Genomic DNA, 41,068 nt, shown 5'->3' with positions numbered 1-41,068 from the left:
TTGAAACGCGGGAATAGCTCAGTGGTAGAGCACAACCTTGCCAAGGTTGGGGTCGCGAGTTCGAATCTCGTTTCCCGCTCCAATGTTTTATAAAAAGCCGCGAATATATGCGGCTTTTTTATTTCATCAACTTCTTGTTTTATTGTTCCATACAGAATAAAACTTCTGCCGCATATCCTGCTTCTTTATCATTTGAAGCCCAATCATAACAATTCAATTGCAAGCCATTAAATCAAGAGCGATTTGGCAAAAGCTTCATGCTAAGCGCTAGTTCATGTTGAACGCGTTGTACGGCGAAAATTGTTCAAATTCAAAAAATGTATTGCATAATCTTCATCCGCTTTATTGTGCAGCTTACATCGATATAAACCGTACGATGCCGATGGTTCAAGGTTTCCGTCAAGTTTCGCTGAGTTGGAATCTATGCGAGACCAGTCCTCAGAGTAACTTCAACCAATTGCCGCTGATCAGTAGCTGTCATACCGCGTCAGTAACTTTGCCAAGTAGAAGTTACTTATCCTGAAAATTATTCTAAATTGATCTGATATTCAACGGTTGATTGAAAACAATTTTGTCTTAATAAAGAAGTGTTAAAATCATTATAGTTAGGACTTATAACTTTTAACAAAGCAAAGGAAGAGAAAAAAGATATGATTCCCGTTATCTTATCCGGCGGTTCCGGTACAAGACTTTGGCCATTATCTCGAGGGCAGTTTCCTAAACAATTTCTGCCGTTGATTTCTAATCATACTATGTTGCAGGAAACAGTGCTTAGACTCAACGGCGTCGAAGGAATGAAAGCCCCGATCGCTATTTGTAATGAAGATCATCGCTTCATGATGGCTGAGCAATTATGGGAAATTGGCATCAAGCCCTCCGCAATAATTTTGGAGCCTATGGGCAAAAATACCGCGCCGGCTGTTGCTATTGCGGCCTTGACAGCGGAATCTGAAGATGATGTTTTATTAGTGCTGCCTGCGGACCATGTCATATCGGACTTGGAAGTCTTTCATCATGCTATTGCACAAGCAAAGGTCCTGGCAGAGCAGGGGAAATTGGTTACGTTCGGTATCGTACCTACGGAGCCCGAAACCGGATACGGCTATATCAAACGGAATGCGCTACAACAGGGAGGCGCTTTCAATGTTGCGGCTTTTGTTGAAAAACCGGATTTAGACACGGCAAAATATTATTTAGAAAGCGGAGATTATTTCTGGAACAGCGGAATGTTTGCCTTCAAAGCGGGTAGCTTTCTACAAGAGCTCAATAAATTCAACCCTGATATGTTATTGGCTTGCAGGCGTGCACTTGAAGCCGCTAAAGTGGATCTGGATTTTATCCGCTTGGATAAAACGCTCTTTTCCGCGTGTCCTTCGGATTCCATTGATTATGCGGTGATGGAAAAAACCGATAAAGCTGTAGTGATTCCGCTGGACGCAGGATGGAATGATGTGGGGTCGTGGTCGGCATTATGGGATGTGGCCGATAAAGATCAGTTTGGCAATGCCATCAGTGGTGATGTACTGGCGGTTGACAGCGAAAATTCCTTTGTACATGCTGAAAATAAATTGGTGGCTATTATCGGAGTACGCGACCTGGTTATTGTAGAAACTGCTGATGCATTGATGGTTGCGCCAAAAGACAGAGTGCAGGAAGTAAAAGATGTAGTCGCACAGCTAAAACAACATAAGCGCAGCGAAGCGGAATTGCATCGTAAAGTTTATAGGCCCTGGGGCCATTACGACTCCGTGGATAGCGGTGAGCGCTATCAAACGAAACGTATTGTAGTCAAGCCTGGAGCCAGACTATCTTTACAGAAGCATCATCATCGCGCCGAACACTGGGTTGTGGTAAAAGGCACGGCTTTAGTAACCAAGGATGATGAAACAATCTTACTCTCCGAAAATCAGTCCACCTATATTCCTTTGGGGACGGTACATTGCCTTGAAAACCCTGGCATCATTCCGCTGGAAATGGTTGAAGTTCAATCGGGCAGTTATCTGGGTGAGGACGATATTGTACGCTTTGAAGATTCCTATGGGCGTAATTAATATTCTATATTACAACGCCATGTTGTTGCGTGGTTGTAGGGTTCAATAAATTTGCAATGCCACAACTGAAATTATCGATTTGTTATACTAAATTGAAGGAAAAAATTGATGAATAAAAAGATTACTAAAGCGGTTTTCCCTGTTGCAGGGTTAGGTACGCGTTTTTTACCGGCAACCAAGGCCAGCCCGAAAGAGATGCTGCCGATCGTTGATAAACCGCTGATTCAATATGCTGTAGAAGAAGCTGTCGCAGCTGGCATTGATACCATGATTTTTGTTACTGGCCGTAACAAAAGAGCTATACCGGATCATTTCGATAAAGCTTACGAGCTTGAAAAAGAGCTTGAAGCAAAAGGTAAATTTGAAACGCTGAATATGATTCGAGACATTTTACCGTCACATGTTTCATGCGTTTTTATTCGTCAATCTGAAGCGCTGGGCCTAGGTCATGCCGTATATTGTGCCAGAGCTGTGGTCGGCAATGAGCCTTTTGCCGTTATATTGGCGGATGACCTGATTGAAGATGCGGGCAGAGGCTGCATGGCGCAGATGGTGCGCCTCTATGAACAAAAACATACTTCTATTCTCGGCGTCGAGAGAGTGGATCCCTCCGAGACCGGCAGTTACGGTATTGTGAAAACCCGGGAATCATCAGGTGCATCAGCCCCTGTTGAACTTATCGTTGAAAAGCCTAAACCCGAGGAAGCGCCATCAAATTTGGCGGTTGTAGGTCGTTATATTTTGACTCCAGCCATTTTTGACAAAATTAAAAAAACAGGCAGAGGCGCAGGAGGTGAAATTCAGTTAACCGATGCGATTGCCGACTTATTGGCCGACGAGCAAGTATTGGCCTATGAATTTGAAGGAAAACGCTACGATTGCGGTTCTAAACTGGGATTTTTAATCGCTACAGTAGAACATGGTTTGCTGCACAAAGAGCTAAAAGATGACTTCTTGGCTTACCTGAGAAATTTGACTAAAACGCATAAAATTTAAATCAATTTCTCTTAGTTATAGATAGCAGTAGAGTCTTGGATAATTTATTATCCATTCCTTAGTATAAAGCAAAAAAGGCCACATTAACGGTGGCCTTTTTAGTGACAATTTTTGCATAAATCATAAGTCTTACACACCGTAATATGATGTTATAGCGAGCTCGGAAATTTTAATCCAAGAGAATTATTTTAATTACTAGAGATGTGTTATAAAAAAGCAAAGAAAGCCATGTATAAAGTGTATTTTATTCCTTGATTTAGAACTGCTTGAGCTTGGCAGGATTTTTTAATGTCTAGCCTTTACTTTATAAAACCAGCTTATTCAATAAGCGCAGAGTAACAAGATCATCTGAGCCACGCTTTCGTAAGGTCTTCCTGATAAGCTCCTACTAACGAACTTATTACGTAATATGTATAAAAAATTCTTTGGACTCAAAAAAAAACCATTCGCTCTTCTACCTGATCCAGGATTCCTGTATTTGAGCTCTAAGCATAAAAAAGCGTTGACTACGCTCCATTACGGGTTAGTGAGCCAGGCTGGTATCACCGTGATTACCGGCGAGATAGGTTCAGGCAAAACAACATTGATCAGATGCATGTTAGGCAAAATTAAGGATCAATGTGCTGTAGGGCTGATCACTAACACACACAGCAGCTTTGGCGATCTGCTTACATGGGTATTGGCCTCATTTAATATCCAGCATGATGCTAAGAATAAATCCGATCGCTATCAAATCTTTGTTAAATTTATAGCCGAGCAAAATCAAAAAAAACGGCGCGTCGTCCTGATTGTTGATGAAGCTCAAAATATGGACATTGAAACCCTAGAAGAACTAAGGCTGCTGTCTAACATCAATTTAAGCAATAACGTGATGTTGCAACTCGTACTGGTAGGGCAGCCGGAGCTGATCGATAAACTCAATTTGCCTGAACTTGCTCAATTCGCACAGCGCGTTTCCATCGAATACCATTTAAAGCCCCTTAATTATGACGAAACAAAAAATTACATAGCGCATCGTATTGAGGCTGCCGGTGGAAGCGCGTCGGTGTTTAATGAATCAGCTTGTGCAGCTGTATTTTATTATACGGAAGGCGTGCCTCGGCTAATTAACAATATTTGTGATTTAGCAATGGTTTTTGCTTTTGCTACCGATACGCATGAAATTGGCTGGAAAACCATTCTGGAAGTAGTGAATGAGAGAAAAACAAGCGGCATTCATCAATTCACAGAAACAGTCTCGCCTGATTTGGGTTTGAGCGAGCGCATAGCCGAAGCGGAAAAATTTCATAGAGCGGTTTTGGAAAAAACGGGTTTTGACATCTCGACATGCTTATAACGATGTGATCTAAGCATTTTTAAGAATGTAAAATTTGCAAAAATTGTTAATCAATCAAATAGCAGTCCACCCTGATAGATAAACTGATTAAAAAGGTCCCAGCAATAATATATGAAATGTTAAAATAATTATTTTTAATAAGTGTAATTTTTTAGGAAGAATATGAGCAAAATCACCATCGAACACAATCCCAGCGAAGAACGATTAAAACAGTTGGGAGTTTCTAATTGGGAAATCTGGGAAAAAGAAATTTCAAAATTCCCAATAAATTTTGATGAGACTGAATGTGCCTATATCTTGGAAGGCGAAATTTTAGTAACTCCCGCAGAAGGGGAACCCGTACGGATTCTACCTGGTGATCTGGTGTCGTTCCACGCCGGATTGGATAGCCAATGGGAAGTCGTCAAGCCATTGCGCAAGCATTATAGCTACGACTATCCTAATGGCATTTAGCCGGCAAATGAAGCTTTTCGAAGCCCATTTCATTTGCAGGCAAAGCCGTTTGGAATAAAACTGACGGGCTGAATTAGCCTGATAGATACTGCTAATAAATCAGTATCTATCAGGTTAATTCTTAACTAATACATGTAATTCATAGAATTGGAAATTTTTTAATCTATGAATACCTAAATAACAGACCGGCTTCGCCTTCACCTTCGCATACTTATAAGCTTCAAGGTCATATTAAGGACAGAATGCTTATGTGTGCCACCGCACAGACCATCTGGGTTTCTTTGACTATATTTTAACCTTAAACGTAAGGCGAAATGCACAATTGTTCGCCGCTAAGCTGAGTTTCCTGTGGTATAGGAAATTTGTTCTTTCACAAACAATGAGGAGAATAGAAATGGCTTGGGACCAAATAGAAGGTAATTGGAAACAATTGAAAGGTAAAGTAAAAGAAGCCTGGGGCGATTTGACCGATGACGAAATCGATCAAATTGCAGGCAAACGTGACGTGTTGCTGGGCAAAATCCAGGAACGCTATGGTATTCAAAAAGACGAAGCCGAACGAAGGCTTCGGGATTTTGAAGATAGAATCCATTAATCAATAGATTCTTGGAAAGAAAGGGGATGGTTTTCTGATGTATTACACATTTTGATTGCAATGCCAAAACATGGACGGCATTACATCAAAGCATCCCCTTTACTAAAGACATCATGATTGAATCTTTGGCTGAAACCCAGCCATGAATGGATAAGTTTGAGCATATAGCTTCAGGAGCATGAGCAGGCCAATAGATATAACCCCTATTGGAACTCTAATCTTCTGATGTGAAAGATAAATGTAATTCTGACTTGGCCAGCTCGTATCGCCGTGTATGGAATTACCCTCTAAATGTTAAATATCGGACTGGCGCTGACTATTTTGAGCCATGAAATGAAATAGCCGATATTTGTCGGCGATAGAGTTTGAGTTCTAGAGCCAACACTGACTTAAGCAGTAACTTAAAGGCCAGGAATGGCTGCAATTTCTTTAAAGTGTAACTTCAGCCCGACGTATGCCGGCCGCAGGGTTGCAAATCACGTCGGTAAAATCGGATTGATGCCGGTCATTTTTAAGATTCTGATCTTTATGAACAGAACTTAGTCATGAATAGGAACTTGGGAATTAGGAGTAACCTTGACCAATTGGCAATCATAAGTTGCAAATAGCCAAGACTTTTAACAACCACTTTATTAAGGAATATCCCATGAAGATAAAAAACGATCAACCAGTGATTTTTTCAAATAACCTGTTTGTAACACTCTTATTAGCCGCAGTAATCGGCCTGACCGGCTGTAAACAGGAAGGGCCGGCCGAAGAGGCAGGTAAAAAAGTCGATGAGGCTACTGAAAGAACGCAGGAGAGACTCGAAGAGGGCACTGAGCAGAGACAGGAAAGCATGGAAAAGCGGGATGAGGCGATGGGACAAAAATCCGGATCTGTCGAAGAATATCTGGACGATTCCGCTATAACCGCCAAAATTAAAGGGGAAATGGTAGCCGATCCCTTATTGAGTGCAACTAAGATTGATGTAGTGACCGATAAAGGCGTCGTCAAGCTGAGCGGTGTTCTTAACTCCCAGCAAAGCGCAGACAGAGCTTTAGAGATAGCCCGCGGCGTTAAGGGAGTGAAATCGGTAGAGAGCAATCTGGTCGTTAGTCCTGTAGCGAAATAAGATGAGTTACGTGCGTTACTACTTAGTAATGGCCATCATTTTTTTTCTGTATCTTCCCGGCGTCAAAGCGGCGCCGGTAGAAGATGCTTATATCGCCGGATATGCTGCCAGTATACTTCAGCGCGAGTTCAAGCTCGCTAATCCGGAATTGAACGTAAGAAACGGCGTTATTAAGATTCGCACCGATGACTTAATGGGAACAGATCGTGCCAAGGTCATGGACGCATTGTCGAGCATTCCGGGAGTTGCCGGCGTTGAGACGGTGGCAAGTGAAAAACAGTTGGCATCAGTCCCGTCACCATGGGTTCGTGAGACTGCTCAACCGAGCGGGCAATTGGCACTGCAGACCGGATTTTTGCCGGAAGGGCATCTGTTCAAGCGTTTACTGGCCGATCCGCGTTGGCCTCATTTTTCAGCTGCTTATCATTATACCAGTGCCACTGGCGATTTTGAGAATGCCAACAATATAGCGACAGTCAGTTTTGGCGAAACCATACCGTTTTACCGTGGAAACCTAGGTTTCGGGCGACGATTTGCGGGACAGTGGGAGGCGGGGCTTCAGGGCGGCGTTTTTAGCGATTTCAATCTCGACGCTCCTTCATCGGATTTAATCAATACCGATTTTTTCGGGGCAGTGTATTCGAGCGTGCGCATAGGTGACTTCTCGGCCTTTGGCCGGATTTTCCATCAGAGTTCCCATATCGGTGACGAGTTTCTGCTGCGTACCCAATTGCAACGTGTGAATCTGAGTTTCGAAGGGGTGGATCTGAAACTCTCTTATGAGTTTCCTTACGGGATTCGATTGTATGGCGGCGGCGGCGGCCTGTTCAATACGGACCCTGCATCGCTCAAACCCTGGTCGTTACAATACGGGATTGAGTATAGAAGCCCATGGCGCCTGGAATTTGGAGCCATGCGGCCAATCGCAGCGGTGGATCTCAAAAACTACGAAGAGAATGACTGGCAAACTGACGTGTCGGCGCGCGCTGGCGTTCAATTCGAAAACCTGGACGTGATGGGGCGGCATTTTCAGATTCTTCTGGAATATTTTAACGGCCACTCCCCAAGCGGCCAATTCTATGTCAATAAAATGGAATATGTAGGTCTCGGCGCTCATTTCCATTTTTGACGGGCAAGCGTTTGAAATGAAGTGCTCGAGGCAAGGTATTTTTATCCTGAAGCCTTTTCGGTCAAGGATAGTAAATTTACAGCAATATTTTTAACCATCTTTGGCTGGCCTTCGCGGCAGCCATTTTGCTCGCTTGAGTTAAAAAACGTCATCCATTGATGGCTTTTTAGAGGAGAAGTAGAAATGCTTGAAACTATAGCGGTCGTCCTGATTATTCTTTGGTTGCTTGGCTTGGTTTCCTCATACACGCTGGGCGGTTTTATTCATCTTCTTTTGGTTCTCGCGCTGATAGTGATCGTGATACGCGTTATTCAAGGTCGAAGACCGATTTAAGCCCTTCAATATTTTTTGCATTGGGCGCGTAAGTTTTAATGAGCTGGAGAAAACAACAGGATTAATGAGTCTAAAATTTGATTAAAACGATCAATAAACTTGCCAAGAACACTTGAGAAAAGAAATTTAGAATCAACTTTGCTATTTCTCGGCTGATGACAAGATTTATCAGATTTGTTCCGTATGGATTAATCAGTGGTTTTTATTAAATGTTCGCTTTTATGTCTTTAAAATTAATCCGGAATTTTTCTATTTGAGCATTGAATGAAAAGTCCGGGCCATTAATTTAGGCTTGAGTTCAGGAAAAGCTCTATTAAACAGTTCATACTTCCTTACAGCCCATTGCACAGGAATCAGTCAGTTTTCTTGCCTGGCCGATAGATAGATAATGCCGGTATCGGGATAGTACGAGTCAGTTCTAAAGGAGCGGAATTACAGACCAATCAGTGTCGAACTCGAGCAAGGAGAATAGCATAGTGTTCAAAGAGTTTGGGTTTTCTACACTTGAGCGGCACAACCATCAGGATGGCAGGGATACTGAGCTATTGCGCTCGGAACTGTTCAGCGTCGAGCAATTGAAGCGGTATGCGGTCGCGCTGGCCGGCCGGCATCGAATCAATCCTAGGCCCGGACCGGACCGTTTGCTGCCTCGGTTGGCCGATAATGAACAGGTTCTGCTGGCAGCCTATGATGTGGTCACAGCGGCAGTCAATGAGGAGCAGCATATTTCCTCGGCTGAGGCTTGGCTGCTCGATAATTTTTATTTAATCGAGCAGCAGATTCATCTGGCGCGCCGTCATCTCCCTCGCACATATAGTCGGGAACTGCCACAACTGGCCACCGGTCAGTCAGCTGGTTTTCCTCGTATTTATGAGCTGGCTCTGGAACTGATTTCACATCAGGACGGCAGGGTCGACAGCGAAAACGCGACCCATTTCATCGCCGCCTACCAGACTGTCGAGCCATTGAAGCTGGGTGAATTATGGGCATTTCCGATCATGCTGCGTCTGGCTTTACTGGAGAATCTTCGACGGGTTGGATCGCGCATAGCGCGCGGGCGCGAAGAGTACAATACAGCAGTCATGTGGGCTGATCGCATGCTGGACATGGCCGAAAAGGACCCAAAACAGCTCGCGCAATTACTCGCCGAGTTTGCGGCTGCTGATGTGCCATTAACGGCGGCGATTGTGGAAGAATTCAATGCAAGGCTCCAGATTCAGGGCACGTCGCTGGCCTTCGTGCAGACCTGGATCGATAACCAGTTGCTCGAACAGGGCGTCAATTCGACGCAGTTAATCCAGGACGCCAGCCACACGGCGGCAGCCAACCAGATCTCCATCGCCAACAGTATTGGCAGTTTGCGGTTTATCAGTTCTATGGATTGGCGGGATTTTGTCGAAGCGCATAGCGCCGTGGAGCAAATCCTGCGAAAAGATCCGGCTGGTGTGTACGGCAGGCAGAATTTCGCCACGCGTGACCTGTATCGGCACATCATTGAAAAAATAGCGAAGGGCAGCGTGCACAGTGAATCAGACGTGGCCCGCGAAGCGGTTGCGTTCGCGCAGGCCGCTGCCGAGCGCTTGACGACCGCCGACCGTTCCGCGCATGTTGGTTTTTATCTGATCGATAAGGGGCGGTATCCTCTGGAGCGCAAGGTCGACTATCACATGAGCTGGATGGTTCGCGCCGTCCGTGTCTTCCGGCGTTTTAGACTGAGTATTTATATCGGCTCCATTCTGTTGCTTACCGCCGTAACGGCGTCGATTGTACTGATGTCGCTGGATGGTATAGATCCAGGTAACTGGCAATTCTGGTTCTTTGCCATCTGCAGCATGATCGGCGGCATGGCGCTGGCTGTGCCGCTGGTCAATCAATTCGCGATGATGATCGTTCCGCCTCGCATGCCGCCTCGGCTGGATTTTTCAAGGGGCATTCCGGCCGAACATCGTACGATGGTGGTGGTTCCGACTTTGCTGAGCAAGCCGCAGGATGTGGATGAGCTTGTTGAAGCTATGGAGATCCGCTATCTCGGCAATCGGGATCCCAATCTGTTCTTTGCGTTATTGACCGATTTCAGCGACGCGCCCGAACAGACGCAGCCAGGCGATGAAGAACTGCTCACGCTGGCGCGCACAGCCGTTGAGGCGCTCAATGCAACATACCGGAACGATAGACCGTGTATTTTTTATTTATTTCATCGGCCGCGGGTATGGAATCCGCATGAACGCGTCTGGATGGGTTACGAGCGCAAGCGAGGCAAACTGGAACAGTTCAATGCCGTGCTGAGAGGCGATGGCGAAGCCGCCTTTTCGGAACTGGTCGGCGATCCGTCCATTCTCCCTTCGATCAAATATGTCATTACCCTGGACACTGATACGCAACTGCCGCGGGACGCGGCGCATAGGCTCGTCGGCAATATTGCCCATCCTCTTAACCGGCCGATTTACGACCATGCGAAGCGGCGCATAACGGACGGCTACGCCATCCTGCAACCCCGTGCGTCGATCAGCCTGTTCAGTGCGAGCCAGTCAAGGTTTACTCGCCTGTTCGCAGGTGAAGCCGGCATTGATCCTTATACCCGTGAAGTATCGGATGTCTATCAGGATATTTTTGGCGAAGGCTCGTTTATCGGTAAAGGCATTTATGACGTCGATGCCTTTCGCCTGACCCTGGAAGGACGCTTTCCTGAAAACCTCATTCTCAGCCATGATCTGCTGGAAAGCGGGCATGCGCGATCCGGTCTGGTGAGCGATGTCGATCTGATAGAAGAACATCCGGCCAGTTACGCGATGGAAGCCAGCAGGAGGCACCGCTGGATACGCGGCGATTGGCAGTTGGTCAGTTGGCTGCTGCCGAAGGTGCCGGGACCGGACGGCGAGCGGCAGCCGAACCCGCTTGCGCCTTTGTCGATCTGGAAAATTTTCGATAATCTAAGGCGCAGCCTGGTGCCGCCGGCTCTGCTTGCCCTGCTGGTGGGTGGGTGGCTGTTCGGTCCCATGCCAGCATGGTCATGGACATTGCTGGTGATTATTATCCTGTTTTTTCAACCACTGCTGGAGGCCGGGATTGAACTGATCCGCAAGCCGGAAGATCGTGAGTGGCTGGAGCATTTCATTCTGGTCAATAAATCCGCTACGCGCTCGGTATTGCTCGCGGTGCTGGCTCTGGTGCTTTTGCCTTATGACACACTGATTTGCCTGGATGCCATTCTGTCTTCGGCAGGACGCATGCTGTTTACCCGGCGGGGATTGCTGCTCTGGCACACGAACTCCTATGTGCGCCGCAATACCCGCAGAACGCTGGGTGACTTTTTCCTGGAAATGTGGATAGCGCCGGTTATGGCGTCAGGATTAGCCGTAGCGCTGGCATTCGCATGGGGCGACAGCCGATGGACGGAATGGCTGCTTACGGCGCCAGTGCTGTTGATTTGGCTGGTATCACCAGCCATAGGCTGGTGGATCAGTAAACCATTGGCGCCGCCAGCCGCTGATTTAACGGCTGACGAGCGGATTTTTCTGCGCTCGCTGGCCCGGCGGACCTGGCGGTATTTCGCGGAATTTGTCGCGCCGCTCGATAACTGGCTGCCGCCCGACAATTTCCAGGAATATCCGGATCCGGTTATTGCTTCGCGTACATCGCCTACAAACATGGGCATGGCGTTGGCGGCCAATCTGGCTGCCTATGATTTCGGCTATATTTCAGCCGGTGAGCTGTTGTACCGCACTGAGAAAACTGTGGCGACCATGGAAAAATTGGAACGCTACCAGCACGGCAAAGGCTGCAATTACAAATACGGCCATTTTTACAACTGGTACGACACGCGCACGCTGCAACCGCTGCACCCGCAGTATGTGTCGTCAGTCGACAGCGGCAATCTGGTCGGCAGTTTATTGACATTGCAAACGGGAATGGCCGAGCTGAAATCCCAGCCGGTATTGTCCGCCAATGCCATTCAAGGACTGGACGATACGTTTCAAGTGCTGCTGGCTGAATACGATCGTCTGCCGCCAACACAGGCGCTGACCAGTCCCATTCAAACGCTGCAGCATTTATTGGCTGCGCGCAAGCCGGATAGCGAAATTCAGACCTTGGTCGAGGTCGATGCTCAGCTGGAAAAAATACAGCACGCCGCAGCAGAACTGTTTGCCGCGTTGTCGGCCGATGCCGAAAGCGAACTCCACTATTGGGCGCAAACGCTGGACCATCAGGTCAGCTCGTTGCGGGAGGACGTTAATACCTTAGTACCCGATCTGCGGCGTTTCAGCGCAATCCCGACTCTGCAGGAATTGGCTGAAACAGGCGAGACAGATGCTGAGCCTGCAACAGGCATACAGCATAAACTGGCGAAAGAGCGTATCAGGTTCATTGATGAACTGATCGAGCGCTGCCGCAAGCTGGCCGATATGGACTTCAAATTTCTCTATGACACCAAGGCGGATCTGCTGGCCATCGGCTACGATGTCGGCGAGCGGCGCCGCGATCCGGCCTGTTACGATCTGCTGGCATCGGAAGCGCGCCTGGTCAGTTTTCTGCTGATCGCGCAGGGACAACTGCCGCAGCAGCACTGGTTCACGCTCGGCCGTTTGCTGACCAGCCAGGGTAGCGACGTCAGCCTGATTTCATGGAGCGGCTCGATGTTCGAATATCTGATGCCCCAGCTGATCATGCCCAGTTACCAGAACACGCTGCTGGAGCAGACCTGCCGGGCCGCCGTATCGCGGCAGATAGAATACGGCCGGCAGCGCAACGTGCCATGGGGCATTTCCGAGTCGTGCTACAACCTGACCGATATGCATCAGACCTATCAGTACCGCGCGTTCGGCGTGCCCGGATTGGGCTTCAAGCGCGGCCTGGGCGACGATCTGGTCATCGCGCCCTACGCTACGGCGCTGGCGTTGACCGTTACACCCCAATCGGCCTGCCGTAATCTGCAAACACTGGTGGCCAACGGTTTTCTCGGCCGCTACGGGCTTTATGAGGCCATCGACTATACGCCGGCGCGGGTCATGCGCGGCAAGAACTGCGCGATCGTGCGCAATTTCATGGCGCATCATCAAGGCATGAGCCTTCTGGCGTTCGAGCATGTGCTGCTGGACCGGCCGATGCAGCGCCGGTTTATGTCGGATCCGCTGGTTCGGGCGACCGATTTGCTGCTTCAGGAGCGCGTACCGAAGAAAGGCTATACCTTGCATCCGCATGCGGCTGAAGTCAGCGCTGCCGCGCGTCCGCCCGTCGCCGAGGAAGGCGAGATCCTGCGCGTATTCATCGATCCCAATACGCCCATACCCGAAGTCCATCTGTTATCGAACGGCCGCTACCATGTCATGGCGACTCAGGCCGGAGGCGGCTACAGCCGCTGGCACGATCTGGCCGTTACGCGCTGGCGTGAAGACACCACGGCCGACAACTGGGGGGCATTCATTTATCTGCGCGATCTCGATACGCGCGAATACTGGTCCAGCGCCTATCACCCAACCCTGCGCAAAGCTGACCATTATGAATCGATTTTCGTGCAGTCGCGCGCCGAATACCGCCGCCGGGATCGGAACATTGAAGCGCATACCGAAATCAGCGTTTCACCCGAGGACGATGTCGAGATCCGCCGTGTGACGCTGACTAATTTGTCTCTCCAGATGCGCCGTATCGAAGTCACCAGCTATGCCGAGGTCGTGCTGGCGCCGCTGAATGCCGATCTGGCGCATCGCGTCTTCAGCAACCTGTTCGTGCAAACCGAAATCCTGCCCGAACGGCAAGCGATACTTTGCTCGCGCCGCCGCCGCACGCCGGAGGAGCACACTCCTTGGATGTTCCATCTGATCACGGTCACGGGCACTGCTGCCGACGAGCCGTCATACGAGACCGACCGCACCCAATTCATCGGCCGGGGGCGAACGGCCGCCAACCCGGCCGTATTTGATGATAGTGACCGGCCATTGGCATTATCCAATACCGAAGGTCCCGTACTCGATCCTATCATCGCGATTCGCCAGGCTCTGCTTATAGAGCCTGATAGCTCGGCGGTCGTGAAAATCATTACCGGCGCGGCCGATACGCGCGAAGCGGTTCTTGAGTTGATTGACAAGTATCGCGACCGGCATTTTATCGAGCGGGCTTTTGAAATGGCCTGGTTTCACAGCCAGGAGGTACTGCGTCATCTTAACGCCAGCGAATCCGATGCCCAGATTTTCGGCCGGCTGGCGACGTCAGTGATCTACAGCAATGCCTTGCGCCGCGCGCCGCCCAGTGTTATTGCGCGCAATCAGCTGGGTCAGCCGGGGCTCTGGCCGTTTGCCGTTTCCGGCGACTGGCCCATCGTGCTGGTACGCATAGGCGATGTCAGCCGCATCGATCTGGTCAGACAGATGCTGCAAGCGCATGCCTACTGGCGCGTGAAAGGCCTGGCTACGGATCTGGTGATTCTGAACGAGGATTTCTCGGGCTATCGCGCCGTGCTGCATGACCAGATCATGGGGTTGATCAATATTATCAGTAATGAAGCCCAGATGCTTGACAAGCCCGGCGGAGTTTTCGTGCGTCGCGCCGAAGACCTGACTGAAGAGGATAGGGTCCTGTTTCAGACCGTTGCCCGCGTCGTACTGACCGATACCGCCGGGACATTGGCCGAACAGGTGGAACAGCGCGTCGCGGCGGAGCGTGTCGCGGAACGCAGAAAACGCTGGCGTCAGGGTTCGATACAACGCCGCATACTGACCGAGCATTTTCCGGAAGCGCTGGTGCCTATACGGCAACCGGCAGCCGAGGTCATCAATCCTTTGCCGGCGCGCGAACGCATTTTTTTCAACGGGCTGGGCGGGTTCACGCCGGACGGGCGCGAATATGTCATTACCCTGGAGCCGGGGCAGAATACGCCGGCGCCGTGGGCCAACGTCATCGCAAGCCCTTATATCGGCACCGTCGTCAGCGAGAGCGGCGGCGCCTATACTTGGGTGGGGAATGCCCACGAGTTCCGCCTGACGCCGTTTCACAACGATCCGCTCAGCGACATCAGCGGTGAAGCCTTCTACGTTCGCGATGAAGAAACCGGCGAGTTCTGGTCGCCGACGCCGCTGCCGGCGCGCGGCCGGTCCGGTTATGTTTGCCGGCATGGTTTCGGTTACAGCACATTCGAGCACTTCGAAGCGGGCATTTATTCTGAGTTGACGACTTATGTGGCGATGGATGAGCCGGTGAAATTTGTCGTCGTCAAGCTGCGCAATGACTCCGGCCGCCCCCGTCACTTGTCGCTGACAGGTTATTGGGAACTGGTCATGGGCGAATGGCGGCACGCCAACCAGATGCATATTGTCACTGAAACGGATCATCACAGCGGGGCGCTGTTGGCGCGCAATGCCTATGGCCGCGAAAGCGCGCATCGGGTCGTATTTGTGCAGATCAGCGAGCTCGTGCACACGGTGACCGGCAACCGCGCGGAATTCATCGGTCGCAACGGATCGCTGGCCAGACCGGCGGCGTTGTACCGCACGCATTTGTCGGGCAAAATCGGGGCGGGCCTGGATCCCTGCGCCGCCATGCAGACCCCTATCGAGCTGGAGAACGGACAGGAGCGTGAGATCGTGTTCGTGATCGGCGCCAGCCACGATACCGAAGGCGCCCAGCGTCTGACCCGGCGGTTCGGCGAGCCAATCAGCGCTCGGCAGGCGCTGGAGGCCGTCTGGGCTCACTGGAACCGGACACTGGGCGCGGTCTATGTTGAAACGCCCGACCGCGCGTTCGATGTGATGGCCAACGGCTGGCTGATCTATCAGACCCTGTCCTGTCGGGTCTGGGGGCGCAGCGGTTATTACCAGTCGGGCGGCGCTTACGGTTTCCGTGATCAGTTACAGGATACGATGGCGCTGATCCATGCGACGCCGCGGTTGGCGCGCGAGCAGCTGCTCCGCTGCGCCGGTCGCCAGTTCATCCAGGGCGACGTGCAGCACTGGTGGCATCCGCCGGGCGGGCAGGGTGTGCGCACACACTTTTCCGATGATTATTTATGGTTGCCCTATGCGACGTGCCGCTATGTCACCGCGACCGGCGATACCGGCGTGCTCGACGAGTTCGTGCACTTTCTGGAAGGCAGGGAGCTGGGGCCGGAAGAAGAGGCTTATTACGACCAGCCGCTGCAATCGTCCGAAGGCGCCAGTCTTTATGAGCATTGTGTGCGCGCCATCAAGTATGGCTTGCGCTTCGGTGATCATGATCTGCCGCTGATCGGCTGCGGCGACTGGAATGACGGCATGAATCTGATCGGACGCGAAGGCAAGGGCGAAAGCGTCTGGCTGGCCTGGTTCCTGTATGACAATCTCAGGCTTTTTGCCGATCTGGCTCGAAGCCGGAGCGACGAGGGCTTTGCCGAAATTTGCCGGGAACGGGCAGGGCAGCTGCTCCTCAACATTGAAGCCAATGCCTGGGATGGCGCCTGGTACCGCCGGGCCTATTTTGACGATGGCACGCCGCTGGGCTCGGCCAGCAATGACGAATGCCAGATCGACTCAATCAGCCAGAGCTGGGCTATTATTTCGGGCGGCGGCAATCCGGAGCGCGCCCGCCAGGCCATGGAAGCGGTTGATGAACGGCTGGTAAGGCGGGAGGTGCAGATCGTCCAGCTGCTGACGCCGCCTTTTGACAAGTCCGATCTCGAGCCTGGCTATATCAAGGGTTATGTACCTGGCGTACGCGAGAACGGCGGGCAATACACGCACGCTGCCATCTGGACCGCAATGGCCTTCGCCATGATGGGCGACAAGAAGCGGGCCTGGGAACTGTTTACCATGCTCAATCCCATTAATCGCACAGGTCAGGCGCAACAGAGAGAACTCTACAAGGTCGAGCCGTACGTCATAGCGGCCGATATTTACGGCGCACCGCCGCATACCGGCCGCGGCGGCTGGACCTGGTACACCGGCGCCGCCGGATGGCTGTATCGGCTATCGGTGGAAACCCTGCTGGGTCTGCAGCTGAAAGTTGACAAGCTGCACATCACTCCGTACATGCCCGACCATTGGCCGTCTTACAAGATTCACTACCGATACCGCGACACGCTATATCGCATCACCGTCAAACGCATAGGCGAAAAGCCGGAGCAGGTGATTCGTGTTCTGATCGACGGCGCTGAGTCTGAAGAGCCGGGCGCCATATCGCTGATCGACGATCGGCAGCCGCATGATGTCGATGTGGAGTTGGGTCGGCGTTAGACCTCAACAGCGGCCGGATTCCGGCGAGTTTGATCATTCCTTCGAATGAGGCTTTTTATGGCCGGCGGTTATGGATTGGCCGGGTTTATCTTCGTGCTCTGCAAGATTTCAGCTGATTAGTTTGGCCGTATCTTCCCCGAATAGTACGTAATATAATATTCAGTTGATTTTTTTAACCGGTAAAACTATGAAGAAAATAAAAGTTCTCTTTGTCTGCATGGGCAATATCTGTCGTTCGCCGACTGCTGAAGGCGTTTTTGCAAAACTGCTGAAGGAGCGTGATCTGGAACGGCATTTTCTGATCGATTCCGCCGGCACGCATGCTTATCATGTCGGCGAAGCGCCTGATTTGCGCGCGCAAAAGGCGGCCCGCGGTCGCGGCGTGGAATTGGCTCATTTACGGGGCAGGAAAGTCGTGATGGGCGATTTCGAGGATTTCGATTTTCTGCTGGCTATGGATGACGATAATTATTCGATATTGCTCAACGCCTGTCCCGAACAGTATAAAGATAAAATCAGATATTTTCTGGAATACGCGCCGCATCTGGGAACGCGCGAAGTGCCGGATCCCTATTATGGCGGGGACTATGGTTTTGAGCGGGTGCTGGATATGGTGGAAGACGCGTCGGAAGGCTTTCTGAAGAGTCTTCGGGAAGCGGGACATCTGTAGCCACATCAACACATAATAACAACTCATTGAATAGGACGACAGTACGATGGCAATCATATCGAATACCGTAGGTTACATGGATGGCGATGTACAGCTGGAAGCATTTTTCGCTTTTGACGATTCTGTGTCAGGCCGTCGCCCGGCGGTTTTAATTAATCACACTTGGGTCGGCCGGGATGAATTTGTTGCCGAGAAAGCGCGCAAGCTCGCAGGATTGGGTTATGTCGGCTTTGCCGTTGATATGTATGGCAAGGGGATTTTAGGCTCCGGGCCTGAGGAAAACGCCAGGCTGATGCAGCCTCTCATGGACGATCGGGCCATGTTGCAAAAACGCATGCAGGCGGCGCTGTATGCCGTCAAACTGCTGCCCTGGGTTGATGATGCTAAGATAGCCGCGATCGGCTTTTGCTTCGGCGGCTTGTGCGTGCTGGATCTGGCCAGAACCGGCGCCGACATAAACGGCGTGGTCAGCTTTCATGGTCTGCTGAGCGCGCCGGGCAATACCCAGGGCAATGCCATCAAAGCAAAGGTGCTTGCACTGCACGGCCATGACGATCCATTGGCTCCGCCCGAGCAGGTGCTGGCGTTTGAACAGGAAATGACCGTGGCCGGCGCGGACTGGCAACTGCATGCCTATGGTCATACCATGCATGCGTTCACCAATCCGGTCGCCAACAATCCTGATTACGGCATGGTTTATCAACCTGTTGCCGACCGGCGCTCCTGGCAGGCGATGCAAAATTTTTTGGCGGAGTTGTTCCTTTAACTAATAGCCGCAACACTTCGACTCTACAGCGATAATTTGTTATAATCGACCGGTTATTAATCTCATGTAACCGGTGCTGGCTAAAAGGAATTTTGAACGCGGCGCGGTTGCTTTATGAAGGAAAATCATGCCCGCGCCGTGCGCGGCATTTACGTATATATACGGATCAATGTCAGACTTCGCTAAAGAAATTATCCCGGTCAATCTCGAAGACGAGATGAAACAGTCGTACCTTGATTACGCGATGAGCGTGATTATAGGTCGAGCCCTTCCAGATGCCAGAGACGGCCTTAAGCCGGTTCACCGTCGTGTTTTATATGCGATGAGCGAACTGGGCAACGATTGGAACAAGCCTTATAAAAAATCAGCGCGTGTGGTCGGGGACGTCATCGGTAAATATCATCCGCACGGCGATACGGCCGTATATGACACCATCGTCCGCATGGCGCAGCCTTTTTCCTTACGCTATATGTTAATCGACGGGCAGGGCAACTTCGGCTCTGTCGATGGCGATTCACCCGCCGCGATGCGGTATACCGAAGTACGCATGTCGAAAATTGCCCATGACCTGCTGGCCGACCTCGATAAGGAAACCGTCGATTTTGCGCCCAACTATGACGAATCCGAATCCGAGCCTACTGTACTGCCGACCCGTATTCCGACATTGCTGGTCAACGGTTCATCCGGTATCGCCGTTGGTATGGCGACGAATATCCCGCCGCATAATCTGTCCGAAGTGATCACTGCCTGTCTGGCCTTGATCGACCAGCCTGAAACCACGATTCACGAATTGATGCAGTATATTCCGGGGCCTGATTTCCCTACCGCGGGCATCATCAACGGCGCTTCCGGCATTTACAGCGCCTATACGACCGGACGCGGCAAAATTTATCTGCGCGCGCGGTGCCATTTCGAAGACATAGGCGACAGTAGCCGGCAGGCGATTATCGCAACTGAATTGCCCTATCAGGTCAACAAGGCGCGTTTGCTGGAGAAAATCGCCGAGCTGGTCAAGGAAGGCAAGCTCGAAGGCATCTCCGGCCTGCGCGATGAGTCCGACAAGGACGGCATGCGCATGGTGATCGAGCTGCGCCGCGGCGAAGTGCCGGAAGTCATCTTGAACAATCTCTACAAACAGACGCAGTTCCAGACTGTTTTCGGCATCAACATGGTGGCGCTGCTGGACGGCCGCCCGCACTGCCTGAATCTGAAAGAGGTGCTCAATGCTTTCATTGATCACCGCCGCGAAATCGTCACGCGAAGAACGATTTACAATCTGCGCAAAGCACGCGAGCGGGCGCATATTTTAGAAGGTCTGGCTGTCGCTTTGGCCAATATCGATGAGATGATCGATCTGATCAAGGCTGCCAGCAATCCGACTGTCGCCAAAGAAGGGCTGTTGGCCAGAACCTGGAATGCAGGATTGGTTTCATCATTGCTCGAGCGGGCCGATGCCGACCGTTCACGGCCTGAGGATCTGCTTCCCGAATTTGGCCTGGTCAATGGCGCTTACCGGCTTTCCGAAGCACAGGCTCAAGCTATTCTCGACTTGCGCCTGCATCGCTTGACGGGGCTTGAGCAGGACAAGATCGTCAATGAATACAAACAGCTGCTGGAACAGATTGACGAATACTTGGCGATCCTCGGCAACGATGCGCGGTTGATGGAAGTCATCAGGGAAGAACTGGTCGCCATCAAGGAGCAATATGCGGACGAGCGGCGCACTGAAATCATTCAAACGCAGCTGGATCTGTCCGATGAAGATCTGATTACCGAGGAAGACATGGTCGTGACCATGTCGCACGAAGGCTATGTCAAGGCCCAGCCGCTGAGCGATTACAAGGCCCAGCGGCGCGGCGGTCGCGGTAAATCGGCAACGGCAACCAAGGAAACCGATTTTATAGATAAGCTGATCGTTGCCAATACGCACGACACGATTTTGTGTTTCTCCTCGTCAGGCAAGGTTTACTGGCTTAAAGTCTACCAGTTGCCGGTAGCCAGTCGCGCCTCGCGCGGCAAGCCGTTTGTGAATTTATTGCCGCTGGAACAGGGCGAGAAAATCAATGCGATGTTGCCGATCCGGGAATTTTCCGACAATAAATTCATCTTTATGGCAACGGCCAGCGGCACAGTCAAAAAGACGCCGTTAATGGAGTTCGAGCGCCAGCGCACCAGCGGCAAGATTGCGATTGAATTGAAGGAAAACGATGCGCTGGTCGGCGTGGATGTGACCGACGGTCAGCAAAACGTGCTGTTGTTCAGCAGTGACGGCAAAGCGGTCTGCTTCAACGAAACCGATGTGCGCTCTATGGGCAGAACGGCGTCCGGTGTGCGCGGCATCCGGCTGCAGGAAGGGCAGAAAGTCATTTCCCTGATTATCGGAACCGAAGGCACGGTGCTGAACATTACCGAGAACGGTTTCGGCAAGCGGACCCGGCTTGAGGAGTTCACCTGCCACAGACGCGGCGGCCAAGGCCTGATCGCCATTCAAACGTCGAAACGCAACGGTGCGGTGATCGGGGCTGTATTGGTCAACGATCATGATGAAATTATGCTGATTACCGATGCCGGCACACTGGTGCGTACACCCGTTGACGGCATTTCGGTCGTCGGCAGAAACACCCAAGGTGTCACAGTCATTCGTCTGGATAAAAAAGAGAAAGTCGTCGGAGTCGATCGCATTGAAGGCGGACTGGCTGGCGAAGAAGACGAAGATGTGATGGAATCGGAAACGGGAGCACTTGATGAAGTTGAATCCGGAGAAGAATCCTAATGTCCAGAGTATATAATTTCAGTGCAGGTCCATCGACGCTTCCTGAGCAGGTATTGCATCAGGCTCAGGCAGAATTAATGGAATGGCGCGACAGCGGCATGTCCGTGATGGAAATGAGCCATCGCGGCAAGTTTTTTTCCATCATCGCGGAAGAGCTGGAAAGCGATCTTAGAGCCCTGCTGGCGATTCCCGACAATTACAAGGTTCTGTTTATGCAGGGCGGCGCAACGGCCCAGTTTTCGTTCATTCCACAGAATATCCTGCGCGGCAAGACCAAGGCCTGTTATGTCAATACCGGCGCCTGGTCGGAAAAAGCCATACAGGATGCGAAAAACTATTGCGAAGTCGTCGTCAGCGCGAGTTCGGAGGCGTCAAACTTTACGACTATTCCCGATCCTGTTGGCTGGGTTCTGGACGAGCAGGCGGCTTATCTGCACTATACGTCCAATGAAACCATTCACGGCGTGGAATTTTCCGGCATCCCGGAAAGCCACGGCTTGCCGCTGGTTTCGGATATGTCCTCCAATATTCTGTCGCGCAAATTCGATCTGAGCCGATACGGTTTGATTTATGCCGGGGCTCAGAAAAACATGGGGCCTTCCGGCGTCACGGTCGTGATCGTCAGGGACGAGCTGATAGGCAATGTCGACAAACGAGTGCCGCCGGTCTTCAGTTATGCCGAACAGGCGAAAAATCATTCCATGCTGAATACGCCGGCGACTTATAACTGGTATCTGGTCGGGCTGGTGCTGAAATGGCTGATAAAGCAGGGCGGCGTTGAGGCTATCGAGCAGCGCAATATTGCCAAAGCCGAACTGCTGTATCAGGCTATCGACCAATCTTCCTTGTACCGGAATCCGGTGGAGCCTTCCTGTCGATCAAGAATGAATGTGCCGTTCATTCTGGCTGACCAGAATCTGGATAAGGCGTTTCTTGCCGAAGCCGAGGCGAATGGGCTGTTTGAATTGAAGGGACATCGTTCAGTCGGCGGCATGCGCGCCAGTATCTATAATGCCATGCCCGAGGAAGGCGTGCGGGCGCTGTGCGATTTTATGGCAGAATTTGAGAGAACCCATTAAACGAGAGCCGCCCTGATGACTTCAGTCACCCCACTTTCCGAATTAAGAGACAAAATCGATGCGATCGACAAGCAGATTCTGCAATTGATCAATCAACGCGCGTGCTGTGCGATGGAAGTCGCCAAAACCAAAATTGCTCAAGGCGAGAACGGCACTTTTTACCGACCTGATCGCGAATCCTTGGTTTTACGGCGCATCAAGGAATTAAATGAAGGGCCCTTGTCCGATGACACCGCCGTGCGCTTCTTCAGGGAATTGATGTCGGCATGTCTGGCGCTGGAAAAGCCGCTGGATGTGGCTTTTTTAGGGCCTGAAGGCACGTTTACCCAGCAGGCGGCTTTCAAGCATTTTGGGCATGCCGTTAAAACCGTGCCTTCCGCCACTATTAATGAGATTTTTAGTTCGGTCGAGAGCGGCAATTGCCAGTTCGGCGTCGTGCCGGTCGAGAATTCTACCGAAGGCGTTATCAGTCATACGCTGGACCGGTTTCTGTCGTCACCGTTGAAAATCTGCGGCGAGGTTGAAATCAGGGTGCATCATAACCTGATGGGGAATGTGGAGAGCCTGGCCGATATTACCGAGGTCTTTTCCCATCAGCAATCGCTGGCCCAATGCCGGCAGTGGCTGGACAGGCATTTGCCGCATGCTCAGCGGATTGCCGTCAACAGCAATGCCGAGGCGGCAAGGCTGGTGTCGACCAAGATACAGGCGGCCGCCATTGCCGGTCAGGTGGCTGCCGAGTTGTATGGACTCAATATTCTGGAAAAGAACATTGAAGATGAATCCAACAATACAACGCGCTTTATTATCATAGGCCAGCAAACGTCGGCTTCCACGGGCAACGACAAAACCTCGCTGGTAGTCTCTACAGGCAATCAGCCCGGCGCTTTGCATAAAATTCTCGAGCCTTTCGCAAGATTCGGCATCGGCATGATGCATATCGAGTCCCGGCCTTCAAGGCAGGGCTTGTGGGATTATGTCTTTTTTATTGATATTGAAGGCCATTGCGAGGATAAGTGTGTGGCGCAAGCCCTGGAGTTGCTGAAAGGCAATGTGCATATGCTCAATATTCTGGGCTCTTATCCTAAAGCCGTTCTTTAATTTTTTATTCCTATGACATGGCGCATCCTTTTAAGCAAAACCAATGAACAACACTAACAGTATTTACAACCTTGCCGTACCCGGCGTGCAACAACTTGTTCCTTACGTGCCCGGTAAACCCATTGAAGAACTGGAACGGGAACTGGGACTGAGCCGGATTATCAAGCTGGCTTCCAATGAAAATCCCTTGGGTCCGGGAAAAAAGGCGTTGGAGGCTATTGAGGCTACTTTGCCGCAATTGGCGCTGTATCCCGATGGCAATGGCTTCAACTTAAAACAGGCACTGGCCCGCAAATATGACGTCCAGGCCACTCAGATCACGCTGGGCAATGGCTCCAATGAGATTCTGGAACTGGTTGCTCGCGCGTTTTTAACGCCGGAACTGGAAGTGGTGTTCTCGCAGCATGCTTTCGCGGTCTATCCGATCGTGACGCAAGCAGTCGGCGCCAAGGCTGTGGTCGTGCCGGCCGTAAATTACGGCCATGACCTGGATGCCATGCTGCAGGCCGTTACCGAAAAAACGCGGCTCGTTTTTGTTGCCAATCCCAACAATCCAACCGGAACATTGGTCGATCAGGCTAGCCTGGAGCGTTTCATCAAGGCTTTGCCTGAAACCTGTCTGTGCGTGCTCGATGAGGCCTATTATGAGTTTGTCGATAGCACAGATCCTGTCGATTCGATAAGCTGGCTGAAAAAATATCCCAACCTGCTGATTACCCGTACTTTCTCGAAAGCTTACGGATTGGCCGGATTGCGTGTGGGGTACGGACTGTCGAATCCAGAGCTTGCCGATATACTGAATCGGGTCCGTCAGCCTTTCAACAACAACATGCTGGCTTTGGCGGCCGCAGAAGCCGCTTTATCCGATGCCGAGCATCTGCAGAGGACGATTGCCGTCAATGCGCAGGGCATGCGGCAGTTGACGGATGGCTTCAAAGCCCTCGGCCTGGAGTGGATTCCTTCGCACGGCAACTTCGTTTCGGTTGATTTAAAACAGCCGGGCCAGCCAGTTTATGAAAACCTGCTGAGAAAAGGCGTGATTGTCAGGCCCGTAGCCAATTACGAAATGCCCAACCATTTACGTATCAGCATAGGCACAGAAGAGGAAAACCGAATTTTTCTTGATGCATTAACAGATGTGCTGAGCAATGTTTGACCGGCTCTGTATTATTGGCGTCGGCCTGATCGGCGGCTCGATGGCGCGGGCCGCAAGGCGATGCGGATTAAGCAGGCAGATTGTCGGCTATGGGCGTGAGCAGGATTTGGAAAATCTGCAGACGGCAAAACGGCTGCAGGTTATCGATGATTACTATCTGAATATCGGGCAGGCGCTGGAAAACGCCGATTGCGTGGTGATTGCCGCGCCGGTTGGTTCCATGGCCGGCATATTGGCTTTGTTGAAGCCGTTCTGGACGGAAAACGCCATTTATACGGACGTAGGCAGCACCAAGAGCAGCGTCATCGAGGCGGCAAAACAGGTTTTCGGCGCCGTGCCGGATAATCTGGTGCCGGCTCATCCTATTGCCGGGGCGGAGAAAAGCGGCGTAGAGGCTGCCTTGGATGATTTGTTTCTGAACAAGCGCCTGATAATCACGCCGATGGAAAATACCCGGCCGGATGCGTTACAGAAAATCCAGCGTTTTTGGGAAAGTCTGGGGTCTTTAGTATCCATCATGGATGTTGACCATCATGATGCGATCTTGGCGGCGACCAGCCATCTGCCCCATATCCTTGCGTATTCATTAGTGGACATGCTCGGGCGCAAGGATGAGCAAAGCGAAATCTTCAAGTATGCCGCCGGCGGCTTCAGGGATTTTACCCGTATCGCCTCCAGTGATCCGACCATGTGGCTGGATATCTGCTCGGCCAATAAGGAACAAATTATCCCGTTAATCCAACAATTAAAGAGTGAACTGGATAAAATAGAACAAATGCTGGCAAACGATGACCGCCGGCAGCTTTTTGAAACTTTCACGTATGCCCGAAATGCGCGGCAACGCTTTCTTGATCAGTTTGAAGGTAATAATGTCGAAAACAATAACATTTAAAGTTCAGCCGGGCGGAAAATTGCAGGGCGAGGCGCGCGTGCCGGGCGATAAATCCGTCTCGCACCGCTCGATTATGCTGGGGGCGCTGGCTGAGGGCGTAACGTACGTCAAAGGCTTCCTTGAAGCGGAAGACGCTTTGGCAACGCTGCAGGCCTTTCGCGATATGGGCGTACAGATTGAAGGGCCGGTCAACGGTGAACTGACAATTCACGGCGTCGGCAAACATGGCTTGAAAGCGCCCGCGAAAGAACTTTACCTGGGCAATTCCGGCACATCCATGCGTTTGTTGAGCGGCTTGCTGGCAGGGCAGGCGTTCAACTCAGTTCTGACGGGTGACAAATCGCTATCCGGCAGGCCTATGAAGCGGGTCACCGAGCCACTGGCGGCAATGGGCGCCGATATAAAAACGACAGAGAAGGGCACGGCGCCTTTGCACATTACCGGCAAGGCCGGGCGATTGACCGGCATCGATTATGTCATGCCGATGGCCAGCGCCCAGGTCAAATCGTGCCTGCTGCTGGCCGGGATGTATGCGCAAGGCGAAACCAGCGTGACTGAGCCTGCGCCGACGCGCGATCATACCGAGCGCATGCTGGCCGGTTTTTCGTACCCTGTAAAACAACAGGGAAACAAAGTCAGCATTAATTCCGACGGGTATTTAAAGGCGACTGAAATCGATGTGCCCAGCGATATTTCATCGGCGGCATTTTTCCTGGTCGGCGCCTCCATCGCGCCAGGCTCTGACCTGTTGCTGAGACATGTCGGCATCAACCCGACACGTACCGGAATTATCGATATTCTAAAACTGATGGGTGCGCGTATCGAAGTGCTCAACGAGCGCATTGTCGGCGGCGAGCCGGTAGCCGATCTGCATGTGGTTTATGGCCCGTTGAAAGGCATCGATATACCGGAAGCGCTGGTGCCGCTGGCCATTGACGAGTTCCCTGTGCTGTTTATAGCCGCCGCCTGTGCGGAAGGGCAGACGCGCCTGACGGGCGCGGAAGAGCTCCGGGTTAAGGAATCGGACCGTATTCAGGTGATGGCCGATGGTTTGCAATCTCTAGGCGTCGATGCGCAGCCTACGGCAGACGGCATGATCATCCAGGGTGGGCCGATAGGCGGCGGCGAAGTAATTTCTCATGGCGATCACCGTATCGCGATGTCATTTTCTATTGCCGGATTACGCGCTAACGCGCCTATTACCGTTCATGATTGCGAGAATGTGAATACGTCTTTTCCGGGATTCAAGGATCTGGCCAAGAATTTAGGGCTTGATTTGGCTTGCGAGGCGATGTAATGGCAATACCGGTTTTAGCGATCGATGGGCCTAGCGGAGCGGGCAAAGGCACGGTCAGCCGGGCTGTGGCAAAAAGGCTGGGCTGGCATTATCTCGATAGCGGCTCTATCTATCGCTCACTGGCGATAGCCGTGTTGAAACAGAAGGTCGAACTGACTGATGTGCCTGAGATTGTGAAAGTGGCGCAATCCATGGCGTTAGAGTTTGAGTGCAATGATGAGCTGGCGGTAAAGCTCAATGGCGAGGATATTACCTCACAATTGGGCCTTGAAAGCACGGGTAATGCGGCTTCGATCATTGCTGTCTTGCCGCAAGTGCGCAACGTCCTGTTGCAGAAGCAGAAGGATTTCAAGAAGATGCCGGGGCTGGTCGCTGACGGCCGCGATATGGGGACGGTGGTTTTTCCCGATGCCGAAATAAAGGTATTTTTAACGGCCAGCGCAGCCGAAAGGGCGCAAAGACGATATAAACAGTTGATAGAAAAAGGAATTGATGCTAATCTAACTCTCTTAACAAATGAGATAGAAGAGCGCGACCGCCGCGACACGGAGCGAAAAACGGCTCCATTGTCCATGGCTAGCGATGCGCTTTATATCGATTCCTCTAATATGACGATTGATGAGGTCATTGAAGAGGTACTGAATTTAATCCGTTAAGGATTTTTTTACAGCTGCATGCAGACTATGCAGTATTCTTTTAACTTTGACAACGAGAAGGCTTGTTCGAATCTCGATCAGGCTTGGGAAAATTGAAAATGAGCGAAAGCTTTGCGGAATTATTTGAAGAAAGTCTAACCAAGACAGAAATGCGTCCTGGCGCCATGTTAATGGGTACTGTGGTCGATATCGAAAACGATATGATCATCGTCAGCACTCATTCCAAATCAGAAGGTGTCATTCCTAAATGGCAGTTTTTGAACAATGACGGCGAACTGGAAGTTAAAGTCGGGGACGAGATCGAAGTTGCCCTTGATTTATTTGAAGATGGTTTAGGCGCTACACTTCTTTCCCGAGATAAAGCGAAGAAAAACAAAGCCTGGTCTGAACTGGAAACCGCGTTTGAAAAAGATGCTACAGTTACAGGCCGCATCACCGGTAAAGTACGCGGCGGTTTCACCGTTGCTGTTGGCGCGTTGCGTGCGTTCCTGCCAGGTTCACTGGTTGATGTGCGCCCAATCAGAGATACGGCTTTCCTGGAAAACCGTGATCTGGACTTCAAAGTTATCAAGATCGACCAGAAACGTAACAACGTTGTTCTGTCACGTCGTGCAGTTGTAGAAAAAGAATACAGCGCGGAAAGAGAAGAATTGCTGAAAACGCTGGAAGAAGGTGCAATCGTTACCGGTGTGGTTAAAAACCTGACCGATTACGGCGCATTCATTGATCTGGGCGGCATTGACGGTCTGTTGCACATCACTGACATGGCATGGCGCCGTGTGCGTCATCCTTCCGAGTGCGTTGAAATCGGCCAGGAAATCCAGGTTAAAGTGCTGAAATACGACAAAGACAAAAACCGTGTTTCATTAGGCATGAAGCAAATGGGTGAAGATCCATGGCAAAACATCAACCGTCGCTACCCAGCCGGCACTCGCGTATTCGGTAAAGTGAACAATCTGACCGATTACGGCTGCTTCGTTGAAATCGAAGAAGGCGTGGAAGGTCTGGTGCACGTATCTGAAATGGATTGGACTAACAAAAACGTTAACCCATCCAAGATTGTGCAATTGGGCGATGAAGTTGAAGTCATGGTACTGGAAATCGACGAAGAACGCCGTCGTATTTCTTTGGGCATGAAACAATGCAAAACCAATCCTTGGGACGAATTCGCTGCGACTCATAACAAAGGCGACAAGATCACCGGTAAAATCAAATCAATTACCGACTTCGGCATCTTTATCGGTCTGGAAGGCGGCATTGATGGTCTGGTTCATATGTCCGATATTTCTTGGGCGGACGACGGCGAAGCAGCGGTTCGTGAATTCAAGAAAGGCGACGAACTGGAAACTGTCATTTTAGCGGTTGATTCCGAGCGCGAGCGTATCTCACTGGGTGTCAAACAGCTTGAGCAGGATCCGTTCCAGAACTTCCTGGCAACTCATGAGAAAGGCAGCCTGGTTACAGGCACAATCAAAGAAGTCGACGCTAAAGGTGCTGTTGTTACCCTGGCGGATCATGTTGAAGGCTACATTCGCGCTTCCGAGATTCAACGTGACCGCGTTGAAGATGCACGCACTCTGTTGAAGGAAGGCGATGCAGTTGAAGCCAAATTCATTGGTGTGGATAAGAAAAGCAAAACTATTTCTTTATCCATTAAAGCCAAAGATCAGGAAGAAGAGTCGCACGCTATTAAAGATTATTCCCAGCAACAAGCTGGTACACCGACTTTAGGTGATATCTTTAAACAAATGGAAAAATAAAAACCATCCGGGGTATGCAGTCATGCATACCCCCTTTGATTTTATTTATTTGCACAGGATAGAATGTGACAAAATCTGAATTGATAGAAGCGCTTGCTAGACAACAACCTCATCTTGCACAAAAAGATGTGGAGCTGGCAGTAAAATGCATCATTGAGAAAATGAATCAGGCATTATCTTCCGGTGAACGCATTGAGATTAGAGGTTTTGGCAGTTTTTCCCTGCATTTACGCCCGCCGCGCATGGGTCGCAACCCTAAAACGGGTGATTCTGTGGCATTGGCAAAAAAATATGTACCGCATTTCAAGCCGGGCAAAGAGCTCCGTGACAGAGTTGATGAGTCGCGCGCAAGATGCAAAATAATTGATTGATAACCATCAACGCAAGGAACCAAGCCGGAATTTGTAATAGAACCCCTAGGGCATATTTTCTGATGCTTTTTCATTGCGTTGATTTTTTCTTCTTCCAATTTCCCCCATACTCGGTGCAATTTCACCGCCTTCTTTGATTTCTTCAATGCTGATACACACTCTCGGTCTTTTTGCCAATAGTGTTGCTGGCTTCTTGATTAAGCTGAAGTCTCAATTTGCTTTTATTTAAGCAAAAAGTTGCTAAAATTCAGGCATGTCTTTGTGGTGCCGCAAGCCATTCTTTTTATTCTCTCGCCTTTAATCTGACCACTACGCAAATCAATAAAAATTGATTTATTCAAAGCAATGGAACACGAGTTTTTGAGTGTGTTAGGTTATTATGATATAGTCATTCTTAATGAGAACGATTATTGATTAGAGTCTGTTCCATTTATGTATTTCAACAACTCCTAATACCCAAGGCTCAATTATGTGGTTACGCTTAAAAAATCTTGCTGTTGGAGACTCAGGGAAAATAATAGGCTTTGATGCATCAGGCAAAGCCTATCGTAAACGATTGCTGGCCATGGGGTTAACGCCAGGCACTGATTTTAGCATTACCCGTTTCGCGCCTATGGGCGATCCGGTTGAAATTAAGCTGCGCGGGTTTTCATTGACCCTGCGCAAGGACGAAGCCGCAATTCTGTTGATTGAGAAAATCTGATGAGTGCCGATTTCACGGTGGGCGTGGTCGGCAATCCCAATTGCGGCAAGACCACGCTCTTCAATGCATTGACCGGCGCCAAGCAGTACGTAGGCAATTGGCCTGGCGTTACAGTCGAGAAAAAAACCGGTCAATATACATTCGATAACAAAGTTATTGAATTGGTTGATTTACCGGGAACTTACTCTTTAGAAGCCGCCGATGATCAGGTTTCTTTGGATGAAAAAGTCGCGCGCGATTACGTTGCTTCCAAGGAAGCAGATTTGATCATCAATATCATCGATGCATCCAGTATAGAAAGAAATCTTTATCTAACATCGCAGCTGATTGAAATGCGAGTGCCGATGATTCTGGTACTCAACATGATGGACGTCGTAAAACAGCGCGGGATTAAAATTGATGTTGATTTTCTTGCCGAACAGCTGGGCTGCCCAGTCATTCCAATAAGTGCTTCAAACAAGAGCGGCATCAAGGTTTTAAAAGCCGCCATCAACAGTTCGGCCATGGCGAAGCCGATACCGACGGTAAAAGTTACCTATTCGTCTGCATTGGAACAAGCGATAAGCGACCTTTCGCCTTTATTGGCCGATGCAGCCGAACGGCACCAGTGCGACCGCCGATGGCTGGCCGTTCGGTTACTCGAAGATGATACGCTGGCTATAAGGTTGGCTGGAAACAAATTATTGCCGACAGTTTCGGAATTGCAACGGAGAGTGGAGGACGAGACCGGCGATGAAATCGACATTCTTGCCGCCGATGCCCGTTACGGATTTGTTAACCAGCTGACTCAGGGTGCAGTCTGTAAACTGCATGAAGTCAGCCGGCACATGACCGATAAAATCGACCATATTGTCCTGAACAGATTCTTAGGCATCCCGATTTTCTTGCTGGTCATGTACGCGATGTTCATGTTTACGATCAATATCGGCAGCGCTTTTGTTGACTTTTTCGATCAGGCCGCGGGCGCTTTGCTGGTCGATGGCCTGAGCCTGGTGCTGGCAGGGCTGAACTGGCCCGAATGGCTGATCGTCATGCTGGCCAACGGTGTCGGCGGAGGCATCCAGGTCGTTACCACCTTTATTCCTATCGTCGGCTTTCTGTTTATGTTCCTGTCGGCTCTGGAAGATTCCGGCTACATGGCCAGGGCGGCTTTTGTCATGGACCGATTCATGCGCATGATCGGGCTGCCGGGCAAATCCTTCGTGCCGATGATTGTCGGCTTCGGCTGTAATGTGCCGGCGATTATGGCTACACGGACTTTGGAAAATCAGCGGGACAGAATCCTGACCAATCTCATGAATCCGTTCATGTCCTGTGGCGCGAGATTGCCTGTCTACGCCTTGTTTGCGGCGGCTTTCTTTCCTGTCGGCGGCCAGAATCTGGTTTTCGGCTTGTATCTGCTGGGCATCATTGTGGCTGTAATGACCGGCCTGATCATGCGTCATACGCTGTTTAAAGGCGAGTCAGCGCCATTTATCATGGAATTGCCGACCTATCATATGCCGACGTTGAACGGCGTTTTTATCCGCACTTGGGATCGGCTCAAATCCTTTTTATTCAATGCCGGCAAAGTTATCGTGCCGATGGTGCTGGTGCTCAATTTTCTTAATGCCTGGGGTACGGATGGCAGTTTTGGCCAGGAAAACAGTAATAAATCGGTGTTAAGCGAAATCGGGCGAAGCCTGACGCCCGCTTTTAAACCGATGGGCATTGAGAATGAAAACTGGCCGGCAACAGTCGGCATTTTTACCGGCATACTGGCGAAAGAAGCCGTGGTTGGCACATTGGATGCTTTGTACAGTCAACTCGGAGCGCCTGAACAGGATGCATCTGATAAGTCAGAGTTTGACCTTAAAGAGGCTTTGATCGCTGCTTGTCTGACTGTGCCTGAAAACTTGCGGGCGGTAGCCGATAATCTTTTAGATCCTTTGGGGTTAAATATCGGTACGGTCGACAATATCGATACTGCCGCCGATGAACAGAAAGTCAAAACCGCTACCTTTGCCGCCATGCAAAGCAGTTTTGACGGCCAGGAAGGCGCTTTTGCCTATCTATTGTTTATTTTATTGTATGCGCCGTGCGTAGCAGCAACTGCCGCTATTTACAGAGAAACTAATCTGGGCTGGACTGTGTTTGTCGTGCTCTGGACTACCGGCATGGCCTATATGACGGCCACTCTGTTTTACCAGGCCATGACTTACAGTCGGCATCCGGAATATTCCCTGGCCTGGGTGGCGGGACTGATGCTGGCTTTTTCGTCTGTCCTGATCGGATTGTGGCTGGTCGGACGAAACAGCGACGTGCGAATTAGCCGGGAGTCTTACCATGATACTGTCTGATTTAAGAAACTATTTACAGCAACAGCGCCGGGCTGCCCTGGTAGACTTGGTCAATCATTTCGGCACCGATGCCGATGCGCTTCGCGGCATGTTGAGCAAATGGGTCAGCAAAGGCAGAGTGCGCAAAACGTCGCTGGAATCGTCCTGCGGCACCAGTTGCTGCAAATGCGATCCGGCTTTGACAGAGCTTTATGAATGGATTGATGAAAAATAGCTAATTTCCATCCTTATCGATTAAAACAGAAAAACCACGAAGGACACAGAGAGCACGAAGATTTTATTCTGGTTGGTTCTTCGCGGTTATTAATCAAATGACCTTCACTTTCCATGGGTCGCTAATTCTAAAGTACTTTTTTGATAGGCGCCGAAATACGCCGGTTATAGGGGGAGACTGATGCCCTGTCTCTTGTGCCTTTCGGAAACTGGACTAAGCTTGTTATATTTACTTCATAGACGAGCGTAACAATGTCCGAGCAACAATCCGATATTCTGATCGGCTATTTATCCGAAGTCCGCGGCGACGGCATGGATGCCAGAATAACCGAAGAGCATTCAAATGATTCACCTATCATCAAAGTAGGCGATGAAGAAATACTGGCCGGTCATATCGGATCTTATGTCGTTATCCGGCAGGCCAATATCGGTGTTCTGGCGCTGGTCTTCAAGATGTGGGAACAGGATCGTTTCGACAATAACGACAGGCGCAAGTCCGATCGGTTTATTTCCCTGATTCCGGTTGGAGAGATTCAGGATAACGGAACCTTCATTCGAGGCGTGCGCCACTACCCGACACCGGGTGCGAAAGTCTATGCCGTGGGCTTGAATGAAATCAACGCCATTTTCTCGAAATTCCGCGAGTACAAATTTTTTATCGGCCAATTGGCTTCGCATAAAGATTATCACTTAAGCTTGGATCCGCGCGCGCTTTTCGGCCGCCATTTCGCCATCGTCGGGCAGTCGGGCTCTGGTAAATCATGGACCGTCACGAGTCTGATTCAAAATACGATCAAGGCGATGCCCAAAAGCCATATCATTATGCTGGACCTGCACGGCGAGTATTGCTGGAAAGATAATGACGGTATGATTCAATCGGCGTTTCCTAACGAATTGGTCAACTATGTCGATGCCATGGAAATGGAAATGCCGTACTGGATGATGACCTATGCCGAACTGGTCGATTTATTCATAGACCGGGACGACAAGGGCGCCACGCTGCAAATGTCTTTCCTGCGCGAAGTATTGCAACAACTCAAGCGCAAGGAAGCCAGAAGGATCGGCCTGCCGACGGTTTCGATTGATACGCCGATTTATTTTTCGCTGGCCGAAATGTATATGCAATTCAAGGCCTCCAATGAGGAGCGAAAAGACTTCGGCAAAGTGCAGGGCGCCTTGTTCGGCCAGTTCGACGAATTCCTGATCCGGATGCAAAGCCGTTTCAACGACGTCCGCTATGATTTCCTGCTGAAACCGAAATTACGCAACACCTCCGAAAGCATGTCCGATTTGTTGCGGCAGTTTGTTGGTCTTGGCGATAAGAAAGCCAACATTACCGTCGTCGATTTAAGTTCCGTGCCGACCGATGTCAGGCCCGCCGTTTCCGCCCAGGTCGGCCGTCTGGCTTATGAATTCAATTACTGGAATCCGCGCCGGCGCGATTTTCCGATCACGCTGATCTGTGAGGAAGCGCATGCCTATATTCCGAGAGAAAAGAACGGCCCGTTCGAAGGCACTAAAAGGATGATGGAGCGCATAGCCAAAGAAGGGCGTAAATACGGGGTATCGATCGGCGTTGTCAGCCAGCGGCCCACTGAACTGTCGGAAACGATGCTGTCGCAATGCAGTTCATTTATCTGCCTGCGCACCACAAACCCGGACGACCAGGCTTATATCAGAGGGCTTGTCCCTGAAGCCGAAGGTGACTTAACCGATATTCTGACTTCGCTGGGCAGAGGCGAAGCGTTGGTGCTGGGCGAGGCGGCGCCGTTGCCGACGCGCGTACAGATTTATCGGCCCAGTCCGGAACCGAAAAGCAATGACGTCGATTATTTCACCAGCTGGCGGGAAGGCCCGACCGATCTGAATGTCGATGAAATAGTCAATTTCTGGCGCACGCAGAATAGGAAATAATACTTCTATCTTTTGGAAATGGCGCAGTTTGGCGATCTATTCCTGCAATGCCGTTTGGCATGCGCCGGAAACCAAATAGGCTTATTTCAGCCTCCAAGATTGAAAGCCGGGGTTAGCCATTGCGTGAATAAATCAATTTATTGGATGAGTTGTTAAAAGTTGACTAAACTTGATTGCTTTGTTTCCTAAAGACGAGATTGTATGGTTATGAAATTTACTCAAGTGTTTTGCTTGGTGATCGCGATGTTATTTTCCAACATGGCTTCCGCCGAAACCCAGGCAATAGACGGTTATGACGTGCTGGCCGATGTGGGTGTGGTCAGGCCGCTATCATTTGTCGGCATGATAGTCGGAACTGCAGTATTTGTTGCCTTATTGCCGGGCACCGCATTGGCGACCATTCCAGCGCCGCATAAGGCATTTGAACTGATGGCGGACACCTTGATTGTCAACCCGGCGAAATATACTTTTGCGCGGCCGGCCGGAGATTTCGATTATAACGAGTAGCTTGATGAGACGAAGCTGAGTCCGGGGCAATCGGAGAGACGTTTTCCGGATTTAAGCCCGGAAAACGCGCGATTTGCCCCAAATTACAAACATTCTGGCGTACTTGCCTAGCCCCGGCACTATTGCTTTTCCATGGTTCTGATAAAGGCATTGGCTTCTTGAATCGATTTTTCCATGGCTGTGATCAAGGTCGATACATCGGATTGCACCAGCCCTAATTGTCCTTTTAAGGACGCGATCGCCTGAGCGTTCAGATTGTGCTTCAAATATAACACCTGATCCTTGAACACGCTCAGCACCGGCGCTATCTTGGATTCGGCGCGTTTCATGGCGGCAATCAGCTGCTTGTAATGCGCCCTGGTAGCAGTCAGTTTTTGCTGGCTGCTGCGTTTCAGCGATGCATTGCTGTATTGGTTTAATTCATCTTCCCATTCGCGGAATAAGGCATCGGAGACATCCTCGATGTCGCTGATGCGTTGTCTGACTTCCTCGGCTTTCCTGACGCTGTCTTCATATTCACCGTTCAGTTTGTTATAGGTTGCTTCGAGATTTCCGCCTTTAAAATTGGTTAGGGCAGTGAACTGTTCCAGCGCCGACTTGAATTGCTCCTTGGTTTCTTCCTGCGTGTCGCGAGCTTTTTCCACGCGATAAACCATGACCTCGCGTTTAGGGATGCCTATTTTTTCCAGGCCGCCGTAATACATGCTCGAGCAGGCAGTCAAAGAGCACATTGAGCCGATTAAAATAAAACGCCGTAAAAAAGTCATAAAAACTCCTGTTATCAGATTGATGCATTATATTGGAAATACATCACCTTGAATAATAAGTTATAATTAGCGGTTTCGTTAGCAAATTCCACTAAATCAAAGGCATGTCAGAACTACTTTCAGAGCTGCGGCGTCGGCGCACGTTCGCTATTATTTCCCACCCTGACGCAGGTAAAACCACACTGACTGAAAAACTGTTGCTGTTCGGCGGTGCCATTCAGCTGGCGGGTTCCGTAAAGGGGCGCAAAGCCGCACGCCATGCCACCTCAGACTGGATGGAAATGGAAAAGGAGCGCGGGATCTCGGTCACGACCTCTGTCATGCAGTTCGAGCACAAAGGCTGCATTATCAATCTGTTAGACACGCCCGGCCATGAAGACTTCTCCGAGGACACCTACCGGACCCTGACGGCCGTCGATTCGGCTCTCATGGTCATAGACGTTGCCAAGGGTGTCGAGGAAAGAACGATCAATCTGATGGAAGTCTGCCGCCTGCGCACGACGCCTATCCTGACCTTCATCAACAAGCTGGACCGGGAAGGGCGCGAGCCGATCGAACTGATGGACGAGGTCGAGGATGTCCTGAAAATCAATTGCGCGCCCATGACCTGGCCTATCGGCATGGGCAAGCGTTTCAAAGGGGTTTATCATCTGTACAAGGATGAAATTCACTTGTTCAGCCCGCAGCACGGCGGCAGAATCGCCGAAGCCGAAATCATAAAAGGCCTGGACAATCCCAAACTGGACGAACTGTTAGGCGATCAGGCGCAGGAATTAAGGGATGAAATCGACCTGGTGAAAGGCGCCAGCCACGAGTTCGATCTGGATGCCTACCTGGCCGGCCGGCTGACGCCTGTTTTCTTCGGCTCCGCGATCAACAACTTCGGCATTCTGGAACTGCTCGATGCATTCGCCGAGTATGCGCCGCCGCCCAGATCGCGCGAAGCCATCCAACGCACCGTTTCGCCTGAAGAAGACAAATTCAGCGGCTTCGTATTCAAAGTCCAGGCCAACATGGACCCGGCCCACCGCGACCGCGTGGCCTTCCTGCGCGTCTGCTCGGGCAAGTTCGACAAAGGCATGAAGATCAATCACGTCCGCATCGGCAAAAACGTTCAGGTGTCCAACGCGATCACGTTCCAGGCCGACACCCGCAAAAGCGTCGAGGAAGCCTACCCAGGCGACATCATAGGCTTGCACAACCACGGCACGATTCAGGTCGGCGACACCTTTACGCAGGGCGAAGTCCTCAAATACGGCGGCATACCGTATTTCGCGCCGGAATTGTTCCGCCGCGTGGTGCTGAAAGATCCGCTCAGAGCCAAGGCCCTGCAAAAAGGCCTTGTGCAGTTGACCGAAGAAGGCGCGACGCAGTTGTTCAGGCCGCTGAAAAACAATGACCTGATCCTGGGCGCCGTGGGTGTGCTGCAGTTTGACGTGACCGCTTACCGCTTGAAGGCCGAGTACAACGTCGAATGCGTGTACGACGCCGTATCGGTTTCGACGGTGCGCTGGGTCAGCTCGGACAAGCCCGGCAAACTGGAGGAATTCAGGAATAAAGCTTTTGACAACCTGGCCGAAGATGGTGGCGGCTATCTGGTTTATCTGGCTACCAGCCGGGTTAACCTGCAACTGACTGAGGAGCGCTGGCCTGATATCAAATTCAGCGCGACAAGGGAATTATAAAACAACATAGTGATGAGCTACAGGTTGTAGGTGCGAATTCATTCGCACTGTGCAGCTTGGGAAGTTACTTTGTGCATGTTCCATGGCTTGCGGGATATGAGAGATCGAGTATGAGAAACTCTGGTTCCGCAAGCTTTTTCAATCCGCCTGCAAGAATTGATCCAGCGGGCTGATAACACCTTTGCCGCCCTTGTTCAGCACATGGGGGTAAATCATCGTCGTCGCCACGTCGCTGTGGCCTAGCAGCTCTTGCACGGTGCGAATATCGTAACCGGCCTGCAGCATATGCGTTGCAAAGCTGTGGCGCAACGTGTGCGGCGAAGTCGGCTTGGCGATGCCGGCCGCCAACGCCGCCTTTTTGACATACCGCTGTATCTGTTTTTCCTCGATATGATGGCGGCGCTCCGCCTTGCTGCGAGGATCAATCGAATAATTTTTTGCCGCAAACACGTACTGCCAGCCCCATTCCCTTGAGGCATTGGGATACTTGACTGCCAGCGCGTCCGGCAGCCAGACGTCCACCTTGCCCAGCGCTAAATCCTGCTCATGCCATTGCCGGCGCAACGCCAACTGAGCACGCATCGCATCCAGCAAACTATCCGGCAGTATTGTCACTCTGTCTTTGCCACCCTTGCCATCGCGGACAATAATTTCCCTGCGCGTCAATTCCACATCCTTCACGCGCAGGCGCACCGCCTCCATCAAGCGCATGCCGGTGCCGTACAGCAACTTGATGATTAGACCGATTGGCGGCGGAGCCATTTCGGCTTCCTTCAGCAATGCCTGCATTTCCAAAACCGTCAATACTACCGGCAAACGTCGTGGTTTTTTAGAGCGCTCAAATCCATCCAGCCAAGGGAGTTCCACTGCCAGCACATCACGATAGAGAAACAAAATGGCCGACAATGCCTGATTCTGAGTTGAACTGGAAACATGGCGTTCAGTGGCAAGATAGGTTAAAAATGCCTCCACTTCAGCTGCGCCCATTTCAGTTGGATGTCGCTTGCCGTGGAAGATAATGAATTGTTTAATCCAGGCAATATAGGTATTTTCAGTGCTTAGACTATAGTGTTTGAAACGAATCTTGTCCCGTACCAGGTCCAGTAATTTCTTTGGCTGAGGTAGTGTCGCATTTGTTTACATGGTTTGTCGTATTTGCTTATACTTTAGTCAATATCAACAAATAAATAATTTTAATTATGTATGATTATACGACGTATTGACTGGATTATTGGACAAGTAATGTCGTATATATTACGTTGATCAACATACCCGACAGATTGGTTGCATTTCTGGATTTTTGACGCAGCGCTGAAAAAATGCTATTAAAACCGCCTTGCTGTTGTCGCATAACAACGTTAATGACGAACAACAGCAAGGCGGTTTTAGCCAGATAAAAGATTTCACCGCTGAGTTCAACGCCAATGCACCACTTGAAAATGCCGTCATGTATGTCGTTCAACGCTTCATTCAAAGGTACAAGTCAGGGGAAAGCTCATCTCATGATTCAACATCATTTGGCCTGACTTGACCTTTAATTCAAACGTTAGACGTAACACTTCAATAATGGTCACACTCAACCCACATACATACGAAATTGAACTGCGTAAGTGCACAAAGTGCGCGCATTTACTTTTAAAACATCAAGTTGACCCGGCAACCTCAAATGAGCCTGTAGTTCCGCGTCCCATCATCAGACCCATTAGATGCTGTCCTGTCATGCTCATCGGACAAGCTCCTGGCTTAACTGAGTATCGAACGGGAACTCCGTTCTCAGGCCAAGCTGGACGAGATATACGAGCACTCTTTGAAGAGTGCGGCTTCAATGAAGCCCAATTTGAACGTCTCGTTTTCACTTCAGCGATAGCTAAGTGTTTTCCTGGTAGCAAACTTGTGCCACGCCGACGAGGCTCGGGAATGCGACGAGAGGACATCAAACCTAGCCCGGAGATGCTCAGAAACTGTAGCCCTTTTCTTCTCTCACAACTCGACTTAGTTAGCCCTGAAACTGTCGTTCTGCTCGGAAAGATGGCACTTGAAGTATTCATAGAACTCAAGACAGGACAACGCACGAACGTCCGACTCGAAGACCACGTGGGTCAAGTTTACGATTGGAATGGCCGTAAGGTCATACCACTTGCACACACATCTGGGGCTTCAACCTGGCTTAACAAACCAGAGAGGAAGTTGCTGCAAGAACGCGCAAAGCTACATCTTAAAAAACAACTATTACAACATACGTGAGGTAATGTCTAACATGGCAGTCAAAGGGACGCGCAGGACGCAGGTGTTTTTGAAGGTTGGTTATTTATCTGGGTACGTCGGCTTCCCTAAACCAAGCCAACCGGCGCGCCCCTTACTTTTACGTTAGGCTTTCGTGAAATATCATGCTAGAAGTTGCCGTTCTTGATGTAGTCCCAGGTAAAGAAGCTGAGTTTGAAGCTGCGTTTCGTCAGGCATCGGCGATTATTTCCAGTATGGATGGTTATATTTCACACCAGCTCCAACGTTGCGTTGAAAATAACTACCGTTATATTTTGTTGGTAAATTGGCAGTCCCTTGAGGCGCATACAGTTGGCTTTCGTACTTCAGCCCAATATTAGGAGTGGAAGCGGTTACTCCATCATTTTTATAGTCCGTTCCCTACCGTTGAGCATTATGAGTTGGTACTTGAACAAAAAGCCTAACATTGCGCTCAAGCAGGACGGTCGCTATCGCGCCCGCCCCTTAGCTTTACGTTGAGTTCCTAGGAGAGGATGAGCAGTGAATGAAGAGAAAAAGAAACCAGTAGATCCGGAGAAGTATCCGTCATTTTTCCGGGTTTATCCAAAAGATGTCAACCTGAAGTTCGTTTTCGACAACCTAAGGAACTACGGAATAGCAGCGTTTCTCTTCTACACCGGCATATTGATACTGAAGAATGGCACTTCGAGCACATTGCTTTCGTTCCCATATGCGGCCGGCATAACTAGCGGCATTGTTATGGCATCTGCCCTCGTCCTTGCGGTACTGAATTTCTTACAAGGAATCGTAGCAATGGTCGTCGTTCGTCCATGGCGAATGATCCCTTATATTCTAATAGCAATGCTATTACATATTGTGCTGTTCGAGATGTTCTTCCAGAGAGGGCTGCATGGAACCGGAATATAACGAATAAGCACATAGGATAATGGTATGGACTCCTCCTCTTCCCTGCGGCATCACGATGTGCCAAA

32 protein-coding genes and 1 tRNA gene are annotated in these 41,068 nt (G+C 50.6%); 30 read left to right on the top strand and 3 right to left on the bottom strand.

Features of this window, described 5'->3' with window-relative positions:
* Nucleotides 1-7 precede the first annotated feature (7 nt).
* The 26 genes from IT781_RS04070 (at nucleotide 8) to IT781_RS03945 (ending at nucleotide 35,401) form a co-directional block, all read left to right on the top strand.
* Nucleotides 8-82 (top strand) — tRNA-Gly (locus IT781_RS04070).
* A gap of 568 nt (nucleotides 83-650) precedes the next feature.
* Nucleotides 651-2,051 (top strand): mannose-1-phosphate guanylyltransferase/mannose-6-phosphate isomerase, encoded by a 1,401-nt coding sequence (locus tag IT781_RS04065; protein ID WP_194968862.1) that lies wholly within the window; start codon nucleotides 651-653, stop codon nucleotides 2,049-2,051.
* A 108-nt stretch (nucleotides 2,052-2,159) separates the two neighbouring features.
* Nucleotides 2,160-3,047 carry a UTP--glucose-1-phosphate uridylyltransferase GalU gene (gene galU, locus IT781_RS04060; RefSeq protein ID WP_194968861.1) on the top strand — a complete coding sequence of 296 codons (888 nt, stop codon included), beginning with the start codon at nucleotides 2,160-2,162 and terminating at the stop codon, nucleotides 3,045-3,047.
* A 409-nt stretch (nucleotides 3,048-3,456) separates the two neighbouring features.
* Nucleotides 3,457-4,383: an ExeA family protein gene (locus tag IT781_RS04055; protein WP_194968860.1), complete on the top strand. Its 927-nt coding sequence runs from the start codon at nucleotides 3,457-3,459 to the stop codon at nucleotides 4,381-4,383.
* 162 nt (nucleotides 4,384-4,545) lie between these two features.
* On the top strand, nucleotides 4,546-4,836 hold the full coding sequence (locus tag IT781_RS04050; protein ID WP_194968859.1) for a cupin domain-containing protein: 291 nt from the start codon (nucleotides 4,546-4,548) through the stop codon (nucleotides 4,834-4,836).
* A 394-nt stretch (nucleotides 4,837-5,230) separates the two neighbouring features.
* A complete protein-coding gene (locus IT781_RS04045) occupies nucleotides 5,231-5,431 on the top strand; it encodes a CsbD family protein (RefSeq protein ID WP_194968858.1) in 201 nt (66 codons plus the stop codon).
* A gap of 646 nt (nucleotides 5,432-6,077) precedes the next feature.
* A complete protein-coding gene (locus tag IT781_RS04040) occupies nucleotides 6,078-6,545 on the top strand; it encodes a BON domain-containing protein (protein ID WP_194968857.1) in 468 nt (155 codons plus the stop codon).
* A 10-nt stretch (nucleotides 6,546-6,555) separates the two neighbouring features.
* Complete coding sequence (locus IT781_RS04035; protein WP_370526921.1) at nucleotides 6,556-7,674, top strand: DUF1207 domain-containing protein; 1,119 nt, start codon at nucleotides 6,556-6,558, stop codon at nucleotides 7,672-7,674.
* Nucleotides 7,675-7,857: 183 nt separating this feature from the next.
* Complete coding sequence (locus IT781_RS04030; RefSeq protein ID WP_194968855.1) at nucleotides 7,858-8,007, top strand: lmo0937 family membrane protein; 150 nt, start codon at nucleotides 7,858-7,860, stop codon at nucleotides 8,005-8,007.
* Nucleotides 8,008-8,483: 476 nt separating this feature from the next.
* Entirely contained in the window at nucleotides 8,484-17,204 is an 8,721-nt protein-coding gene (locus tag IT781_RS22800) for a GH36-type glycosyl hydrolase domain-containing protein (protein WP_370526920.1), read from the top strand.
* 187 nt (nucleotides 17,205-17,391) lie between these two features.
* Nucleotides 17,392-17,874, top strand: a complete 483-nt coding sequence (locus IT781_RS04020; RefSeq protein WP_194968853.1) for a low molecular weight protein-tyrosine-phosphatase — start codon at nucleotides 17,392-17,394, stop codon at nucleotides 17,872-17,874.
* Nucleotides 17,875-17,920: 46 nt separating this feature from the next.
* Nucleotides 17,921-18,640, top strand: a complete 720-nt coding sequence (locus tag IT781_RS04015) for a dienelactone hydrolase family protein (protein WP_194968852.1) — start codon at nucleotides 17,921-17,923, stop codon at nucleotides 18,638-18,640.
* 169 nt (nucleotides 18,641-18,809) lie between these two features.
* Nucleotides 18,810-21,413 carry a DNA gyrase subunit A gene (gene gyrA / locus IT781_RS04010; protein ID WP_194968851.1) on the top strand — a complete coding sequence of 868 codons (2,604 nt, stop codon included), beginning with the start codon at nucleotides 18,810-18,812 and terminating at the stop codon, nucleotides 21,411-21,413.
* Nucleotides 21,413-22,492, top strand: a complete 1,080-nt coding sequence (gene serC / locus IT781_RS04005; protein ID WP_194968850.1) for a 3-phosphoserine/phosphohydroxythreonine transaminase — start codon at nucleotides 21,413-21,415, stop codon at nucleotides 22,490-22,492. Before gyrA ends, serC begins: the two co-directional genes overlap by 1 nt.
* Before the next feature lie 15 nt (nucleotides 22,493-22,507).
* Nucleotides 22,508-23,593, top strand: coding sequence for a prephenate dehydratase (gene pheA / locus IT781_RS04000; protein ID WP_194968849.1), 1,086 nt, complete (start codon nucleotides 22,508-22,510; stop codon nucleotides 23,591-23,593).
* A gap of 43 nt (nucleotides 23,594-23,636) precedes the next feature.
* Nucleotides 23,637-24,749, top strand: coding sequence for a histidinol-phosphate transaminase (hisC, locus tag IT781_RS03995; RefSeq protein WP_194968848.1), 1,113 nt, complete (start codon nucleotides 23,637-23,639; stop codon nucleotides 24,747-24,749).
* Nucleotides 24,742-25,641, top strand: a complete 900-nt coding sequence (locus IT781_RS03990; protein WP_194968847.1) for a prephenate dehydrogenase/arogenate dehydrogenase family protein — start codon at nucleotides 24,742-24,744, stop codon at nucleotides 25,639-25,641. The genes hisC and IT781_RS03990 overlap by 8 nt, the downstream gene beginning before the upstream one ends.
* Entirely contained in the window at nucleotides 25,619-26,938 is a 1,320-nt protein-coding gene (gene aroA, locus IT781_RS03985) for a 3-phosphoshikimate 1-carboxyvinyltransferase (RefSeq protein WP_194968846.1), read from the top strand. Before IT781_RS03990 ends, aroA begins: the two co-directional genes overlap by 23 nt.
* A complete protein-coding gene (cmk, locus tag IT781_RS03980; protein WP_194968845.1) occupies nucleotides 26,938-27,594 on the top strand; it encodes a (d)CMP kinase in 657 nt (218 codons plus the stop codon). The genes aroA and cmk overlap by 1 nt, the downstream gene beginning before the upstream one ends.
* A 98-nt stretch (nucleotides 27,595-27,692) precedes the next feature.
* On the top strand, nucleotides 27,693-29,354 hold the full coding sequence (rpsA, locus tag IT781_RS03975; RefSeq protein WP_194968844.1) for a 30S ribosomal protein S1: 1,662 nt from the start codon (nucleotides 27,693-27,695) through the stop codon (nucleotides 29,352-29,354).
* A 65-nt stretch (nucleotides 29,355-29,419) separates the two neighbouring features.
* Nucleotides 29,420-29,725: an integration host factor subunit beta gene (locus IT781_RS03970; protein WP_194968843.1), complete on the top strand. Its 306-nt coding sequence runs from the start codon at nucleotides 29,420-29,422 to the stop codon at nucleotides 29,723-29,725.
* A 469-nt stretch (nucleotides 29,726-30,194) separates the two neighbouring features.
* On the top strand, nucleotides 30,195-30,428 hold the full coding sequence (locus IT781_RS03965) for a FeoA family protein (protein WP_194968842.1): 234 nt from the start codon (nucleotides 30,195-30,197) through the stop codon (nucleotides 30,426-30,428).
* Nucleotides 30,428-32,767 carry a Fe(2+) transporter permease subunit FeoB gene (gene feoB / locus IT781_RS03960; RefSeq protein ID WP_194968841.1) on the top strand — a complete coding sequence of 780 codons (2,340 nt, stop codon included), beginning with the start codon at nucleotides 30,428-30,430 and terminating at the stop codon, nucleotides 32,765-32,767. Before IT781_RS03965 ends, feoB begins: the two co-directional genes overlap by 1 nt.
* The gene (locus IT781_RS03955) at nucleotides 32,754-32,981 is read left to right on the top strand and encodes a FeoC-like transcriptional regulator (protein ID WP_194968840.1); all 228 of its coding nucleotides are present in this window, start codon (nucleotides 32,754-32,756) and stop codon (nucleotides 32,979-32,981) included. Before feoB ends, IT781_RS03955 begins: the two co-directional genes overlap by 14 nt.
* Before the next feature lie 251 nt (nucleotides 32,982-33,232).
* On the top strand, nucleotides 33,233-34,894 hold the full coding sequence (locus tag IT781_RS03950; RefSeq protein ID WP_194968839.1) for an ATP-binding protein: 1,662 nt from the start codon (nucleotides 33,233-33,235) through the stop codon (nucleotides 34,892-34,894).
* A 207-nt stretch (nucleotides 34,895-35,101) separates the two neighbouring features.
* Nucleotides 35,102-35,401 carry a hypothetical protein gene (locus IT781_RS03945; protein ID WP_228778906.1) on the top strand — a complete coding sequence of 100 codons (300 nt, stop codon included), beginning with the start codon at nucleotides 35,102-35,104 and terminating at the stop codon, nucleotides 35,399-35,401.
* A gap of 119 nt (nucleotides 35,402-35,520) precedes the next feature.
* On the opposite strand, the gene IT781_RS03940 is transcribed toward IT781_RS03945, so the two are convergent.
* Nucleotides 35,521-36,168, bottom strand: coding sequence for a DUF2959 domain-containing protein (locus tag IT781_RS03940; protein WP_228778905.1), 648 nt, complete (start codon nucleotides 36,166-36,168; stop codon nucleotides 35,521-35,523).
* Between the two features lie 104 nt (nucleotides 36,169-36,272).
* Here IT781_RS03940 and IT781_RS03935 point away from each other — a divergent pair, with 104 nt between their 5' ends.
* Nucleotides 36,273-37,853 carry a peptide chain release factor 3 gene (locus tag IT781_RS03935; RefSeq protein WP_194968837.1) on the top strand — a complete coding sequence of 527 codons (1,581 nt, stop codon included), beginning with the start codon at nucleotides 36,273-36,275 and terminating at the stop codon, nucleotides 37,851-37,853.
* Between the two features lie 138 nt (nucleotides 37,854-37,991).
* Here the strand turns inward: IT781_RS03935 and IT781_RS03930 are convergent, their stop codons facing one another.
* Both IT781_RS03930 and IT781_RS03925 read right to left on the bottom strand, forming a co-directional pair.
* Nucleotides 37,992-38,957, bottom strand: a complete 966-nt coding sequence (locus IT781_RS03930; RefSeq protein ID WP_228778914.1) for an integron integrase — start codon at nucleotides 38,955-38,957, stop codon at nucleotides 37,992-37,994.
* 124 nt (nucleotides 38,958-39,081) lie between these two features.
* Nucleotides 39,082-39,327, bottom strand: coding sequence for a hypothetical protein (locus IT781_RS03925; RefSeq protein ID WP_194968836.1), 246 nt, complete (start codon nucleotides 39,325-39,327; stop codon nucleotides 39,082-39,084).
* A gap of 92 nt (nucleotides 39,328-39,419) precedes the next feature.
* Here IT781_RS03925 and IT781_RS22795 point away from each other — a divergent pair, with 92 nt between their 5' ends.
* The 3 genes from IT781_RS22795 (at nucleotide 39,420) to IT781_RS03910 (ending at nucleotide 41,003) form a co-directional block, all read left to right on the top strand.
* Nucleotides 39,420-40,097 (top strand): uracil-DNA glycosylase family protein, encoded by a 678-nt coding sequence (locus IT781_RS22795; protein WP_370526918.1) that lies wholly within the window; start codon nucleotides 39,420-39,422, stop codon nucleotides 40,095-40,097.
* A 143-nt stretch (nucleotides 40,098-40,240) separates the two neighbouring features.
* Nucleotides 40,241-40,456 carry an antibiotic biosynthesis monooxygenase gene (locus tag IT781_RS03915; RefSeq protein WP_228778904.1) on the top strand — a complete coding sequence of 72 codons (216 nt, stop codon included), beginning with the start codon at nucleotides 40,241-40,243 and terminating at the stop codon, nucleotides 40,454-40,456.
* A gap of 160 nt (nucleotides 40,457-40,616) precedes the next feature.
* Nucleotides 40,617-41,003 carry a hypothetical protein gene (locus IT781_RS03910; RefSeq protein ID WP_194968834.1) on the top strand — a complete coding sequence of 129 codons (387 nt, stop codon included), beginning with the start codon at nucleotides 40,617-40,619 and terminating at the stop codon, nucleotides 41,001-41,003.
* Nucleotides 41,004-41,068 lie beyond the last annotated feature (65 nt).

Origin of the sequence: Methylobacter sp. BlB1 (assembly GCF_015476545.1) — a bacterium.
Classification (GTDB): Bacteria; Pseudomonadota; Gammaproteobacteria; order Methylococcales; family Methylomonadaceae; genus Methylobacter.
Note: the sequence above shows the minus strand (reverse complement) of the source record. Positions and strands in the feature narration are given on the sequence as shown.

Excerpts from the sequence above, each read along its gene's own strand:
- IT781_RS04055 (WP_194968860.1), top strand. The coding sequence starts at position 3,457 with ATGTATAAAAAATTCTTTGGACTCAAAAAAAAACCATTCGCTCTTCTA.
- IT781_RS03940 (WP_228778905.1), bottom strand. The coding sequence starts at position 36,168 with ATGACTTTTTTACGGCGTTTTATTTTAATCGGCTCAATGTGCTCTTTG.
- feoB (WP_194968841.1), top strand. The coding sequence starts at position 30,428 with ATGAGTGCCGATTTCACGGTGGGCGTGGTCGGCAATCCCAATTGCGGC.
- galU (WP_194968861.1), top strand. The coding sequence starts at position 2,160 with ATGAATAAAAAGATTACTAAAGCGGTTTTCCCTGTTGCAGGGTTAGGT.
- rpsA (WP_194968844.1), top strand. The coding sequence starts at position 27,693 with ATGAGCGAAAGCTTTGCGGAATTATTTGAAGAAAGTCTAACCAAGACA.
- IT781_RS04015 (WP_194968852.1), top strand. The coding sequence starts at position 17,921 with ATGGCAATCATATCGAATACCGTAGGTTACATGGATGGCGATGTACAG.
- IT781_RS04030 (WP_194968855.1), top strand. The coding sequence starts at position 7,858 with ATGCTTGAAACTATAGCGGTCGTCCTGATTATTCTTTGGTTGCTTGGC.
- IT781_RS04045 (WP_194968858.1), top strand. The coding sequence starts at position 5,231 with ATGGCTTGGGACCAAATAGAAGGTAATTGGAAACAATTGAAAGGTAAA.
- IT781_RS03950 (WP_194968839.1), top strand. The coding sequence starts at position 33,233 with ATGTCCGAGCAACAATCCGATATTCTGATCGGCTATTTATCCGAAGTC.
- IT781_RS03945 (WP_228778906.1), top strand. The coding sequence starts at position 35,102 with ATGAAATTTACTCAAGTGTTTTGCTTGGTGATCGCGATGTTATTTTCC.
- IT781_RS04020 (WP_194968853.1), top strand. The coding sequence starts at position 17,392 with ATGAAGAAAATAAAAGTTCTCTTTGTCTGCATGGGCAATATCTGTCGT.
- aroA (WP_194968846.1), top strand. The coding sequence starts at position 25,619 with ATGTCGAAAACAATAACATTTAAAGTTCAGCCGGGCGGAAAATTGCAG.
- pheA (WP_194968849.1), top strand. The coding sequence starts at position 22,508 with ATGACTTCAGTCACCCCACTTTCCGAATTAAGAGACAAAATCGATGCG.
- IT781_RS03935 (WP_194968837.1), top strand. The coding sequence starts at position 36,273 with ATGTCAGAACTACTTTCAGAGCTGCGGCGTCGGCGCACGTTCGCTATT.
- IT781_RS04065 (WP_194968862.1), top strand. The coding sequence starts at position 651 with ATGATTCCCGTTATCTTATCCGGCGGTTCCGGTACAAGACTTTGGCCA.
- IT781_RS03990 (WP_194968847.1), top strand. The coding sequence starts at position 24,742 with ATGTTTGACCGGCTCTGTATTATTGGCGTCGGCCTGATCGGCGGCTCG.
- IT781_RS04050 (WP_194968859.1), top strand. The coding sequence starts at position 4,546 with ATGAGCAAAATCACCATCGAACACAATCCCAGCGAAGAACGATTAAAA.
- IT781_RS03955 (WP_194968840.1), top strand. The coding sequence starts at position 32,754 with ATGATACTGTCTGATTTAAGAAACTATTTACAGCAACAGCGCCGGGCT.
- IT781_RS03965 (WP_194968842.1), top strand. The coding sequence starts at position 30,195 with ATGTGGTTACGCTTAAAAAATCTTGCTGTTGGAGACTCAGGGAAAATA.
- IT781_RS22795 (WP_370526918.1), top strand. The coding sequence starts at position 39,420 with ATGGTCACACTCAACCCACATACATACGAAATTGAACTGCGTAAGTGC.
- IT781_RS04040 (WP_194968857.1), top strand. The coding sequence starts at position 6,078 with ATGAAGATAAAAAACGATCAACCAGTGATTTTTTCAAATAACCTGTTT.
- cmk (WP_194968845.1), top strand. The coding sequence starts at position 26,938 with ATGGCAATACCGGTTTTAGCGATCGATGGGCCTAGCGGAGCGGGCAAA.
- IT781_RS03915 (WP_228778904.1), top strand. The coding sequence starts at position 40,241 with ATGCTAGAAGTTGCCGTTCTTGATGTAGTCCCAGGTAAAGAAGCTGAG.
- serC (WP_194968850.1), top strand. The coding sequence starts at position 21,413 with ATGTCCAGAGTATATAATTTCAGTGCAGGTCCATCGACGCTTCCTGAG.
- gyrA (WP_194968851.1), top strand. The coding sequence starts at position 18,810 with ATGTCAGACTTCGCTAAAGAAATTATCCCGGTCAATCTCGAAGACGAG.
- hisC (WP_194968848.1), top strand. The coding sequence starts at position 23,637 with ATGAACAACACTAACAGTATTTACAACCTTGCCGTACCCGGCGTGCAA.